The following is a 57,671-nucleotide window of genomic DNA, read 5'->3' as shown; positions in this document are numbered from 1 at the left end:
GACCGGCTGCACGATGCCGCGTTACGCCGGTCGGGCCGAGTCCGAACAGACGATGAGCGATTGCGAACGTTCGTATTATGCGGCGTCGGATGCGCATGAGATCGCGCGTTCCGACGGTGGTCAGCCGTTGCTGTTGCGTTATGTTGCGGCTCGTAGCGCACGTTCGCAATGGATCGAAGTCGCCGCGGCGTGTGCGGATCGGCTTGACGAGGGCGTGATTCGGTCCGCGCAGGATGATCGGATCGCGCGTGACATCGCGCAGCGGTTCGGGTTCGCGGATGTTGCGTATATATACGGTATGGATGACGCGGATGACAGCGCTACGGATGATACGAATGAGACAGGGAACGACGGCACATCCGACGCCACGAAGAACGACGCAGCATCTGACGGCACCTCGGATGACGGCACATCCGACGATGCAGTGAACAATACTGCTGCAAACGTTACTGATGACTTGCGTGCGGCAACGTTGGCGGGAACCAACTCGCTGAGCATCTCCGCTAATACGCTGACGACGATGGCATTGGCCGAAGACCGCGCCGGATTCTCGACCGAAGTGCTTGCCGCGCGAGGCTCCGATGGCATCGAGATGCTTGCGCTGGCCGATGCGCACAAGGCGACCGGCGAGCGCCTGATATCGTTGGCACGAGCAGGTGCGAAGACTGCCGATTCCGCACAATCAGGCACATCGCAATCGGACTCGTCCACGCAATCGGGCACGGCATCGTCCGACAGTTCCACGCAGCCATCCGGCGACTCGACCATCACCGATCCGCGGCAAAAGGTCTACGATGTCAGCCAACTGATCGCCAACGCCACCACCATCACCGACCCGGCCACCGGCCTGACCGCACCCACGTACGCGGTCGTCGAAATCAACTGCGCCCGCGAAGAACTCGCCGCATTCGCGCAATCGTCCGGCACGCAGTCGTCGCAGTCAAACAGCTCACCCAGCACCGCGCAATCAGACTCCCAGCCGCAGTCGAACGACACCACCGCACAGTCGTCAACCCCGCAATCGCAATCCTCTGAGCAGTCGTCCGACACGCAGTCAGGCGACTCCGCCAACCATTCTGCGGCCGCGCAATCCGCCGCGCACACCGCATCCATGCGCACCATCGCCAAGCTGATCGCCGCCCGCGTAGCCCAGTCCCTCGCCGCCGGCTACCCCACCACCGACCACGCCCTCTTCTCCTAATCCGGCCGCGTGCCGTTGGGAGTGTTTCCCAAAGTCGATGCACATTTGCAGTGGAATATATTCGGAATCACCGTGTGAAACGCCTCGAATCTGTTACGCATATGGCTTGAAGAGTTTTCCGGGGATGTGCTGGCGCGGTTTGTTGTCACACATTGCGGTGAGGAATGGACTGGGGGTTAGCGTGGTGCGGTCTGTTGTCACACATGGCGATCGAAGCAAGTTCTGGCGCAGGTCTGACGCGGTTTGTTGTCACACATTGCGTAGATGAGTGATTTTTTAGATTGTGTGACAGCGGATTTGTCACACCCGGCGGTACGGAAGGACTTCAGACGGGGCGTGACAATCGGACGATCGCAAGAACCCAGCAATACCAACGATTCACGGACAGCGCACTGCACAGCGGCATCGGAGGCCCGTCACACTTGAGCAAAATCACTTGATTCAACTAAAGCGTGACACGATTCCCAGCCACACCCCGCCGTGTAATCGTGCAAACCGCAAAGCATGACAAACAATACGAATCAGAACGCAAACCGCCACAGGAAAACAGTTCGTCCTATACCATATTGAATATCAAATATATATCTTTAGCAATACTTTTGATATACTTTGAGAGGAGGTAGATTATGGTCACATCAACATATCGAGTGGACGCCGAACTCAAAAAGCAAGCCGCGGAACTGTACGAATCGATGGGCATGACTCTGAACACGGCAATCAACGTGTTCCTGCGACAATCAGTGCGGGAGCATCGCATGCCATTCCAACCCAGCGCTGAGCCGGTGTTGCCGGAAGCAGGACATGTCGCCGCCAACGGAATCACCTACAAAGGACTGGACGACCGCGGCTATCCCATTGTGGAAATCCCGGAAAACTTGGTCACCACACCAAAGCGAGACAGCGACGGCACCCCCGTACTACCACAATCATGGAAGGACTAGCCGGTGACCGATCAGCCGACGCTCAAACCCGTTCCAGAAATGTTGCGCACATTCGATGTCTATCGGATGCCGGTCAGATTCGAGGAAGATAAAACCAAGTCCCGCAACCATTACGTCACCTGCGTCGTAGTTGACGCGGACAACAAGGGCGGTATCGCGGTAAAACTGACCAGCAATCCGAAATGGCACGGAACGGGCGATATTCGGCTGATGGATTGGGAACAAGCAGGACTATCCCATGAAACCACCGCGCGATGCGCGCAACTGGTCAGATTCAAACGCGCCGACCTGCAAGGATACACCGGCACGCTCAGCCAGCAGGATGCCATACGATTGTTCACCGCCTTGAACTCTGTACCGGCAGACAAAACCGTCTGGCTATAGATAGACCACCGTACCGTCACTGTCGTCAAAGCTGGCTGCTTATCTGCGGTCGCGGCGCGGGACGAGCTGACCGGCGTGGTGGGCGGTACGGGGACTTGGGGCTATAGTGCAGGTCCGATTCGCAGGCCGGGATGTGGCGCGGCTTGTTGTCACACATGGCGGTGAGGAATGGACTGGAGGTTAGCGTGGCGCGGTCTGTTGTCACACATTGCGATCGAAGCAAGTTCTGGCGCAGGTCTGACGCGGTTTGTTGTCACACATAACACAGATGGATGATTTTTTAGATTGTGTGACGGCGGATCTGTCACACCTGGCGGTACGGAAGGACTTCAGACAGGGTGTGACAATCGGACGATCGCAAGAACCCAGCAATACCAACGATTCACGGACAGCGCACTGCACAGCGGCATCGGAGGCCCGTCACACTTGAGCAAAATCACCTGATTCAACTAAAGCGTGACACAATATCCAGCCACACCCTGACGTGTAATCGTGTACAAACGCAAAGCGTGACAAACGATATGAATCAGGCGGTCCTGTTTTCTCGCGCGACATGTCTCAAAAACAGCACTGCCACTCTGAAAGACCGCTACCGTCTACTGACCTGGCCGGTGGAGTGGCCGGCGCGGGGGCGGCGACGGCGTAGCCATCGCACGAGAAGGACGCCGATGATGAGCACCGCGACCGAGACTGAGACGATGCCGATCATGAGCGTGCGCACCGGGGTGTCGTAATCGGTCGTGTCCGGAGTCTTCGGGTTCGGGATGCGATGGCCGCGTACGAGGAGACGATGCGTGTTCACCCCGTACGGCGTGCAGGTGACAACGGTCGCATAGTCCTTGCCGTCCTCGATCGCGAGATTGTCAAGCTGGTTCGGCAGGACGACGCTGATCTTGTCGACCTGGTACGTGTACGTTTCGCCGAGCACGTGGAACGCGAACGTGTCGCCCTTGACGAGCGTGTCGAGGCCGGTCAGCAGCTTCGCGCTCGGCAGGCCGGTATGCCCGGAAACGACCGCGTGCGTAGTCGCGCCGCCCACCGGCAGACTGCTGCCTTCGAGATGGCCGATCGCGATCTGCAGGACGCCTTCGTCCGTACCGTGATAGACGGGGAAGCGCACTTTGAGCTTGGGGATCGTCACGTAGCCCATGATGCCGGTGCCCGACACGTCCAGCAGCGACTCGTACTCGGCCTTCTGCTGTTTGTCGAGTTGCCACTGGTCTGCGATCGTTGGCAGTTTCGCGTTGTATGCGCGCGCCGCTTCCAGCATCTGCTTACGTTGCGCTTTCGACAGATCCTCGGTCTGTTCGATATACGTCGCCACCGCGCGCGACTGATGCATCCGATTCCACCAGTCAGCCACCGTCGGATATGAGATCAGGCCCACGCCCGCGATAAACACGACGACGAAAAACGCGGAGATGATCGTCGAAATGACGTCGAGCACCGTGCGTTTACGTTTCGCGGCCATGTTTCGTTTCCTTTCTTGAGTGGGGTGGCTGAGTCGATGGATGACTGGAACAGAATTTGGATGGCTGGTTGATGACTAATGAGTAGATGGATGATGGAGAACTGATGATGATTGGGACGATGAAGGAGTTGCGCCGCGAGTGGCCGAAGGCTGAGCGCACACGGAATCGCGCTTCGCGCGATGCTGTGTTGTTGAGCGGCGCTGATGCGCCGCAATACCCCAACCCGCCCGGCCTACGCCGGGCACCCTCCCCTGAAAGGGGAGGGAGACGTTGGAGCATTTCCCTCCCCTTTCAGGGGAGGGTGGCGCAAAGCGCCGGGTGGGGTACCCGCGGCCGAAGGCCGCCAACAACACCGCATCGGCCACCGGCCGATTCAATTATCAAAGAGAAGAGGCGGACTCCTCCGGAGTGCTAAAAGTAACGAGCGCACTCCGGAGGAATCCTGACTTACTCAGGGCGATGGGGCGGGGAGTCGGGAGTCCCGCGGGAGGTGAGAGAGTAAAGCGGTATCTCCACGAATCACCGTGCCATCAAGTATTTGGTTATGACCTGTAGAAACAGGTGAAGCTCCCCCGGTTTGGGGGAGCTACGTATGACGCTGGCGGAGCCTCGGCTCCCTCGGCTAAGGGAGCTGTCAGCCGTAGGCTGACTGAGGGAGCGTCGCGGCCGAAGGCCGCCAATATAACTGAATCGGCCTTTGGCCGATGCCGTTACTCGGCTCCGCCAACATCAGGACGCTTAGCTGCGGGCCTTGCGGCGGCGCATGAGGAGGAGGCCGACGAAGGAGAAGCCGGCGGCCGCGGCGGCGGCTTTGGTCAGGTCGGAACCGGTTTGTGCCGGAGGCTGAGACGGCGGGGTCTCGGGCGGTGTGTACGTGTTCGTGATCAGCGTTTCCGCGTTCTCACGGTCGACCAGCACCGTGTACTTGGCCGGCACGGACTTCTCCACGACTTTCCACTCGTGATCGGAAGCCAAGCCACTCCACGAATACGACCACTTGTTCGCGGCAGTCAGTTTGACCTCCTCGTACACCTTGCCGTCGCGAAGCAACTGCACCGCGATCGACTCGGGGCGCACGGACGCGGAATCGTTCTTCCACACCTTGCGCACGGAACGCTCGACCGTGGTCGGCTTCTCGATCGGCGTGCACTCGGTCTTCGGCTGGAGCGTCACGTCATACGACGCATCCGCGGCAGTACCCGAAGGCACTGCGGTCAGCGTCGAAGACGCACCGCACGCCAGCGTATCCGTCTTGAAAGCGGCCACGTTCACCAAGTACAGGCCGCGGGCCATATCAGCGAACACGACCTTGCCGTTGGCATCCGTCTTCGCGGTCGCATCGGCGGACACCGCGTCACGCGCCGCGTAGCCGGACAGCGTCTCGGCCAGCTGGCGGAACGTCTCGGAGTCCGCGCCGAACACATCCCAGTCCACGGAGTAATCCGCGAACGACTTCGTCGGCTCGAACCCGTCGCCCTTCGCGTTCCACGAGGCAACGCGGTACAGGCTCACCGAAGCGCCAGCCAGTGCCTCGCCGTCATCCTTGTATTCGACGGTGATGCTACCGGATTCAGCCGCTTGCGCGCTGATCGCCGGAACCAGCGACAACACGCACACACTTACCGCGAGAGCCAGCGAACAGACCGCGGCAAGGGCAGCACTCGCCCAACGCGGCCTACACGCCGTTGCATCACGGCCATGCCCGTGACTTATATTTGCGTCAGTCATTGTTGTTCCTTAACCTTAAAACGATAGGAATTTTGTATCTATAACGCATAAATCACCAATGATGATTGACATTCCAACGATTTTCAAGACACTGACTAATCAATAGCTTCGCCGACTTTGGACCCGTCAAACTCAATGTCGCATGCACATTAGGATCGGCATCAAGGTAGTCGATAGCCGGAATAAGACAATATCGAACTGCAGCTGGATGTTTCCATAAATCAGCGGATGACAAGCTTCCTGCCAAACTCGTCAACAGAGCCAAATGGTCAATTCTTTGGTTCAAAGTACTGTACGCTTTTACTGCTCTCTTCGCTATTTCATCAGACAAAATGTGAATGTTAGTAGATTTCATTGCCGATGGCGAAAATAATGTTTGAACCTGTCGCGCATTCTTTTGACGCGGAAAACAGATTGCCGTATATGTACCAGTTGACAGTCTAGTTTCGATCTCATTTGACACTGCAGTAACAGAAGCACATGTCGCCCCTGGCTTCCAGAGATAGCTGGAAAGTGCGGCTAACCCTGAAGCCCAGAGATAGCTAGATTGCCTATCCTTCATCGAGATACTAACGCTGCTACTATTCCAGTCTTTAGGTAAAAGAGTAAATGCCGCATCCCTCCAATCCGGAATAGGCATGCCGTTGTTCTCAAAAAATTCCCAAGCCATTACCAATGCATCATGCATTGTTGTATCAACAATACGCTGTTCCGTCTGGCTCGCTTCAGTTTTTATCGTCGGAACCGATGTACCGACAATGTTTTTCCATTTCTTTCGGCTACGAGCTATTTTTTGACCGCCCGTTGGCTGTTGCAATAAATCAGTAAAACGCGCGCCGAACGCTCGATTAAGGTGCTTGTCAAATATTGCCCTCTCTTGGTTGTTGTGTTCTATTGCACGTTTCAGGAAATCCAAACGATGACCTGCACCTTTGCAACGGCAATTGCAGCTTTTGCCAACAGCTGTTTCACATTTAGGGTCATGCCTCTTAGCCATATCAATTCACCACTTCGGGTCATCGTCAAAAATAGGTTATTAAGTAGTAAGCCCCGTCTCCTTTCGTCAAACTATGACGAAAGCTACGAGGTCAACGCCTCTCACTACATCTCTTTGGCCATAGATATTAGAGAGAGGCGGTGAGCCTCACATGAAGTGAGGCTCACCAGAAGTCACAGGCTCTTACCCTCCCCGTTAGGGGAGCAAGAACTGTGAATTCAGCGGTTGGAGAGGCGACGACGGAACGCGAACCACACGCCAGCGGCAGCCACGAACGCAGCGCCGAGAGCGTACAGGATCACAGTGCCCATGCCACCAGTGGACGGGAGGTTGGAACCCTTGTAGTTCACGACGTTCAGAGACGCGGAACCGTTAGTCAGATCAATGGTGAAGGTCTTGCCAGTGCCGGAGATTTCGTTACCTGCGGAATCCTTCACCACGAGCGTGGTCAGGGTCGGATCGTCACTGGTGTCGGCATGTTCGGCAACGATCTCGAAGTCGAGACCGGCCCAGGTGTTGTAGCTCTCCGGGGTCGTGGTCTCCTTGAGCTGGTACTTGCCGGCGTCCAAGCCCTCGAACTCGAAAGACGTCTTACCCGTCTGCTCATAGCCGACGGCTTCGTACTTGCTCGTGGTCTTGTTGTACTTGTACAGGGTGAAGCCGGCACCGGACAGCGCATTACCGTCCTTGTCGACCTTGTTGGCAACGATCTTGAAGGTGAACACGGTGACCTTGTCTTCCGGGGTCTTGCCTTCGCCCTCACCGTTCGGGTTGTTCGAGAACGTCAGATCGACCTTGTTCGGGTTGCCGGCGGAGCCGATCTTCGCGTTCTCGTTCAGCTTGGCCGTGTACTCGACGACGATCTTCGTCGTGGAGTCGTTGATGGTCACAGTCTCGCCGGCAGTGGCGGCGGCCGCCTTCTTCAGATCGGCGAAGCTGACGGTCAGAACGGTACCACCCACGTACGGGTCATCCGTCTCGGTGCCGGCGTAGTTCACGGTCGAGGCGGTGTAGCTGGTGGAGGCGATCTCGACACGGCTGTCGCCGTTCACGGCGTACACCTTCAGGCTGTTGGCGTTGTAGGTCAGGCCCTTGGACAGGGTATCGGTGAACTTGTAGGTGTAGGTGCCGTACTTGCTGTAGTTGCCCGGGATAGAGCCGGTCAGCTGATACGGGACATCGTCGCCGAAATCGTAGTCGGCGGAATCGGTCCACTTATCATCGTTCGGATCGTCCGACTTCGTCTCGGAGTCGTTGACGTCCTTGACCTTCTTCTCGACGGTCGGCACGTCGGCCTTCGGAGCGACGGTCTCGTTCTTGACGACCTTGAGGATGAACTCGGTATACGCCTTATCCTGGGAAGCAAGAGTGTTGTCCTTGTCCTTGACCAGATAGTAGCCAGCGGAAAGACCGGAAATCGTATAGGTCTTGGCGGTCTCATCGAAGGTACTGCTGGTACCCGTCGCATTGGCGGACAGGTACTTGGCAACAACCTTGGCGAACGCGGACGCGTTGGACTCGGTCAGCTTCGCCGCCACCTCGGACGCGGTCGAGACGTTCGCGAGATCGGTGGAGAGCGTGGAGTCGGCCTTCAACGCCTCCAACAGGGTCTTCTCGTCGGCCTTCGTGGTCGTATCGACGCCGGCGCCCCAATCGATGTTCGACAGCGTGGCCGCGCCGTCCTTCTCGGACAGGTCGCCCTTGAACACCTGATACGCCTGATACGTATGACCGGCCTCGGCCGGCTTCTCGGTCGTGCCGACCGTGATCGTATACGTGTTGTCGGCCGCGACCGCGGTGAGCGGGGCGACTAGGCCGGTGACGAGCATCGCCACGGCGGCCACGAGGCCGAGAACGGCCTTGCCTAACTTCTTCATGATTACTCCTTTGAGTGATCTTCCTTGATTTGGTTTGGGTTAAGTTATGAAATCTTTTGGAGGGGTAGCTTCGTAGCGTTCCGCGGCTTTGACGCTCCCCCACCCGGCTTCGCCGGGAGCCTGCAATTAAGGACAGCCTTACGGCTGACTTTTTGCTGGCTCGCCTGTCGGCTCGCACATTGCCTACAAACAGCTCTGCTGTTTGCTTAACGGCAATGTCCTAGCCGAGGGGCCGAGGCGCTCCGCGCTTGTATGAAGGGCTATGGGTCGGAGCCTCCTTTCGGGGTGGAGTGGATCATCGGCGCTGCCTCCTGACCATCAGGGCCAGACCGGCCGTCGCCACGATGAGTGCGAACGTGCCCGCCCGCAGGAACATCGCCGTCCCCTCGCCACCGGTCGCCGGCAGCTCAGGTCCGTACAGTTGGTTGGTAAAGGTGGCCGTCGGGTTGCCGGAACCGGTGACAGCCGATCCCGGTCGATCGGACGTGCCGCCTTCCGTGGATGACGACCCAGCAGTCACGGACTCATTGACCGTCTCGCCAGCATCGTTCTTCACCCGAGTCATCACGTACGACACACTCAGTCCAGCCCACTTATCGCCGACCTTGGTCTGCGACACCGTCACGACCACCTTGTACTCGGCCTGCGAGTACTGGATAGTCGAGTCAGAATCAGACGGCGTCACCTCAGTGATCTTGTACGTAAACGTGTTCTGGTAGCCGTTGCTCGCGTCAGTGCCAAGGTTGTCAACCGTGAACTTCAGCGACTTGAACACTCCGCCAGCCGTCGTCGCGCTCGTATCAGTGCCGCGAGTCACACTGATCTTGCACGACTTGCCGTTCGCAATGTTCGCGTCGGAGTTGGTGCAGTTGGTCGGAGTCGGAATCGATGCGCTCGTCTCACCGTCGCCCTTGCTCAACTCGAACTCGAACGCAACCGGATTACCGTCCGAACCAGTCGGCCAGCTACCGCCCTTCACGACCTTCTCGACCGGAATTTCGGTTTCGGCCGGGGTCAGCGTGTTCTTGATCTTGTCACCGTCATCCGCACCAATTTTCACATCGGTGGAGTCCTTGTTGATCGTGAACTTATACTCAGTCGTGACTAGATCGTAGCCAGTCGGAGCCTTGGTCTCCTTCAGCGTGTAATCGCCGTACGGCAGCTTCTCCACACTGATCACACCATCTGCATCATTCGCATCCGACAGCTTAGTGCCGCCCTCACAGGTGAAGTCGGTATCAGTCGAATCAGCCTTCTGGTTATCAGCCACGCAGTACTTCGTACCACCGGACGTAATCGACCACTGCGAACCGGCGAGCGCCAAATCCGTACGTGACGAATCCACCTTCTGCCAAGTCACCTTGGTCGGCGTATCGGAGATCGTGCCCACGGTCCCATCGGCGATAGTCTTCAACTGACCATCATCACCAACACCGGTTCCGTTCTCCCAGTAGCCATTCCACGTCACCGACAGCACGCCCTGATCATCCCGGCTCACCGTGATCTTGTACACGTTCTTATTCACCGTGTACCCGTCGGGCGCATCGGCCTCGGTCAGCCAGTACGTGCCGGGGTCCAGGTCGATCACTTTGAACTCGCCGGCGTCGGAATCGACATCGTCCATCGTGCTGTCCGCAGTCTCGGCCGCAACCGCAGCCTCGGCCGACGATTCAGCCGACTCGACATCGTTCACGGCCACCACGCGACCAGCGGTCTCGCTATCGTTCGCAACGAACGCGCGGGCGAAACGCACGGTCGGCTCGGCGGCGGACTCGTTCAGCGCAGTCGGTCGCACGGCGGAGCAGGACGAGTTCGCCGGATAGCCGGCGGTCATATTGCCGCCGGACACGGTCACGGCCTCGGCGTTCGCGGGGAACGTGAAGTTACCGCCGCCATTCTTGCCGTACCAAGCTTTACCGTCCCCGTTACGCTTGAACCCGAACTCCACATTGCTCGCGGTCACTCGCGGAATACGAACAACCTTCCAATTGTCGTCGCATGCAGCGATGGCCATGTCTGTGGAATCCTGCCAGTTGCTGCCGGTGCCGTAATGCACCCGCATGGTATCCGCGCCCCACGCGCCCTCGCCACTCGACGGGAAGTAGATGTACGTGTACTGCGCCGGGGCTTCGTTGGTCACGTTGACGGTGATCGTGCGCGACTGGTTGCCGGCGGTCACAGTGATGGTTGCCTTGCCGGCAGCGACGGCGGTGATCAGACCGGACTCGTCGACCGTGGCGACGTTCGCATCGTCGGATGTATACGTTGGTGTAACGGCTGTATTATCCGCGGTCTTTGCGGTGACGGCGAGCTGCGCTGTGTTGCCCTTGATCAGGTCGATGCTGCTGCCGTTCGGCATGTCCGTGCCGTTGTACTTGACGCTGAACGTTTTGACATCGGGGATGTTCGCGGAGACGGTGACGGTCAGGTTCGAGCAGACCGACTTAACATCGCTGCCGTTGCCGTTCGCTTCGGACACCGTGCACACCTTCGCGTCAACCGTGCCGGCGCCGATCGCGTACGCGGTGGATGTGCCGTCGTCGTTCAAGTCGATGCGCAGGATGTTCTTGTAGTCCGGCGTATCGCTCTTCCAGTAGACCTTCTGCAGTGCCGTACTCGGCGTGACCTTGGTCGTCAGGTTGACGGTCTCGGTCATATTCATCGTCAACTCGGTGATCGGATTCGACAGATCCGCGCTATCACCAGCACCGCGGTAGATGTTGATGCCGTTTGCGGCGACGGTGTTGTCCTTGACCGTCCAAGACTGGTCTTGACTGGTCGTGCCGTCGGCCTTCTTGGTGAGCGTCCACGACGTGCCAGACAGCGGCTTGCTGTTTTCGTCGTTCTTCTTCCAAGTCAGGGATGCGCCCTTCTTGGTGTTGCCGATCTTGCCATTGGGCGCTACCTCCGTGCCGTTCACATCTTGTGTAACGGTGACAGTGGTGCCTTCCGCGCCGGACGTGACCATATAGATGGTGTCGCTCGGCTCGTAGTCCTGCGGGGCGCCGATTTCCTTGATGTAGTAGGTGGCGTTCGTGTTCAGGCCGCCGACCTTGATGATGCCGTCCGTGCCGTTGAGGTCGACGATCGGTTCGTTGTCGGTGACAAGCTTGAGCGGGTTCTGGCCCTTTTCGGCGTCTTCCTTGCTGGCGTAGATCGCCCAGCTGGAACCGGAGAGCAGGGTGTTCCCGTCCGCAGCGTCAACCTTCGACCACTCGAGCGCCGCGCACTGCGAAGTGTAGTTGCCCGACCACGGCAGGTTGTGGCGCTCCTGGTCCATATCGATCACGGAGGCGGAATACTGGCCACCAGCATTCACAAATTTATTCTGGTCATTACCCGGAGAATGAACCGCCTTCGGATTGTACATGGAGAAATCCTTGCCAACCCACACACGGCCATTCGTACTCACATGAGACTCAAGACTACCGTTCGGTACAAGGATGGAACCCATCATCGCAGCCGCTGGATCATCATCCGTCGTGAGATCAGCATCTCCCCAGATATCCCGACCATACGGCTTACCATCAATCTTGTTCTGAACCGTCATTTTTCCAGAAGCCTGACCGCCCAGAATCGTAACGCTCTCAGCCTGATAGAAGTTCCAGAGAATCTTCGACGCACGTTCGGCGTAAGTCTCATATGCCTTCTTCTGCTTGTCCGTAGCACCAGTCGTATGCGAGGGATCCCAGTAACCATTGGAAATATCCGTAGCTTCAGTCTCGCCGGGAGCCTGCCACAGAAAACGCCAACCATTATGGAAGCTGACAGTCGTACCAGTCACGTTAATAACTACGGACGTGTTATCGGGAATGTTCACGAACTTGAAGCTGACACCGGTCTGATTGCCGGTAGTCTGCAGATCGCTAGCATCAATCGTGAACACCTGCAACGCGGACTTGCCGTCGCCGGTGAACGTAATCAGCTTTTCATTGAGCGTATTGTCAAACTCGAACTTGTACGACGATTCCTTCTTCGTGTCCTTGATGTTGTCCCAATTGTACTTATACCGGGTGTAAGCCTTGGACGTATCGTTCGGGTCCTTGGAATCCAACGTGCCAGTATCATCTACCGTCATCTCGTTGGTGCCCTTGTAATTTTTCATCTGCTCGGACAGCGTCTGCAGGTAGGTGCCATAGCTGGAGAAATCTGAAGAATCGACATTATCACCGGCATCGTTCTTCAAACCAGTGATATTCTTCAGCCCGTCAGACTGATTCCACTTCACGTGATCCGTATTGCCGGAATACGGCGTCACGGCAGAAAACACAGGATCTTTGTCATGATTGTAAAGTCGATTCTCCACGCCGGCAATAGAAGCCGTGTAATTCGACTCATCGCCAGTACTATTGTTGATCTTGTAGTTATCGGTAAGACCAACAACAGAGCGCCCCTCATCCTTGGAGGGTGCAGGAGCTTCAGGATCCTGCCACGCATACGCATGACCACTCGGAATGGTGCTGCTGGAATTACCTCCAACAGTAAGCACCCGCGTACCCTGCGCCGGCACGAACTGTGAACCGAACGCAACCATACCCATGTTGAAGAAGCCCTTCTTCAGCTTCGAGTAGAGGTTGCCGTTAACTATGGTTGCGCCTTCAGCTTCAGCCGCATATGAACCATCAGGACCGCCACCGGTAGCACCATTATTATTCGACAGATTATTGCTACGCTTGCCGATGAACATATCGCCACCGACATAAGTGGCGACGCCGGTATCGGTGGCGTTGATGTTGCTGCTGGAATCGCCCATCGTACCGGTGGTAGGCGTGCACAGACCGGCAATGCCATCAGTGTTGCCCTTGGTGGCGTTCTCCGCGTAGGCGGCGTAGGGGGCGGTGAGGGTGCCGGTGATGGCGGTGCCGACGAGCATGGCGACGGCAAGCGTCATCGCGGCTATGCGATTACGATACCCCCCCCCGTGCAGGTTCCTCTTGAGTCCGTACATTCGTCTCTCCTTCGGGCTCATCGAATCATGCCGCCCTCGGCTTGTCTCATTCCACTACTGCGCACCAATATAATGCGAATGTTTGCAGTTTGCAAACCTTCGCAACGCCACACCACATCAGAGTGAACGCAAACATCCTAATCACACCAAGGATTTCCCGGTTTTTGACTACTCGGCGTGTTGTGTTTACGTTTGCAGCTTTTTCTTGCAAACGTCCGCATAGTGAGCCATCCGACGCAATCTCAATCAAATCCGCCCCACCCCTGCTCAAACGTTTGCAATCCAGTCAACCCGACATCATCATTCGACGCAGCCCAACAGTGCCCTACAGCACCCCCACGCCACCCCGAAATACCACCCAAACCACACCCCAACCACCACCCCATCATGCGCGCCAACATCGCCAACAACTAAATTAATCTAGTACACTAGACTAAATATCAGAATTATGTATTTAGTTTATTCAACTAAACTTTATATGAAGGTGGAATCAATGATCGAACGACTGATACAACGAAACAAATACCTCAATGAAGCGCTACGATTCCGCGATACCGATCTGGTCAAAGTCGTCACCGGCATACGCCGATGCGGAAAATCATCATTGCTCCGCATGGTCCGCCAACATATCGAGGCCGAAGACGTTGCCGGCCGAGGCTTCATCGACGTCAATCTCGAGATGCGCGGCTTAGGGATACGCACGGATGACGATTTATACCAGTATCTCGTGTCTCGCATGAGCGAAAACGGCCGGACATACGTGTTCCTTGACGAAGTGCAGCGCGTGACCGGATGGCACGACGTGGTGAACTCGATCCGCGTGGAATACGACTGCGACATCTACGTGACGGGGTCCAACGCCTACCTGCTATCCGGGCAGATCGCCACATACCTATCCGGCCGCTACGTGGAGATCCGCATGCTGCCACTGTCGTTCTCCGAATATGCGTCGTTTTGCGGATTATCCTTTTCCCAAGGCTCTTCGGCAGCGTTATTGCCGGACGGTTCCGTGGCGACCTTCGACGATCTGTTCCGCCGATATCTGATGTTCGGGGGAATGCCGGCAATCGCATCGCCGAACGTCGACCAGTCGATGCACGCACAGTATCTGGAAGGCGTATACAGCACGGTAGTCGTCCGAGACATTCTCAATCGAGACAGCGATGGACGATGGAAGGTGTCCGACGCCGATCTTCTACGACTGGTGTGCGAATATCTCGCCGACACCGTGGGACGACAATCTTCAGTCACCAAGATGGCTGGAGCGCTCACCGCATCGGGACGTAAAACGACCGCGACCGCAGTGACCACCTATATACGGTCTTTGGAGGATGCCTACGTTGTGTATTCGTGCAGCCGGTTTGACATTCACGGTCGCGCCATTCTGAAAACCATGCCCAAGTATTACCTGGTAGATACGGGATTGAGGCAATACCTGTCCGGGTATCGCGGCAGCGACATCGGATTCGTCTTCGAAAACGCCGTATATCTACAGCTGCTGTATCGCGGCTGGGCCGTACATGTCGGCAAGTTGTATCAAGGCGAAGTTGATTTCGTGGCGACGAAAGACGGACGGACGATGTACGTGCAGGTCACGGACGAAATGTTCTCCGAAACGACCAGAGCCAGAGAGCTTGCCCCATTACGCACCATTTCCGACAATTTCGAAAAAATGGTGGTGGTCCGGCAGGGGGACCCGGCAGCATCAGACGACGGCATACGCATCGTACGTGCCCGAGATCTCTTCCTGGACGAATCTGTGGTATGACGGCTTGCCAAGTATCGTCAAAAAACGGCGAATCGCACGGGGCTCACGCGCCCAACGGCTTTCCCGCACCCACTTACGTACCCCGTTAGAGATTTTTTAACCCGCGTAGTGCCGCGGTATTACGTACGACATCCATCATCGGCCGGCAAGCGCTCGTCAATCGTGCGTTATGCTGGGTTCAAGGTTGCGGGCGAGACACCCACGGAGGTGAACGCCGCGCCCTAATGACCGCTACACGAGCAGCCGCAGCAGCTGGTAGAGCTGCCAGACGTTGCACACGTTGAATGGTGTGCCGTCTACCGTGGCCGTCGCCTCGTGATCGCCTATGTGGACGATCACGGTACGCCCGTTCACGGTCAGTGTGCCGTGCATCGTGATATGATTCATTTCGCAACCTTTGGTTAGGAGCGAAAGCCGATAACCACGCAAAGGCTCGGTGTTGGTAGCGCCGGGCCTTTCTTTTACCAGCTTCCGCCGGTAACGGCCCGTCATATCAACGGGGACGCCGCATGTTACGGCATCGTTCACGACTGTATCAGAACGCTCGAATACGCGCACGACTGTCGAGCATGTCGCAGCCGTCGAACGGTTTCGGCATGAAAACATGAAAAAGGGTTTCGAGCGAACCGCTCGAAACCCTAGGGGCGGATAAGGCGAGATTCGAACTCGCGGAGGAGTTACCCTCACACGCTTTCGAGGCGTGCTCCTTAGACCGCTCGGACACTTATCCATTCGTCACGTAAAAACGCAACTTGTTTATTATACGGCGGGGCGGCGATTTTGCAAATCGCCCGCTTCACCGGCGTGGCGCATGTTTTGTGATGTTGGCTTTTTGCCGCGTTGCTGGCAGCCGTTGGGTGTGACGCTCCCCCAGTCAGCTTTGCTGACAGCCCCCTCAGCCGAGAGGGCCAAGGTGATCACCGCCTATAGCCGCTGCTCGTGCACGGAGGCGTTGACCCATTGGGTCTGCTTGACGTCGTAGCCGGAGAAGATGCCGATGTCGAGCATGCAGTCGCGGTAATCGCGGCCGTGCGCGATCGTGATGTAGTTGTCGTCCACCATGCGATTGTGCGTCGGATCAAGACCGATCCAGCGCCCGTCATGGTAGATCTCGACCCACGCGTGCGTCGCACCCTCGCCGCCGAGCAGACCGGCGATGTACCGCGCGGTCAGCCCGACGTGACGACACACCGACAGCATCACATGCGCGTAATCCTGGCACACGCCCTTGCGCTGGGCGAGCGCCTCCTCGGCCGTCGTGCGAATCGTCGTGGACGCGGGCGTGTAGACGAACGCGTGGAACACCTCGTCCATCACCTCGCGCGCCTGGTCGATCGGCGTCGCGTCGATCGGCAGCGCGGACAGCCGGATCTTGCACATCTCGATCATGTGCTCGATGCACGGCCCCGGAATCGTCAGCGCCGAGTTGAACCGGTACAGCGGCTTGTAGATCTCCGGCTTGATATGCGCGTTGTCGACGAACGCGATGCCCTTGACCGTGTAGTTGAACATGGTGTGCGGCTCGGGGATGAAGCCGGTCATGACCACCGAATCGAACGAGTCGATCGTCGTTTCGAGATCGACGTGCGGTTCGATGTCCACTTCCACGTCCACGACCTGCTGTCGCGGACCGGTCGCGGGCACGCAGCGCAACTGGAATCGATGATCGGTGACCGGCGAGCTGAACGACAGCTTCATCTCATAGTCGAACACCAGTTTCTTCATGAAAATACGACTCCTCTAGTGGATGCGACCCGTACCTGCTTGCACATCCACTGTACCGCACGGAGTACCGCTTGAACCACGGTATCTTGTCATTTCGAGCGAGCACAGCGAGTCGAGAAATCTTGCGTGGACATTGTAAGATTTCTCCGCTCGCTGCGCTCGGTCGAAATGACAAATTAGGGGAACCTCACCCGGTCGAAACGACAACGGGAGGAACACTACCGATCGGGTAATGAAACGTGCGTCGGCGTCAGCTCACGGGCGTTTGGCGTCCATGTTCATCGAGCTGAGCGAGTTCGCGTCCTTCACGTCGCCGGCGATCGCACGGCTGTTGAAGTCGTCGAGGAACACCTGCAGCCGCTTGGTCAACTCCGGGTAGCCGCGGTCCGGCAGCTGGCCGAGCAGCCAGCTGATGCCGGACACGAAGCAAGACGGCAGCGGCTTGCCGTCGAGCGCGCGCGAGTACGTCTCCAGCTTGGCGAGCGGCGCGTCGAGTTCGTCCTCGGGCAGACGGAAGCGCGTGTACAGATCGATGCGTTCGATGTACTTGCCGATAAAGATGAACGCCTTCAACGTCACGTCGACGGTCGAGTTCTCGACGCCGCCCCAGAACGCGAGCATGTCGTCGGCGATGTCGCGCTGGTTGTAGATGTCGCTCGCGTTGGCCGAATGTTCGGCCGCATCGGTGATGTTCGTGACGGCGAGTTCGACGTACTGCAGCAGTCGCGACGTGAGTTCCGGCCGCAGCACGACGGCGTTGCGGAACGCGGCGACGATCGCGCTGCGCACCGAATCGGGGTTCTTGCCGTCGTACAGGAACGAGTGGATAAAGCCGTCGAAGTCCGCGAAGTCCTCGGGCAGGTCGAGTGCACGGGCGAACGGGCGGAACGCGTCCACATCGGTGTCCATCACGCGGTCGTAGAACGGGAAGAACTGGACGAGCGTGGTGAACGCGCGTTCGGTGTAGCGGCCAAGCCAATACAGGTTGTCGGCCTTCGACGCGGTGACCAGTGACAACGTATGCTTGCGCGAGTGCGGGATCAGATTCACGGACGCGACCGACTCGTTGCGCTGCTGCGTGCGCTCGTGCGATTCGGTGCCGTGCTCCGGCGCGAGCACCCACGTGTCCTTGAAGCCGCCGCCCTGCGACGAGTTGACGATCATCTGGCCAGGCACCGACGAGTAGCGAGTCAGACCGGAATACCACACGTGCGTGTTCTGGCCGGTCACGACGAACGCGCGCAGGTCGGCCTTGCGCGGGCTTGCCTCGCCGGTTTCGGGGTCGATCACGTCGATGTCGCGGAACTGGATGACCTCCTGCGCGATGAACCGGCGCGGCTCGGCCTTGATGCGGTCGGCCAGCTCCTCGCGCGCGGCCGCGTCAAGGCTCGAGCCGAACACGACGCCGTATCCGCCGGCCTCGGCCACGTCCTTGATCACCAGCTCGCCGATCCGGTCGAGCACTTCCTTGCGATCCTTGTCAAACATCGGCATGTACGTCGGCGCATTGTGCAGGATCGGCTCCTCGCCCAGATAGTACTTGATCATCTGCGGCACGAAATAGTAGATCGCCTTGTCGTCGGCCGCGCCGTTGCCGGGCGCGTTGATGATCGCGACGTTGCCCGAACGGTACGCCGAAAGCAGTCCGGGCACGCCGATCACCGAATCGGGGTTGAACGCAAACGGGTCCAGATACTCGTCCGAAAGTCTGCGGTACACGGCGCCCACGCGGTGCCGGTTGCCGGCGTAATCGAGGAAGAACAGCTTGTTGTCGACGACCTCGAGATCCTCGGGGAACGCGAGTGCGGCACCGGTCTTCTCAGCCAGGTACGCATGCTCGAAGAACGCGGAATTGTAACGGCCGGGCGTGAGCACCACGGCGATGCCCTCGGTCGAGACGAAGTCCATCGCCTTGCGCAGCAGACGCGGGTAGTCGCGGTTGTCGCGCACATGCACCTCACGGAACAGCTTCGGGTTCGTGCGGCGTTCGATGTCGCGCGCGAACAGCGGGTAGCTGGCGCCGGACGGGATGCGAAGGTTGTCTTCGAGCACCCACCAGCGGCCGTCCTCGCCCTGCACGAGGTCCTCGCCGGCGATGTGCGCGAAGATGCCGCCGGGAGGGGTGACACCGTTGACCTGCGGGAAGTAGCCGGCCGACGTGTACACGTATTCCTCGGGGATGATGCCGTCGTGGATGATGCGCTTGTCTGAGTAGATGTCCTTGAGGTATGCGTTGAGCGCGTTGACGCGCTGCTTGAGGCCCGCCTCAAGCTGGTCGAATTCGTCGGATTCGATGATGCGCGGGATCGGGTCGTACGGGAAGAGCCGGTCGTGGTATTCGCCGTTCTTGTACACGCCGAACCGCACGCCATTGCGGCTCAGCTCTCGGTTGATCGCCTCGCGGCGGTTGACCAGTTCGCCTGCCAGATTGATCGCCGATGCAGCCATTTCGCTCCTCGCCTTCATCCGTCCATTCGTTGCCGCGGGTGGGTTCCGCGGGCGATGACCGGCCGTTGAGCCTGTTGCAAGCGCACGCTTGCGCCGCGGCCATCGCCATGAATACGCGTTACGCTAGTCGCGCGCGGTTACCGGACGGGGGCGAATGTGTTACGGGCGTGTTTTGAAGGAGTGCGGGGCTACGGCGGGAATTCATCTGGGTATCGCCCCGCTACGAGCGCTCCTAGTACTTTGTTGGACTTAATGTGATGGGTTTGACGCTCCCCCAGTCGGCTTCGCCGACAGCCCCTTCAGCCGAGGGGCCGAGAATAACAATGTGTCAATTTAGGTCCGACAAAGTACTAGCGGGGCGAATCGGTGAGTGTTTCAGCATTGCGCCTCGCTTAGGGTGCCTTGGGCGGGGCGAATCGAGGGACATGCCAGCGTTGTGCCCCGCAAACCATCCCCGTATCGGGGCAATTCCGTGAACGCTTCAGGAATTCGCCACGCTTACGGCTGTTTTGCGGGGCAGCTCCGGGAAGTACTCAGCATCATGCCCCGCGCGGGGCCTTGCAGCGGGGCATATCCCTGATGTCGTCTTGGAATCGCCCCACAAAAGGCACCCGCAACGCCCCCGCCCCATAATGAGACCCCTGAGGATAATTCCTTCATCAGCTCACAGCGTGCGCTTGGCGCGGATGGCTTCGGCACGGGAGGCGAGCTGGTCGTCGGGCGGGTACTGGATGTGTTCGAGCGTGAGGCCCTGCGGCGAGATCGGGCCGGTGGAGCCTTCACGCAGCGGCGTCGCCATTTTGCCGGCGAACCAGTCCAGCGAACGTTTGCCGATGCCGACCTGCACGCAGCCGTTGACCAGTGATCGCACCATGTTGTGTGCGAACGCGTCGGCCACGATCGTAAAGCACAGCAGTCCAGATTCGACGGCCGGCGTGCGGTAGCGCTCCCCCATCGTCGAGTCGTCGTCGATCAGCGGCCGGACCGGAATCCGCCGCCAGTACGCGGTCTTGACCTCGCGGATCGTCGTGCCGCCCGGGTTGGGCGTCGCGAACGAACCGAAATCATGCAGTCCGATCGTCATCGCGGCGGCCTCGTTCATCGCGTCGATGTCAAGATCGTCGTCAATGTGCAGCACGAAACCGCGGGTGCGCGGGTCGACTTCGGACGCGCGGTCGGCGATGCGGTAGACGTAGGTGCGTTCGAGCGCGGAGAAGCGGGCGTCGAATCCGTCCGGCGCGGGGGCGATCGATCGGATCGTGATGTCGGGCGGCAGGATGCGCTGCATGCGGCGGGTCAGCGCGACGGTCGGCGGCACGTCCATATGGCCGACCGCGCGGGCAAGGACGCTCGGGGAGAGATCGACATGGCAGACCTGATGGCTGGCGTGGACGCCGGTGTCGGTACGGCCGGCGACGACCAGGCGCAGCGGTTCGGCCTGTGATTCGGGCGATGTGGGATCGGTCGGCACGCGCAGGATCTTGTGCAGTGCGGCTTCGATCTCGCCCTGCACGGTGCGCAGGACAGGCTGCTTCGCCCACCCGTAGAAGCCGCCGCCGTCATATGCCAAGTCGATGCGTAATCTCATGGTTTCCGTCATGAGGCACCATCTTAGCGAAACGGCTGAGGGGAAACCGCGATTCATCATTGCGTTACATTCCATTCGCGGGTACAAGCCCGCAATGGCATGCGGTTTGACGATCGAGAGGCTGTTTTGATGATCCGTCGAGGTCGGTTTGACGATCGAGAGGCGATCCTCTCACAACAATTACCCATTCGATGATGTTCGGGGGTATATATTCGGCCGCCGCACACGGATTAACCCCAAATGCCCGTCTCTCGATCGGCAAACCGACCTTGGCGAGACGGAAATATAGCCTCTCGATCGGCAAACTGAGCGACCGGCATGGGAGTGGAAATGCAAAAAGGGGTCGGGAACCCGGTGGATTCCCGACCCCTTTGAGTCGTGGTCTAGCGAAACGCTATGCTCACTCGGCGTTCTCAGCCGGAGCTTCAGCGGTCTCGGCCGGAGCCTCAACCGGAGCCTCGGCAACCGGAGCAGCCTCTTCCGCAACCTTGGTCGCGGCTTCGGCTTCCTTCACGACGGCCTTCTTGGCGACCGGCTCGGTGACGAGCTCGATGATCGCGGCCGGAGCGGCGTCGCCCTTACGCGGGGCGATCTTCACGATGCGGGTGTAGCCGCCCTCGCGCTGCTCCATCTGCTCGGCGATCTCGGTGAAGAGCGTGTGCACGACGGACTTGTTGCGGATGACGCGCATCACGCGACGGCGGGAGTGCAGATCACCGCGCTTCGCGAAGGTGATGAGGCGCTCAGCCAGCGGACGGAGGCGCTTCGCCTTCGGCAGCGTGGTGACGATGCGGCCGTTCTGGAACAGGCTGGTGGCCATGTTCGCGAGCATCAGGCGCTCGTGGGCCGGGCTGGAGGCCAGACGCGGGCCCTTCTTGGGTGTAAGCATGAATTACTCCTTGAATGCCCCGCCGCGCTCAGGTGGGCAAGTGCCCGAACGTCCGGGCGCGGCGGAGTGATTGGTCAAAAGCGGAAACTCACTCGTCTTCCGGCGAGTAGAAGGTGCCGCCTTCGAGGTTGGTGGTGTCGAAGCCCAGCGGGGAGGCCTTGAGCGACAGACCCAGGGTCTGCAGCTTGTCCTTGACCTCGTCGATCGACTTCATACCGAAATTGCGGATGTCGAGCAGGTCCTGCTCGGTGTGGTTCACCAGCTCGCCGATGGTGTGGATGCCCTCGCGCTTGAGGCAGTTGTAGCTGCGCTGCGTGAGGTTGAGATCCTCGATCGGCACGGCCATCTCAGGATTGGTTTCCTCAGCCACCGGAGCCGGACCGACTTCGACGCCTTCGGCCTGGGTGTTGAGCTCGCGGCACAGGCCGAAGAGCTCCACCAGGGTCGAGCCGGCGGAAGCGACCGCGTCACGCGGGGAGATGGCGGGCTTGGTTTCCACGTCCAGGATGAGCTTGTCGAAGTCCGTGCGCTGTTCGACACGGGTGGCCTCGACCTTGTAGCTCACCTTGAGCACCGGGGAGTAGATCGAATCGACCGGGATGCGGCCGATTTCGGCGTTGTCCTGCTTGTTCATCTGCGCCGGCACATAGCCACGGCCGCGTTCGACGGTGAACTCGATCTCGAGTTCGCCATCCTCGGCCAGAGTCGCGATGTGCAGATCCGGATTGGCGATGGTGACGCCGGCCGGAGGGGTGATGTCACCCGCAGTGGCCTCGCCTTCGCCGCTCTTGCGCAGATACATGGGAACCGGCTCATCGTACTCGCTGGTGAGCACGATGCCCTTGATGTTGAGCAGGAGCTCGGTCACGTCCTCCACGACACCCGGCAGAGTGGTGAACTCGTGCAGGGCGCCGGAGATGCGGACCGAAGTCACAGCCGCGCCCGGAATCGAGCTCAGGAGGGTACGGCGCAGGGAGTTGCCCAGCGTATAGCCGAAACCAGGCTCAAGAGGCTCGATGGTGAAGCGGGAGCGCTGCGGGTTGATGACTTCCTCGGTCAGTGTCGGACGCTGTGCGATAAGCACTGTGTTATCCTTTCAGCTTCTGGTCGGTGGTGCACTCACCGGCCAGGCAAGCGGCTTTGGATGAATTGCTATGTCTAGTGCTCAGACGGCTCAGACGCGACGACGCTTCGGCGGACGAACGCCGTTGTGCGCCTGCGGGGTGACGTCGGTGATGGAACCGACTTCGAGGCCAGCGGACTGCAGGGAACGGATGGCGGTTTCACGACCGGAACCCGGGCCCTTGACGAACACGTCGACCTTCTTCAGACCGTGCTCCATCGCCTTGCGGGCGGCGGACTCGGCGGCCATGCCGGCAGCGTACGGCGTGGACTTGCGGGAACCCTTGAACCCGACGTCGCCACCGGACGCCCAGGACACGACGGCACCGGACGGATCAGTGATCGAGATGATCGTGTTGTTGAAAGTGGACTTGATGTGAGCCTGACCCACCGGGATCGACTTGCGGTCGCGGCGACGGACAGGCTTACGAGCGGCTTGCTTTGCAGCTGCCATTGATCCTCGTTTCCTAGTACGAACTTATTTGTCTGTCCAAACGATGGAACGTGACGTCCCGTGGCTTGGACGAGCCACCTTATTACTTGGTGGCCTTCTTCTTTCCGGCGACCGTGCGCTTCGGGCCCTTGCGGGTGCGGGCGTTGGTCTTGGTGCGCTGACCGCGCACGGGCAGACCCTTACGGTGACGCATGCCCTGATAGCAGTTGATCTGGATCTTACGACGGATGTCCGCATCGATTTCACGACGCAGATCGCCTTCGATCTTGTAGTTGCCCTCAAGATAGTCACGCAGCGTGATCAGCTGCTCATCCGTCAGATCCTTGACGCGGGTGTCCGGGTTGATACCGGTCGCGGCAAGCGTTTCCTTCGCACGAGTGCGACCCACACCGAAGATGTAGGTGAGGGCGATTTCAATGCGCTTCTCATTGGGGATGTCGACTCCGGCAAGACGTGCCATTGCGATTCCTTCTATGCTCCGCAGGTCGTGCACCGAGTCGTCCGGTTTCCCGGCCCGGGCCTGCGTACCCGGGGTTCAAGCAAGCCTCTCGGGAGAAACTCACCTGTGACTCAGCGCCTGATTAATTGATGCCGCTGGATCTGCTCTCAGCCCTGACGCTGCTTGTGGCGCGGGTTCGTGCAGATCACCATGACGCGGCCGTGACGACGGATCACGCGGCAGTTTTCGCAGATCCTCTTCACACTAGGGCTGACCTTCATGGTTTTCCTTTACTTGTACCTTTACTTGTAGCGGTACGTAATCCTTCCGCGGTTCAGATCGTACGGGCTCATTTCGAGCACCACGCGATCCTGCGGCAGGATACGAATGTAGTTCTTGCGCATCTTGCCGGAGATCGTGGCGAGCACGATGTGCTTGTTCTCAAGTTCGACGCGGAACATCGCGTTCGGCAGTGCTTCCACTACCTGACCTTCGACTTCAATCACACCGTCTTTTGCCATGAGCCTCGTTATCCGTTCCTCGGGACAATTACCGTTAGTGAGTCCGAAGACACACCAACGGAATAATATACACGAACACGGGGATTACGACACGCCGTCGCTCGCTTGGCAAGCGACGGCGCGAGGAGGCAAACGGTCCAGTGGACCGTTTGCCGACGGAGCCATCCGTTTCCCACACCCCGCCACATCAACCCGGATACAAAAAATGGGCAGCTACAGAGCTACCCATTGACATTAAGCGTTCATCCGTCTGACGCTCCCCCAGTCAGCTTCGCTGACAGCCCCCTCAGCCGAGGGGGCCAAGGTAAAAAGGAGACTCAGGCCTCAAGCGCCTTGACGATGTTGGCCTGGATCACGTCGATCTCGCCCACGCCGTCGATGGCGACGAGCTGGCCGCGCTGCTGGTAGATGTCGAGCAGCGGGGCGGTCTCCTTCGCATAGGTGGCCAGGCGCTTGGCGATGGCCTCCGGGGTGTCGTCGGAACGGCCCTGCTCCTTGGCGCGCTTGGCGATGCGCTCCATGAGCACGTCGTGGTCGGCGTCGAGGGCGACGACCTTGTCGAGCGGGGTGCCCAGCTCTTCAAGCATGGCGTCAAGCGCCTCGACCTGGGAGGCGTTGCGCGGGTAGCCGTCGAGAATCCAGCCGTTCTTGGCGTCGTCCATGGCCAGACGGTCCTTGACGATCTTGTTGGTCAGCTCGTCCGGGACCAGCTCGCCCTTGTCGGTGTACTTGAGGGCCTCGAGACCCAGCTCGGTCTTGTTCTTGATGTTGTAGCGGAAGATGTCGCCGGTGGAGATGGCCGGGATGCCGAAGTGCTCGGCGAGCAGCGCGGCCTGAGTGCCCTTGCCCACGCCCTGCGGGCCCATGATGAGAAGACGCATTGTTGTTCCTTTGTGTGTTGGGTGTTTGGAGAAACGGATGGCTCCGTCACTGGACAGTCCAGGGGACTGTCCGATTCCTCGCGCGGCCTAAGATCAGGTCAGGCCGCAGATGGCTCCGTCGTCAGACAGCCCACCGGACTGTCTGACTCCTCGCGCTGACGCCTGCCAAGCGGGCGTCAGCCTTCGACGTGGTCCACGTTCTCGAGCAGGAAGCCAGTGTACTGGAACTGCTCGGTCTGGGCCTTGGCCTGACGCAGCGTGTCAAGGCCGACGCCCGCGATGATCAGGATGGTCGTGCCGCCGAACGGCAGCTGCGTGTTGAGCTGCAGGCCCATGATGAGCACGGTCGGGATGAGCGCCACGAACAGCAGGTAGATGGCGCCGACGGTGTTCAGGCGGTTCATCACGTAGCTCAGGTAGCGGCTGGTGGCGCTGCCGGCGCGGATGCCCGGGATGAAGCCGCCGTACTGCTTCATGTTGTCGGCGGTCTCGTCCGGGTTGAACGTGATCTCGGTGTAGAAGAAGCAGAAGAACACGATCATGAGCGCGTACAGGCCGATGTACCACACGGACGTGGTGTTGGCGAGGTTGTTGTTGATCCACTTGACCCAGTTCTGGTCGGTGGAGCCGAACTGCGCGATCAGGGTCGGGATGGCGAGGATCGAGGACGCGAAGATCGGCGGGATGACGCCGGACATGTTGATCTTCAGCGGCAGGTAGGTGGACGATCCGCCGTACATCTTGCGGCCGATCATGCGGCGCGTGTACTGGACCGGGATACGGCGCTGGCACAGTTCGACGAAGTCGACGAAGATCAGGATGACGAGCAACACGCCGGCGACGATCGCGAACTTCGGCCAGTTGCCGTCGGTGCCGTTGGTGCCCCAGCCGATCTCCCACAGCTGCGGCAGGAAGCCGGAGCAGATGGACATGAAGATGAGGATGGACATGCCCTGGCCGATGCCCTTGTCGGTGATGAGCTCGGCCATCCACATGATCAGGCCGGTGCCGCCGGTCATGATGAGGACCATGACGACGAGGTTCCACACGGAGCCGTCCGGGATGACCTGCGAGCAGGCGTAGTTGAACAGCGCGCCGGAACGGGCGGTGACGAGGATGGTGGTGGACTGCAGCACCGCAAGTCCGATGGTCAGGTAACGCGTGTACTGCGTCAGCTTCGCCTCGCCGGACTGGCCCTCCTTGTGCAGGGCCTCGAAGCGCGGGATGACGACGCGCAGCAGCTGCACGACGATGGACGCGGTGATGTACGGCATGACGCCCAGCGCGAAGATCGACAGCTGGAGCATGGCGCCGCCGGAGAACAGGTTGACCAGGCCAATGAAGTTCTCGGACGCGGTCTTCATCGTGCCCACGCACTCCTGCACGACCTTGTAGTCAACACCCGGCGTCGGAATGAACGATCCGATGCGGTAGATGATGATCATGCCGAAAACGAACAGTATCTTATTTCGTAGCTCTTTGGTACGGAAGGCCTGGATTAACGTCCTCACCTGGGTTCCTTTCCATATGTGCGCCCCATGCGCACCCGTCCGGACAGACTCTAACCGACGAGTCTAGCGTACAGTGTCTACCTCTGCCCCCATGCAGCAGCCGTTCTGTCCATAATTTACGTGCGATCATACGCAATGACCCCCGCCCGCGAATCGCGGACGAGGGTCATTAGTCGTATCGCAATGCGGTCATCGCAGCGAAGAGTAGGAACTACTCCTCGGAGACGGAACCGCCGGCGGCCTCGATCTTAGCCTTGGCCGATGCGGAAGCCTTCACGCCCTTGATGTTGAGCGCAACGGTGACCTCACCGTCGCCCAGCACCTTGACGGGCTGGTTGGCGCGCACGGCACCCTTGGCGACCAGATCGGCGACGGTCACGTCGCCACCGGCCGGGAAGAGCTTGGCGAGAGCAGCCACGTTCACGACCTGGAACTCCTGCTTGAAGGGGTTCTTGAAGCCACGGAGCTTCGGCAGGCGCATGTAGAGCGGCAGCTGGCCACCTTCGAAGCCCGGACGAACCTGGTAACGCTTCTTGGTGCCCTTTTCGCCACGGCCCGAGGTCTTACCCTTGGAGCCTTCACCGCGGCCAACGCGGATGCGATCCTTCTTGGCGCCCGGAGCCGGACGCAGATCGTGCATCTGCAGGATAGTGGTTTCTTCTTCTGCCATAATCAGTCGACCTCCTCAACGGTGACCAGGTGGCGCACCGTCAGGATCATGCCGCGAGTGTTCTTGTTGTCCTCGAGGACAACGCTCTGGCCGATCTTGCGCAGACCGAGGGTCTGAGCGGTGGCGCGCTGCTTGGGCGTACGGTTCACCAGACCGTGGTGCAGGGTGATCTTCAGGTTAGCCATCTATCACTCACCATCCTTCTGCTGAGCCTGAGCGGCGGCCGCAGCCTCTTCGCGAGCCTTGCGGGCCTCGTCGATGCCAGCGGCGCGAGCACGCAGCAGGGCGTCCGGGGCGACCTCGTTGAGGGCCAGACCACGGCGAGCCGCGATCTCTTCCGGATCTTCGAGCTGCTTGAGGGCGGCCACGGTGGCGCGAACCATGTTCACAGCGGTGGCGGAGCCCATCGACTTGGTCAGGATATCGGTGATGCCGGCGCACTCCATGACGGCGCGGACCGGACCACCGGCGATAACGCCGGTACCCGGGGCAGCCGGGCGCAGCAGCACAGTGCCGGCGGCGTCGTGGCCGATCACCGGGTGGGTGACGGTGCCGCGGACGCGCGGGACGGTGAACATGTGCTTCTTGGCGTCGAGCTGGCCCTTGGCGATAGCGGCCGGGACCTCGCGGGACTTGCCGTAGCCAACGCCGACGGTGCCGTTGCCGTCACCGACGACCACGAGCGCGGCGAAGCTGAACGTACGGCCGCCCTTGTGGGTCTTGGACACACGGTTGATGGTCACCACGCGGTCGAGCAGCTCATCGCCCTGCTTCTCTTCGCGACGGTTGCGACGCTCGCCACGACGGCCTTCGCCGCGCTGGCCACGACGGGACTTGCGGTCCTCGTTCGCGTTGTTGGTCTCAGCCGCCTCAGTGTTCTGAGTTTCTTCAGCCACTTGGGTTTCCTTCTGAGTTTCGTCGCTCACAGTGCCAGACCTCCCTCGCGGGCGCCTTCAGCGACAGCTGCAACGCGACCGGTGTACTTGTTGCCGCCACGGTCGAAGACGACGGCCTCGATGCCAGCGGCCTTGGCCTTCTCAGCCAGCAGCTCGCCGACCTTCTTGGCGGCCTCGACCTTGGTGCCCTCGAAACCGGCGAAATCGGCGGTCAGCGTGGACGCGGAGGCGAGAGTGATGCCCTTGGTGTCGTCGACGATCTGGGCGACCATGTGACGGTTGGAGCGGGAGACAACGAGACGCGGCATTTCCGGGGTGCCGAAGATGCGCTTGCGGATGCGGGCGTGACGACGCTTGAGCGCGACCTTCTTGCCCTTACCGAGAATCTGAACGCTCATATCACTTACCAGCCTTTCCAGCCTTGCGCAGGATGTGCTCGTCAGCGTACTTGATGCCCTTGCCCTTGTAGGGTTCCGGAGCACGAAGCTTGCGGATGTTGGCCGCAGCCTGGCCGACAGCCTGCTTGTCGGTGCCCTTGACGATCACCGTGTTGGCGTTCGGGACCTCGAACTCGATGCCTTCGGCCGGATCAACGGTGATGGTGTGGGAGTAACCGAGAGCGAACTCGATGCTCTTGCCCTTGAGGGTGGCGCGGTAACCGGTGCCAACGATCTGCAGGGTCTTGGCGTAGCCTTCGTGCACGCCCTTGACCATGCTGGCGACGATGGCGCGGGCCAGACCGTGCTTGGCACGGGTCGGACGCAGGTCATCGGCCGGGGTGAGGACGATCTCGTTGCCCTCGACCACAGCGGTGATGCCTTCAGGAATGACGTAGGAGTCGGAACCCTTCGCGCCCTTGGCCGAGAAGTTCTGACCGTCGATAGTGACTTCCACGCCGGCCGGGATGGCGACGGGGAGCTTACCAATATGCGATGCCATGATCTAGCTCTCCTTTCTCACCACACGAAAGCGACGATTTCGCCGCCGATGCCCCGGTCGAGGCATTCCTTCTGGGTCATCAATCCCGAGCTGGTCGAGATGATGGCGATACCGAGACCACCGAGCGGCATCGGCAGCGCGTCGGACTTCGCGTAGCGACGCAGGCCCGGCTTGGAGATGCGCTTGATGCCCTGGATGGAGCGCTCGCCGTTCGGACCGTACTTGAGGGTGACCTCAAGAGTCTGGCCGACCTTGGCTTCCTTGGCGGTGAAGTCCTTGATGTAGCCTTCACGCTTCAGGATCTCGGCGATGTTCGCCTTGAACTTGGAGTACGGCATGTCCACGGTCTCGTGCTTTGCCGCGCTCGCATTACGCAGACGCGTAAGCATGTCTGCGATAGGATCTGTCATTGTCATTTGGGCTGTTGCCCTTTCTCGCTATGGTTTCCGCCGCCCTCACGCCCGGCCATGATGGCACGGGCGATCGGGCCGCGGACCTTCAGCGTCGATGTTTACCAACTGGACTTCGTAACGCCGGGCAGCTCGCCGCGGTGAGCCTTCTCACGAAGGCAGATGCGGCACAGGCCGAACTTGCGGTAGACGGAGTGGGGACGACCACAAACCTGGCAGCGCGTGTAGGCGCGCACCTTGAACTTCGGCTTGGCGGCCGCCTTGTTCTTCAGAGCGGTTTTTGCCATATCAGTTCTCCTTGAAGGGGAAGCCGAGGTGCTTGAGGAGCACGGAAGCTTCCTTGTCGTCCTTGGTGGAGGTCACCACGGTGATGTCCATACCACGCTGGTGATCGATCGAATCCGGATCGATCTCGTGGAACATGGACTGCTCGGTGAGACCAAAGTTGTAGTTGCCCTGGCCGTCGAACTGCTTGCCGTTGATGCCGCGGAAATCGCGGATACGCGGCAGAGCCAGGGTCAGCAGACGATCCAGGAACTCCCACATGCGGTCGCCACGCAGGGTGACGTACGCACCGATGGCCTGGCCCTCACGCAGGTGGAACTGCGCGACGGACTTCTTGGCCTTGGTGATCTTCGGCTTCTGGCCGGTGATCAGGGTGAGGTCCTTGACCGCGCCTTCGATGAGCTTGGAGTCGCGGGCAGCGGCACCGACGCCCATGGAGACGACGACCTTCTGGATGCGGGCCACCTGCATCGGGTTGGAGTAGTTGAACTCCTTCTCGAGCTCGGGGATGATGACCTCGTTGTACTTCTGCTTCAGGCGCGGGGTCGCCGGCGCCTCAACGGTCGTATCGGTCATGCCAGCTCCTTTCCGGACTTCTTGGCCACGCGCACGCGCACGGTCTTCACCTTGCCGTCACGGGCCTCTTCCTTCACCACAACGCCCACGCGGGTCGGCTGCTTGGTCTCCGGGTCGATCAGCATCACGTTGGAGCGATGGATCGGAGCCTCGACGGAGACGATGCCGGACTGCTGGCCCTGCTGCGTGGCGCGGACGTGCTTCTTGACGATCTGCACGCCCTCGACGATCAGGCGATCGTCGGCCAGCACACGGGTGACCTTGCCTTCCTTGCCCTTGTCCTTACCGCGAATGACCTTGACCAGGTCGCCGCTCTTGATCTTGGCTACCATGTCAGATCACCTCCGGAGCGAGGGACACGATACGCATGAAGCGCTTGTCGCGCAGCTCACGAGCGATCGGTCCGAAGATACGAGTGCCCTTCGGTTCACGGCCGGAGCCGAGAATGACGGCGGCGTTCTCGTCGAACTTGATGTAGGAGCCGTCCACACGACGGTGCTCCTTGACGGTGCGGACGACGACGGCCTTGACCACGTCGCCCTTCTTGACCGAGCCGCCAGGGATCGCGTCCTTGACGGAGGCGACGATCACGTCGCCCAGATCGGCATAGCGTCGCTTCGATCCGCCGAGCACGCGGATGCAGAGGAGTTCCTTCGCACCCGTGTTGTCGGCGACATGAAGCCGCGTTTCCTGCTGAATCATTGATTCTCCTTAGCCGAGCTGGTTCTCCCCGAGCACCCCGCCCACCTGTACGAGCATGGGCGGGGTGACTCGCGGAGCCTTGCCGAACTTGTTACTTAGCGCGCTCGATGATGGATTCGAGACGCCAACGCTTGGTCTTGCTCAGGGGCCGAGTCTCCATAATACTCACGAGGTCGCCAACGTGCGCGTCGTTGTGTTCATCATGGGCCTTGACCTTCTTGGTGGAACGAACGACCTTGCCGTACAGCGGGTGGGTCGAACGCTGCTCGAGCTCGACGGTGATCGTCTTGTCCATCGCTTCGGACACGACGTAACCGCGACGAACCTTGCGGAAGTTACGCTCTTCAGCCATTAGTTCTCCTCAGCTTTCGTATCGGATGCCTCGGGCGCCTGGCTGATGCCGAGCTCACGCTCGCGCAGGACGGTGTACATCCTGGCGATGTCGTGCTTGACCGCCTTGAGGCGGGCAGTGTTGTCGAGCTGACCGGTCGCGTGCTGGAAGCGCAGGTTGAACAGCTCTTCCTTCGACTTCTTGAGGAAACCTTCGATCTCCTCGTTGGTCTTCTCGTTCAGATTCTTGATTGCATATTCAGCGGTACCGACTGCCATCAGATATCACCACCTTCACGAGCGATAATGCGGCACTTCATCGGGAGCTTGTCGATGGCGCGGCGCAGGGCCTCGCGAGCGACGTCCTCGGAAACGCCACCGATCTCGAACATCACGCGGCCCGGACGCACGTTGGCGATCCAGAACTCCGGGGTGCCCTTACCGGAACCCATTCGGGTGCCCAGCGGCTTCTTGGTCAGCGGGCGATCCGGGAAGATCGTGATCCACACACGGCCGCCACGCTTGATGTAACGGGTCATGGCGATACGGGCGGCCTCGATCTGACGGTTGGTCACGTAGGCCGGCGCGAGCGCCTGAATACCGAAATCGCCGAACGCGATCTCGTTGCCGCCCTTGGACATGCCAGAGCGGACCGGACGATGCTGCTTGCGGTACTTAGTCCTCTTCGGGATAAGCATCAGTTCACTCCTTCGTTTCCGTTGCGGCAGGAGCCTCAGCGGCGGCGGTCTCGGCCTTCGGGGCCTCGGCCTGCTGCTGGGCGGCAGCGTTGCGGTTGCCACGGCGCGGGCGACGATCGCCACCACGGCGGCCCGGGCGGCTGTTCTGCTGCGCCTGCTGCTGCTCTTCGAACTCACGCTCGGTCATGTCGCCCTTGTAGATCCACACCTTGACGCCAATGCGGCCGTAGGTGGTCTTGGCCTCGAAGAAGCCGTAGTCGATCAGGGCGCGCAGGGTCTGCAGCGGAACGCGACCCTCGCGGTAGAACTCCGAACGGCTCATTTCCGCACCGCCGAGACGGCCGGAGAGCTTGATACGGATGCCCTTGGCGCCGGCGCGCATCGCGTCCTGCTGAGCCTTGCGCATCGCGCGACGGAAGGTCACGCGGTTGGTCAGCTGTTCGGCGATGCCCTGAGCGACGAGCTGGGCGTCCAGAGCGGCGTTCTTGACCTCGAAGATGTTGAGCTGGACCTGCTTGCCGGTGAGCTTCTCGAGCTTGGCGCGAACCTTCTCGGCTTCGGCGCCACGGCGGCCGATCACGATGCCCGGACGAGCGGTGTGGATATCCACACGCACGCGGTCGCGGGTGCGCTCGATGACGATGCGGGACACGCCCGCACGCTCGAGGTCCTTGTTCATTTCCTTGCGGATCTTGTCATCCTCGAGGACGAAGTCGCTGTAGCGCTCGCCAGGCTTGTTGGAATCGGAGAACCACTTGGAACGATGGTTTTCAGTGATGCCCAGACGATAGCCAAAGGGATTGATCTTCTGACCCATCTTTAGCGGGCTCCTTCCTTGGTAGCGACAACGACCGTGATGTGGGAGGTGCGCTTGTTGATACGAGCGGCACGGCCCTGGGCGCGGGCGCGGAAACGCTTGAGCGTCACGCCTTCGTCCACATAGGTCTCCTTGATGACCAGATCGTTCTCGCGGAACGGCTCACCGGCCTTGTCGGCCTTGACGCGAGCGTTGGCGATAGCGCTCTCGAGGACCTTGCGAACCGGCAGGGACGCGTCCTGAGGAGCGAACTTGAGGATGGTGACGGCTTCGGTCGCCTGCTTGCCGCGGATGAGGTCGACCATGCGGCGAGCCTTGCGCGGCGTCACGCGGACGTGACGAGCGATTGCTTTAGCTTCCATGTTCTATTCCTTATCCTTTAGCGGCGGGCCTTCTTGTCGTCCTTCACATGACCCTTGAAGGTCTTGGTCGGGGCGAACTCACCGAGCTTGTGACCGACCATGGCCTCGGTGACGAACACCGGGACATGCTTGCGGCCATCGTGAACAGCGAACGTGTGTCCGATGAAATCAGGGGTGATCATCGAACGGCGGGACCACGTCTTGATGACGTTGTGGGTGCCCTTCTCGTTCTGCTCGTCGACTTTCTTCTGCAGGTGGGCGTCGACGAAGGGGCCCTTCTTGATGCTACGAGTCATCTACTCGACACTCCCTTACTTGCGGTTCTTACCATTCGGACGACGACGAACAATCATCTTGTTCGAAGCCTTCTTCGGACGGCGAGTACGAACTTCACCCTTGCCCCACGGAGACACCGGCGGCTTACCACCGCGGGTACGACCACCGTGCGGGTGATCGACCGGGTTCATGGACTCACCACGGGTCCACGGACGCTTGCCGATCCAGCGGGCGCGGCCGGCCTTACCGAGCTGGATGTTGGCGTGATCGGAGTTGCCGACCTCACCAACGGTCGCGCGGCAGCGGGCGTCGACGTTGCGGATTTCGCCGGACGGCATACGCAGCTGAGCGTAAGCGCCATCCTTGGCGACGAGCTGAACGGCGGCACCGGCGGAACGCGCGATCTTCGCGCCGCCCAGCGGCTTGAGCTCGATGGCGTGGACCACGGTACCGGTCGGGATGTTCTTCAGCGGCAGGTTGTTGCCCGGCTTGATGTCGGCGTTCTCGCCGGTCTCAATGCGGTCGCCCTGCTTGACGCCTTCCGGAGCGATGATGTAGCGCTTCTCACCATCGGCGTAGTGCAGCAGCGCGATACGGGCGGAGCGGTTCGGATCGTACTCGATGTGAGCGACGGTAGCCGGCACGCCGTCCTTGTCCCAGCGACGGAAGTCGATGAGACGGTAGGCGCGCTTGTGGCCGCCACCGCGGTGACGGGAGGTCATACGACCGTAGGAGTTACGACCGCCGGTCTTGGTCAGCTTGCGAACCAGCGACTTCTCAGGCGTGGAGCGCGTCAGATCGGAGAAATCCGAGACAGACGCGTTACGGCGGCCAGCAGTCGTCGGCTTATAAACGCGGATAGCCATAATGTAGTTCTTCCTTTAACTTTTCTCGGCTAGCCTTCAGTTGCCGAAGATGTCGATCGTCTGGCCCTCGGCGACGGTCACGATCGCACGCTTCTGGGAAACGCGCTGGCCGAAGCCAAAACGGGTGCGCTTACGCTTGCCGTCACGGTTGAGGGTGTTGACGTTCGTCACCTTCACCTTGAAGATCTCTTCGATAGCCTGCTTGATCTGCACCTTGTTCGCGTCCGGGGCCACCACGAAGGTGTACTGGCCACGATCGGAGAGCGCGTAGCTCTTCTCGGAGACGACAGGCTTGAGGATGACGTCGTGTGCGGGCTTGTGGATTGCGACCATTTAAGATCAGTCCTCCTTCGCGGCCGGCTCGGTCTTACCCGCGAGGAAAGCGTCGAGGCCTTCCTGGGTGAAGACGACATACTGAGCCGTGACCACATCGTACGTGTTGAGCTGATCGGCGAAGATCGGGTGGACGGTCGGGATGTTGCGCACCGACAGCCACTCGTTGATGTTCTCGCGGGACAGCACCACGGTGGTGAACTTGTTCTCGGTGATCGGGGACAGCGCGGCGACGGCGGCCTTGGTGGACGGGGTATCGGTGATACCGAAGTTCACCACGGCAACGCGGCCGGCGTTCGCACGATCGGACAGGACGTAGCGCAGGGCCGCGGCCTTCATCTTCTTGGGGGTGCGCTGCGAGTAGTCGCGCGGCTGCGGACCGAACACGGTGCCGCCGTGGTACCACTGCGGGGCGCGGATGGAGCCCTGGCGAGCACGACCGGTGCCCTTCTGCTTCCACGGCTTCTTGCCGCCGCCGGAGACCATGCCACGAGTCTTGGTGGCGTGGGTGCCGGCGCGGGCAGCAGCGAGCTGAGCCACAACGACCTGGTGGATCAGCGGGACGCGGGAGGCGACCTCTTCGGCGGTGTGGCCGAAGATCTCAGCCGGAACCTCGACGGTGCCGGTGGTAGCGCCCTGGGCGTCAGACACGTTCAGAGTAACGTTTGCCATGATTGATCAGACTCCCCTTACTTCACTGCCGTGCGGACGAGAACGATGCCGCCCTTCGGGCCCGGGATCGCGCCCTTGATGGCGAGAATGCTGTTCTCGGCATCCGCGGACATGACGGTCAAGCCCTGAGCGGTCGCGGTCACGTGACCCATGCGGCCGGCCATACGCTTGCCCTTGAGAATACGGCTCGGGGTAGCGCATGCGCCGACAGAGCCGGGGCGACGCTCGTTCTTGTGAGAGCCGTGAGAACGACGGTAGGATTTGAAGCCCCAGCGCTTGATGGTGCCGGCGAAGCCCTTGCCCTTGGTGGTGCCGGTGACGTCGACTTCAGAGCCTTCCGGGAAGAACTCGATGGAGAGCTCCTGGCCCGGCTCGTACTCGGCGGCGTCCTCGGTGCGCACCTCGACGAGGTGACGGCGCGGGGTCACGCCAGCCTTGGCGAAGTGGCCGGCGAGCGGCTTGGTCACCTTGGTGGGGTCGATCTGGCCGTAGCCGATCTGAACGGCCTTGTAACCGTCGGTCTCTTCGGACTTGACGGCGGTCACCACGTTGGTGGACACATCAACGAGGGTGACGGGGACGAAGAAACCGTTCTCGTCCCAGACCTGAGTCATGCCGAGCTTCTTGCCCAGCAGAGCCTTGTGGCTACCTCTCTGCGAAGTCATAGTGGTTCCCTCCTCCCTTACAGCTTGATCTCGATGTTGACATCTGCGGGCAGATCAATGTGCATCAGGGAGTCCACGGCCTTCGGGGTCGGGTCCACGATGTCGATGAGGCGCTTGTGAGTGCGCATCTCGAAGTGCTCGCGAGAATCCTTGTACTTGTGAGGAGAACGAATAACAACAAAGACGTTCTTCTCGGTCGGGAGCGGAACCGGGCCAACCACAGTTGCGCCCGCGTTCGTCACCGTTTCGACGATCTTCTTCGCCGATTGGTCGATGACCTCGTGGTCATAGGACTTAAGCCTGATGCGGATTTTCTGTCCCGCCATTGCCGTCCGCCCTTTCTAGCGATTCGTGTACTGTTTACCAGCCTGCTTCGAGGGCACCGGCGGACCTGGCCGCAGCAAGACACACCTCGTACGAGGTGATGCTTGTGGCCAAACCACATCAGTGCGCGGCATCCGGGCTTCCACTCGCGTGGGTTTCCGTTCCGCGCTCGCTTTTTTGATTCCAATTTGCGAGCCCAAATCAGGCAACTTGTTTATTAAAGCACTAGGTATGGCCTTAATGAACTCGGGCGTGTCGCGACCGCGACACGCCCTTCGTGCTGTCATATCTCCTCGGGCTTCCTTATCGGTCGCCCTCGGCGTCGCCTACGGACAGTCCACCGGACTGTCCGCTCACGGCGCCGTGGACGTGTCGCCCGGATGCTGTCATATTTCCTCGGGCTTCCCTATCGGTCGCCCTCGGCGTCGCCTACGAAGAGTCCACTGGACTCTTCGCTTCACGGCTCCGCGGGCGAGTCGCCGCACTCCTCTCCCCGAGGCTAACTCATATCCCATATTCATCACGACCAATCACGAACCAACGTCATCTGAACAGGCGAACTCACTGGTTTTCGTCTGTGTGGCTCCGCGGGACATACCACCGCATGCATCTTCTTATGGCTGACTTATATCCCTTATTTTCGCGGTCAATCACAAGTTCAACGAACAATCATGAGATAACGTCATCCGTCTGCTACGCAACATCGCACACTCGCTGCCGCCGCCTCCGGCGTCATCTACCGGAAAACCCACCGGGGTTCCACCTTAACGGCTCCGCAGTCGTGTCGCGCTTTGCGCGGCACACCTCTCGTACTGCCATATTTCCTCGGGCTTCCTTATCGGTCGTCTTCGGTACCCGCCTACGGACAGTTCCGAACTCTTCACTCCAAGGCTCTGCGGGAGATCTGCTGCGCACCGCCTACTCTGACTGTTGTCCTATATCGTCCGGTCAATAGCGAGGTATCGTCAATTGACGGATTTCTCTTGTACGGTTCTACGAACAGGTCATTCGGATACTGATATATCTTTAGCTCCATCAATCATCATTGACATCGCGCATCAGGGTGTCCAGGTTATCGTCAGTATGCGTGATGATGACTCTTTGATATGTCCGTGATCATGCACTTACTGGCGGAGAGTGGGTGATTGCGGACGTAAGAATCTGTAAGTGGGTGTTTACCTACCACGAAAACCGGGTTTTAGGCTTCCTCATGGTAGGTGAACACCCACTTACAGATTCGTGGTATGTATTCACCCACTTATGCAGACAATTCATGGTATGCAAACGCCCACTTATGGATTCAGCGTCCGCAATCACCCACTTGCAGAATCTCTTTATGGTAGGCAAACACCCACTACCCAACATTCCGTCCGTAAACACCCACTTACAACTCATCCATAATGGTAGGCAATCACCCACTTACCATTCTCTTCGTCCGCAACCTCCCACTTATCGCGCCGCCTGCACCAGCAAGCAGCCATACACCTTCATCATTCGCACCATCAGATATTCATTGCGACCGGCACATAACGCAAACCACCTATCCCCCAGCCATCGGTCGTCTATGTCCAGATGCAGCAACCGTCCACTCCACATTCATGTACGACTTGTCCATCACAGTCACCATCAGTCATAGCTCCACGAATCGCAGCATGCACGTATGCACCGTCTGTAATATCGATCGGCCATACACTTGCAGCCACCATCTCGGCACACGCTCAGCCACGACTCGCCACTTCCGCAAACCACTCGTTCCACAGGCCGTCTGCAGAACCAGCCGATCGTCCCACAGTCATCGTCTTCGTCCGCAAACACCCACTTGCCGATGCAGCATCGCGGCAGACAAGACCTTGGCATCACGGCACGAAGCCCGACCAATCCGACTTTCCTATTCGCGATCGACGTCGGACTCGTCATGGCTACGCAGGACCGGCACCGACCGCTAATCGCAAACCTGACCATCCATCGATTGCGGTCACGCCGACGTCTCTCCTTATATATAGAAGATCTAACCGGCAGACGCAGCATGGCCGCAACGCGCATTCCGCTGCGTCACCGAACATGAGAAACCACGCATGGTCCGCCTGAGCCGGCCAGACGGCAGCGCAACGTCACCGCACGAGTAGTCTTCCGCTGAATCGGGACATGAGGCACCGACCACCGGATCATCTCACCGTACGCGCGGAACGCCGGCCTTTTCCATTTTGGCGATCAGGTCGCGCCGTTTGAACGCGTCGGCGAACGAAAACCGGAACATCTCGTCGGCCACCAGTCGAATCCGTTCCTCGCGCTCCTTCTCCGCGATCACCGTGTCTTGCAGGCTCCCATTCACGTACATTGACGGGTCGCGGTACTTCACCCGCCCGTCCAGCTCGCCGACGATGAACCGCCCGTCACGGGTGCGCCATGCGAAATCGACCCGGTCGCGATGGGCCAGATCATACGGATTGACGATCTCCTCCTGCACGCGCGGCGGTACGAACCCTTCCTCGACCATAACCGCATACGAATACGCTTCGCCGCCGTTCTCGGTACCGCCCGGCGCATGGTCGACCGCCAGCAGCGAGCGAGAGCGGAACCGCCCGGGCAATGTCAGACAGTGCTCGCGCATCTCGTCGCGTTGCATGACGTTGTTGCGCAGCGCCGCCTCCGCCACGCATAGCCCGTCCGCGAAATCGAGCCGCCGCGTACAGTCGTAGATGGTGCGTGACAGCGGCGTGACGCGTACGCCGTCGACCAGTTCGGACCGTTCCCAGTCCGATTCCGAAACGAAATGACGGCGGATGCGGCCGCTGTCGTGTCCGTGACGCTGCCGGCTCGTGGCGATGTGGAACAGGTCGAGATGACGGATTGAATCGTTGATGCCGTACATGGCCGCCGCGCTCATGTCACAGAACAGCCAGTTTGGATGGCGGAGCGTCAGCGTGCGGGCGATGCGGCGGTATTGTTCGACCGGGTCCAGGTTGTTCCACGTATCGGGTTGCGCGTAACAGGCATCGAACACGCGGACCAGCTCGCCGGCTTGGGCACGGCGGCGTATGGCACGTTGTTCGGCGTCGGTGCGGCCCCAGATGCACAGGCGGTGCCGTTCGGCCTCGATATATCGGGCGTGCAATGCGGTATTCGTTCTCATGTGCGCACTGTAGCGGATTTCGGCGCGGAAGCAAGACGATTCCGGGGTATGTGGTCGAAAGGTCGGAGTTATCCACATTCGGCGTGTCTGTCCACATTTTTTGTGGACGGCTGAGCGACTATCCACAATCGCCGGCACGCTCGGACATACCCTCATGATCGGTGACGCAACCACCGGACGCTTCGGAGCATGGTCATCATGTTCCACGTGAAACTATGTAGTACAGATAGCATTGTCTCTCGCATATTCGTCACCTCTGCCGATCAATCGTCGTATCGCAACTGGCGAGTCGACGAGCGCCTTCATACCATATGAATCATGACTACGCCGACCATGCCGTCGTCTCCAGCCGGCGACCATCCTTTCGATAATCCACAACACGCACAGCATCCGTCTCCACAAACACGCCGCGCAACGACCGCAAATCAGCAGCAACAGCGGCAATCCACCGTCAACCATCACACCGACGCCGCCGGCAGCGGTCATTCCATTACATCGGTCGATCGTTCCACCGCACCCACCGACCGTACCGCCACGCCCGCCGATCGCACCGTCGCAACCGTCGATCGTCCTGCCATGCCCGACAATCCCGCCACATCCACTGCCCGCAACGCCGCATCTATCGATCACGACACCACATCCGTCGGTCGCGCCGCCGAGTCCGAGCCAGCTCACCGCACCGCATCACCGCACACCGCCACATCACCGCTCATCCCCTCGCCGCTGCGCAGCCCCTCGTCACCGCCCACCGCACAACCGCACCGCACCACCGCACCGCGCGACTGGATACCCGATCAGCCCGGCGCATGGGCGATGGCGATACTGCCCGCGCTCGCCGGCATGATCGTCGGCGGCGCAAACGCGACCACCGCTTGGCTGCTCGCCGCATGGGTCCTGTGCTACTGCGTCCAATTCACCGCCGCGCGATGGCTCAAATCACGGTTCGCACGCCGCTACCTGCCGCCGACCGTTGTATATACGGCATTACTTGCCGCGGTCGGATTGCCGTTCGTGATCGTCCACCCGACGATCCTGTGGTGGGCGCCGTTGTATCTCGTGCTGGCCGGCCTGTCGTTCGCCGCCGCATGGCTGCGCCGCGAACGCACGCTCTGGGGTAACGCGGCCGCGATCCTCGCATCCTGCGCGATGGCAATGGTCGTCGGCTCGTTCGGCACCCATGCGGCCGGCGCGCAGATTCCGTCGCTCGCCAATGGCGGACTGCCGGCGGCCATCGTGTTCCTGCTCACCCAATTCGGTTCGGTGCTGTTCGTGAAGACGATGATTCGCGAACGCGGCAACGCCGAATATCTGTGGGCGTCGTGGATTTGGCACGGCGTTGTGCTGGTGGTTGCATGCGGATTGTGGGGACTATTGGGATTCGGCCGATTGTTCGCTATGCTGGCGCTGGCCGGCGTGTGGCTGATGATCCGCGCGATCGCGATGCCGTTGATCGCACGACGACGCACAATCAAGCCGATCGTTGTTGGCCTGGTCGAAATGGTGTCGAGTCTGCTGGTATTTGCGGCCGTGGTGATGACGTTCTGAATGATCGGACGACGCAGGCCGCACGCTATGCGGCGCCTGTGATCCGCGTCACGGTTGCGGCGAACGGTGAGATGGCCGTTGAATCGTGCCGCACGGTTTTCTATCGTGAGTCCCGTGACACAATTGCGCGGTTCCCAGATCAAACCCATCACGGCGCATCATGCCAACCAGCTGTATCAGCACGGCACGCTCGCGTTGCTCGTGCCCGGCCTGTTGGAAGGCACGACGACCATCGGCGAACTGCTCACGCATGGCGACACCGGCATCGGTACGGGCGAGGGACTCGACGGCGAGCTGATCATCCTCGACGGCGTGGCGTACAAGGTCGGCAGCACCGGCGTGGCCGAGCGCGTGCCGGACGATTTCACGATGCCGTTCGCGAACGTGCATCACGCCGCGTTCCAGTATCAATGCGAGCGGTCGGACATCGGCCTTGAGGAGCTGAACCGGCGGATCGTGGAGGCGAACGGCCGGGCGAACACGTTCTTTTCGGTGATCGTGCGCGGCACGTTCAGTTTCATGAAGACCCGCGCGGTGATCAAACAGCAGGTCCCGTACCCGACACTGGTGGAGGTGGCCGACCGGCAGGCGACATTCCTGCGGCACGACGTGAAAGGCACGATGCTCGGGTACTTTTCGCCGGTGATGTTCCACGGTGCGGCGGTGGCCGGATTCCACGAGCATTTTCTGTCTGACGACCGTACGTTCGGCGGGCATGTGCTGGATGCGGTGCTCGATCACGGCAAGATCTACAGTCAGGTGTTCGATACGCTGGTGCAGCATCTGCCGGTGGACGATCCGGGATACCGCGAGCATGATTTCAGCAATGATCCGATCGCCGAGGCGATCACCAGCGCGGAAGGCGACACGAAGTAACGGCTCACGGGATGGAATTGGCCCGATCATATCCGTCGCGTGAATCAGGAAGGCCTCGCATGATCGGCGCTCAAGCCACGAATACACAAGAGGGAGCCCGCCCGAGATGGGCGAACTCCCTCAGTGCCTGATCAGACGTTCAGTCTCAAACGCGCTCGGAGGCTTCCTCCGTGGCGGCCACGCCTTCGCGCTCGACGCGGATGCGGTGGCCTTCGGCCTGCGGCACGCCGTAATACGCGGCGATGGCGATGTCCTTCATGTCCTCGATCTGCGGGATGCGCGGGTTCGCGGGGGCGCACTGGTCCTCGTAGGCGCGCATGCCGATCTGGTCGAGCACGCTCCAGAAGTAGTCCTCGTCCACACCGCAATCCTGGAAGCTCTTGTTCATGCCGAGCTTGTTGTCGCGGTAGTCCTCGACAGCCTTCGCCAGGTTCTCGACGGCTTCGGCCGGGGTCTTGCCCGGGTCAATGCCGAGGTTGATGGCGATGTCGCGGTAGCGCTCGTCGGCGATGTACTTGTTGTACTTCGGCCACGAGGTCGGCTCCTCCGGCACTTGGCCGTTGTAGCGGATCACGTACGGCAGCAGGATGGAGTTGGTGCGGCCGTGGGCGACGTGGCACAGCGCGCCGATGGTGTGCGCCATGCCATGGCACATGCCGAGGAACGCGGAGCCGAACGCCATGCCGGCCATGGTGGCGGCGTTATGCATCTTCTCCTGCGCCTTGGTCTTCTCCAGGCCCGGCTCGCCGTTGACGGACTCGGCCAGGTTGTCCCAGATGAGCTTGGCCGCGTGCAGCGCCATGCCGTCGGTGAAGTCGTTCGCATAGACGGAGACGTAGGCTTCGAACGAGTGGGTCAGGGCGTCGAAGCCGGCGTCGGACGCGAGCTTGCGCGGCTGGGTGCGGGCAAGCACCGGGTCGACGATCGCGACGGACGGGGTGAGCGCGTAGTCGGTGATCGGGTACTTGTAGCCGGTCTTGTGGTCGGTGATCACGGCGAACGGCGTGACTTCGGAGCCGGTGCCGGACGAGGTCGGGATGCACACGAGCTTGGCCTTCTTGCCCAGCGGCGGGATCTTGAACGCGCGCTTGCGGATGTCGAAGAACTTCTCGCGCACGTCGGAGAAGGAGATTTCCGGGTGCTCGTACAGCAGCCACATGATTTTGGCCGCATCCATCGGGGAACCGCCGCCGACCGCGATGATCGTGTCCGGCTCGAACTCCTCGCGCATCATCTCGGCGCCACGCTCGACGGTCTCGACGGACGGCTCCGGCTCGACGTAGTCGATGATGCGGAAGGTGACGCGGTTGGAACGGGCGCGCAGCTGGTCGATGACCTTGTCGACGATGCCAAGCTGCTCCATAACCTTGTCGCACACGATGACGGCCTTCTCGATGCCGTACATGTCGCGCAGGTACTTGATGGCGTTCGGCTCGAAGTAGGTCTTGGCCGGGATCTTGAACCACTGCATGTTGTTGTTCCTCCGAGCGATGCGCTTGATGTTGAGCAGGTTGACGGCCTGCACGTTGCCGGACACCGAGTTGCCGCCGTAGGAGCCGCAACCGAGGGTGAGCGACGGGGCGATGGCGTTGTAGATGTCGCCGACGCCGCCGAGCGAGCTCGGGGAGTTCCAGATGATGCGGCAGGCGTGCATCCGCAGGCCGTATTCGCGCACGAGCGCCTCGTTGTTGGTGTGGATGGCGGCGGTGTGGCCGGCGCCGAGCTTGAGCATGGCCTCGCACATCTCGAACGCCTGCTCCTTGGAGTCGGCCTTGAGCACGGCGTGGACCGGCGCGAGCTTCTCGTGGGTGAGCGGCTCGTTGTCGGAGACTTCGGAACATTCGGCGGCGATGATGGTCGCGTCGGCCGGGATCTCGAAGCCGGCGGCCTTGGCGATGTACTGCGGGGACTTGCCCGGCACCACGGAGTTGAGCTTCGGGGTGCCACCGGAGAACGCGGTGCAGCCGAACATGTACTGCTCAAGCTTGGCCTTCTCCTCGTCGTTGACGAAGTACGCCTTGCGGCGCTTGAGCTCCTTGACCAGCGGATCGTAGATGTCCTTGTGGGCGATGATGGCCTGCTCGGTGGCGCAGATCATGCCGTAGTCAAAGTGCTTGGACAGGATCAGGTCATTCGCGGCGCGCACGATGTCCACGTCGGAATCGACGTAGGCCGGGGCGTTGCCGGCGCCGACGCCGAGGGCCGGCTTGCCGGAGGAGTACGCGGCCTTGACCATGCCCGGACCGCCGGTGGCGAGGATGGTGGCAATGCCGTCGTGCTTCATGAGCGCGCCGGTGGCTTCGATGGACGGGTGCTCAATCCACTGGATGCAGTCGGCCGGAGCGCCGGCCTCGATGGCCGCGTCACGCACGATGCGGGCGGCTTCGGCGGAGCACTTCTGGGCGAACGGGTGGAAGCCGAAGATGATCGGGCAGCGGGTCTTGAGCGCGATGAGCGACTTGAAGATGGTGGTGGAGGTCGGGTTGGTGACCGGGGTGACGCCGGCGACCACGCCGACCGGCTCGGCGATCTCGTCGATGCCCATGACGTCGTCCTCGCGAATCACGCCGACGGTACGCTGACCCGCCAGGTAGTTGGTGACGTGCTCGCACGCGAAGATGTTCTTGGTGGCCTTGTCTTCCACGAGGCCACGGCCGGTCTCGTCGACGGCCATCTTCGCAAGCACAAGGTGCTTGTTCAGCGCGGCGATGGACGCCTTGGCGACGATGCGGTCGACCTGCTTTTGGTCGAGCTTCTCGAACTCGGCGAGGGCCTTGAGACCCTTCTTGACGAGCGCGTCGACCTCGGCCTCGGCGGCCGCCTTCTTCTCTTCAGGGGTCGGCTTGGTGGGGGCCTCGGCCTGCTGTGCTTCTGCCATGAATCCTCCTTGACTTGCTCGGAGCAACTTATTCCCGCCACGTCAATAACCGGGCTGCCGGTCGTGCGGCGCCCTCTTACGGGTCGCCGCTGTGTGGCCTACGTCACAATGTACCGAACGGACGTTCGCATCGCACCCGCACAAAACCAGCGGCGTTTCATGTGCTATTTTGTCTTGTTTTTGTTCGTTATAAGGTCTATTTATGACAAGTTGGCAACAAAATCGGCGTTTTCGCCGCTTTTTGTTCACTTTTCCCATCGATATCACAAGCTACTGCACATGCTCGCAAAGTGACTTTGCAAAACTATCTTTCTATAAGTCATCCTACCAAGCTAAGTTATACAAAACAGTTTTCATGAAGTATGCTTGTTATCCACAAACACACCATCCGGGATATCCACAAACACGCTACCGAAGCACCATATACGAGGCCCCACAATGACAACGATGCCATCGACGACGATCAAAACACACAGCCAGGCCGCCATCATCCGCCACCTCTATACGCACCGTCAAGCCACCAAACTCGAGCTGATGCAGTCGCTGAACCTCAGCAGCCCCACGGTCACGCAAAACCTGCGCGACCTGATCTCAAACGGCATCATCTCTCCCGGCGAACTACAGCAATCCACCGGCGGTCGAAAGGCACGAGCCTTCGTCTTCAACCCGAACCACCGTCTTGCTATCGGCATCGCCCCGACCCCGACCGCCGTAACGTTGCGGGCGATCAATCTGTACGGCGAAACGGTCACCGACCTCAGCCGCACACTCCCCTATCGCAACGACGCCGCTTACTGGCAGCGGGTCGGCATCATCGTCAACGAGTTCGCCGCAAACGTTGCCAAGCCCGGCAATCGAACCATCCCCGGATCGACAGACAACGATCGCACGATACTCGGCATCGGACTATGTCTGCGCACCCCAGCAGCCACTTCACTCGCCCAGACCGCGCACTATCCGTACGCCACGATCCACTACGCGGACGCATCCGCCACGGCCGAAGCCTGGTTCGACCCGACGCTCGACGACGCGATCTGCATATATCTCGACCGTCACCCCAGCGGCTCGCTGATCATCGACGGACGGCTGCACCAGCCCACCGCCAGCCGTGCAACCGCGGAGGGCGATGCCGGCACTTCTATCACGCACCGCAACGGCGTGATCGAGCACATGACGCTCGTGCCGGGAGGCCGTGAATGCGCATGCGGCAGACGCGGCTGCATGAGCGTGTACTGTTCGCCGCAAACGTTGCCAGAGGACTACGAAAGCATCCCCGGCTTCTTCAGCGTGCTCGAGCAGGGCGAGACGCATCACCGCGAACGCATGAACGAGTGGCTGGACTATGTGGCACAAGCCATCGCGAATGCCCGCACCATCGTCGCGGGCGACGTGATCGTCGGCGGAGAGGCGGCGCAGTATCTCGATGACAACGATATCGCCGAATTGACGCGGCGCGTGGTCGCGAGGTCCGGCGGGCAAGGCACGATCCACATGATGGGCGAGACAGAGACAACGTTGCCACCGTCGAAAGCAAACCGGACTCCGCCATCGATGACAACGATCCCATCATCATCAACGGCAGCAGTCACCCATCCAGACACCATGCCGGACGTCGCATCGTTTACGCTGCGCGTCAGCCGCGCCGACGACCGACTGCATCTGACCGGCGCGGCACTCGGCTTCGTGAACCGGTACCTGCGTCAACTGACCGATAGCTGAACGTACGATCATCCACAAACACGCCCAGCCCAGTACCATTCCGGCCTCGCAAACCGCGCCAAACCGCCGTTAAACCAACACGGCTACAATGGGTGTATGAAACACGCGATCCCCCAGCGGTATGCGATACCCCACCGCTATGCAACGAGGCCGGGCCTGTACTTCACCGAGGACGGTGGGGCGGACGCCGTGGTGCGCTCCGAAACCGCCGACCAGATCTGGCTGTGCGTCTACGAACCGGTCGACCAGCCGACCAAATTCTTCAACGGGGCGATCCGCATCTTCGACGATTCCGCGACCCCGTTCATCAACGAGATCCACGAACACGCCGTCTGCACGCGCATCATCGAGTCGATGTACGTGCGCGAGACGCTGTTCCGCATGGAGGGGCCGAATTACGGCCTGTGGTACGTGCACCTGCCCAAGGCGTGGGACGGCATGCGCTACGCGTATCGCGCGGACGGCGCCTGGGACCCGAAGCACGGCCTTAGATTCAACCCGTACAAGCTGCTGCTCGACCCGTACGGCAAGGGCATCGACGGGAAGATGGAACTCGATCCGGCCGCGTTCTCGTACCAGTGCGAGATCGGCGAGGACCACAAGGTGCGCGGCTCGGCGTTCGGCGAGATGAGCACGGTGGACGCGCTCGGCAAGATGCCGGTGTCGGTCGCGATCGACGACCGCGACGTGACCAAGCACGATGGCGATCCGGTGCACCCGCACGTGCCGTGGAGCAAAACCGTGCTCTACGAGCTGCACGTCAAGGGATTCACGAAGAACGCGCCGTGGCTGCCGCCCGAACTGCGCGGCACGTACGCCGGACTCGCGCATCCGATAACGTTGGCATATCTGCAGGGACTGGGCGTCACATCGATCGAACTGCTGCCGATCCAGGCCAAGCAGGACGAGCTGTTCCTGCAGGAGCGCGGCCGGCACAACTACTGGGGGTATTCGACGCTCGGCTACTTCGCCCCCGAACCGTCGTACGCCACCGCCGAGGCTCGCGCAAAGGGCGCATCAGCCGTGCGCGACGAAGTCATCAACATGGTGAACGCGTTGCACGAGGCCGGTTTCGAGGTCATCATGGACGTGGTCTACAACCATACCTGCGAGGGCGGCATCGAAGGCCCGACGGTGTGCTGGCGCGGCTTCGACCCGATCTCGTACTATCGCCGGCAGCGCAACAACGTCGGCCGGCTCGAGGACACGACCGGCTGCGGCAACACGTTCGACTTCACGAACACGCACGTGGTAACGTTCGCAATCGACTCGCTGCGGTACTGGGCGAAACGCATCGGCATCGACGGTTTCCGCTTCGACTTGGCCGCCTCGCTCGCCCGTCTCGACGGCGACTTCACCAAACATCACCCGTTCCTGTACGCGCTGCGCTCCGACCTGCTGCTCGGCAACCTCAAACTCATCATGGAACCGTGGGATCTCGGTCCGCAAGGCTGGCGCACCGGCGGCTTCGGCATGCCGTTCAGCGAGTGGAACGACCGGTTCCGCGACACGGTACGCAAGTTCTGGCTGACCGACACGCAGCCGAACGCGGGCGGCAGCATCGGCATGCAGGAGATGGCCACGCGACTATGCGGATCGGCTGACCTGTTCGCCACCGACCCGGGGCGCGGCTGCGTCTCGTCGATCAACTACGTGGCCTGCCACGACGGATTCACGCTCACCGACCTGACGCGCTACGTGAGCAAGCACAACGAGGCCAACGGCGAGAACAACATGGACGGCTCGAACACGAACCATTCCGTGAACTTCGGCGTGGAAGGGCCAACCGGCGAGCCGGCGATCGAACGCAACCGAGAACGGGCCGCCATGAACATGCTCGGCACGCTCATGCTCTCGCTCGGCACGCCGATGATGCTCGCCGGCGACGAGTTCCGCAACACGCAAAACGGCAACAACAACGCGTACGCGCAGGACAACGACATCACCTGGCTCGACTGGGATTGGCTCTACCAGACCAAGAAAACGCCGGAAATGCGCCGTTTGGAGACGGTGTCGCGGCTCATCGCGATCCGCAAGTCGCTCGATCTGTACCATCATGAGGAGTTCTTCACCAGGCTCACGCAGCTTGGCCTGTTCAGGCCGTCAAGCCGCGTGCAGTGGTATCTGTCGGACGGCACGACGCCGATGGAGCGCGATTGGTTCGACACCAGCGTGCGATCGTTCGCGATGCGGCTGCTGTCGGCCAACGAGGCGGACATCCTGATCGTGATCAACGGCGTGGACCGGGACATGCAGTTCCGGCTGCCGTCCGATTGCGAGTGGCGGTGCGAGTGGAGTTCCAGCGTGGTGTGCGGTGTGCGGCCGGCGCAGGGGCTGTTCACGGAGCGGCTCAATCCGCGCGATTACAGCGATGTGAACTGGACGGTGACCGTGGACGAGCACGATCCGATTCACGAGCTGGTCGAGGTGGTGCAGGCCGAGCTGCGGCGACAGGAGAAGCTGGACGTGCCGCGCGAGGTGGTGCTGGGCAAGGTCGGAGATATGACCACTGCGGGCGCGACTGCCGGAGCGGTCGCCGGTGTGACGGCTGCGGCCGGACTGGCGAACGGGACAGTTGATGGTTCGGGCCACGGGAGCGATGCCGAGGCCGATGCTGCCACCAGAGCTGCCGCAGGTACCGACGATGAGACGGTTCGCGACACGGCCGACCCCACGATTCCGGATGCCGGCGCAGACGTATCTGCGACAGCCGATCCCTCGAATCATACGGACGATGACACCACGACATCGCCGACGCAATCCAACGATGCCGGGCCGTCATCAAGCACGCCGGCCGACGACATCGACCTGTGGACCATCCCCGCACTCAGCATCAGCGTCATGCGCAAAATCCAGTGATCCCCCAGCCGATGCCGACGCATCCCGTCACATACGAGAAGACCCTCGCACCGAACGGTACGAGGGTCTTCGAATAAGCGGCAAAAACCGCGAAGGCTTAACGCTTCGAGAACTGCGGAGCGCGGCGAGCCTTGTGCAGACCGGCCTTCTTGCGCTCGACGACGCGAGCATCGCGGGTCAGCATGCCAGCCTTCTTCAGGGTGGCGCGGTTGGCGTCGCGATCGATGGCGTTCAGCGCACGAGCCACGCCGAGACGGATGGCGCCGGCCTGACCGGTGGTGCCACCGCCGTCAACGAGGACGACGACGTCGAACTTGCCTTCGAGCTTGAGCAGGACGATCGGGGAGTTGACCTCGCGCTGCTGCAGCTTGGACGGGAAGTACTCCTCCAGGGTGCGGCCGTTGATGGTCCACTTGCCGGTGCCCGGGATCAGACGCACGCGGGCGACAGCTTCCTTGCGACGGCCGGTGCCGTAGCCCGGAGCGATCGCGGAGGTGCCGGTGCCAGCGCCAGCGTTGGTCTCGGTGGTGTACGAGGTGAGCTCCTCTTCGGTTGCCTGAACCGCGGAGTCGTTGGTGTTTTCAGCCATGATTCTTATCTCCCTTCGGTTCACTTAGCCTGCTGCGAGACCTGAGCGATCTCGAAAACCTGCGGCTTCTGCGGGGTGTGCGGGTGCTCGGCGCCACGGAAGATGTGGAGACGGTCCAGCTGCACCTTGGACAGACGGTTCTTCGGCAGCATGCCCTTGACGGCAGCCAGGATGATGCGCTCCGGCTTGTTGGCGAGGAGCTGAGCGTAGGTGTCGCGACGCAGGCCGCCCGGGCGACCGGAGTGCGAGTAGAGTTCCTTGCCCAGCTTGTTGCCGGTCAGAGCGATCTTGTCGGCGTTGATGATGATGACGTGGTTACCGGAATCGGCGTGCGGCGCGTAGGTCGGCTTGTTCTTGCCGCGCAGCAGCGTGGCGGTCTGAGTGGCCAGACGGCCGAGAACAACGTCGGTGGCGTCGATGATGTACCAGTCGTGAGTCAGATCAGCTGGCTTCGGAGTGAAAGTTTTCACTGGTGTACCTTTTCTTGACTATTGTGTTCCGGGTTTCGGCTGCTCGATCGTGCGCTTGGTTGGGGCGCGCGAGGCGAGAGGCTTCGACCTCATTATCCGTGGGCTCCCTGAAAGTCCTCGATGGCGAGTGGGAAAGCGCTTTGAAGGACCCCTTAGGGAAACACAACAATCTACTAGTATATCGCCAGCCTTGACATTACGCCGGGCGTGTTGCGAGCTGGTTCCCGGGATGTTCTTCCAAGAATCCCGGGAACCAGCTGATGTTCGGTTTTTATGGCAAAACCCAGTGATATCAACGAACGGCCTTTGTTCGTTTGATAGAAAATGTGCGGTCTGCGGTTCACGGGATTATCGACGGCAATCCCGGGAACCGCACAACGCGCGATCAGCCGCGCATGATGGCGGTGAGCTGCTGGAGCTTGGCGTTGTCGAACAGCTGCTCGAGCGGAACGACGTTGCCGTCGCCATCGGCCAGCGGGATGCGCCAGTTCGGGTACTCGTTGTTGGTGCCCGGCTGGTTCTGCGCGCGCTTCTCGCCCACGGCGTCGGTGATCGACGCGGCGAGCAGCTTGCACGGCGAATCCTGCAGCGCACGGTACATGGCCTCGATGATCTGCCATTCGTTGGCCTGCTCATCGGCCAACAGTGACTGATCCAGATAGCCGTTCTTGACCAGCATGTCCATCATCGCCTTGTGCTCAGCCTGCGCGGACTGCTCGAACTCCTCCTTCGGGCCGGTCAACAGTCCCAGCTGTTCGCGCAGCTTGACATGCTCGTACTCGAGGTATCCGGCGACCGGCGGCAGATCGTGCGTGTTGACCGAGGCGAGCGCGAACGGACGCCACTTGACCGGCGGACGGAACGTGCCGTCGAACTGCTCGAACCATTCGACCGCGCAGCCGAGGATACCGTGCGCGGACAGCGCGCTGGCCACGTAGCTCGGCACCACGCCGAGATCCTCGCCCACGACCACACCGCCGGCACGCTTCGCCTCCAGCGCGAGAATACCGAGCATGATGTCGTAGTCGTAGTGCACATACGTGCCGTCGATCGCGGACTTGCCGTCCGGAATCCACCACAGGCGGAACAGGCCGAGGATATGGTCGATGCGCACCGCGCCGGCCTGACGGAACATGCCGTGCACCATGTCGCGGTACGTGCGGTAGCCGGTGTTCTCCAAGTCGATCGGGCTCAGCGGCGGCTGGCTCCAATCCTGACCCTGCTGGTTGAACATGTCCGGCGGAGCGCCCACGGTCGCGCCCTTGGCGAAGCGCTCCGGATTCCACCACACGTCGGAGCCGAGCGGGTGCACGCCCACGGCCATGTCGGACATGACGCCGATGCGCATGCCGGCCTTGCGGGCGGCCTCCTGCGCGGCCTCAAGCTGGTTGGTGGCGATCCATTCGAGCCAGCGGTAGAAGTCGAGCGTGTCCGGGTACTGCTCGCGCAACGCCTTGATCTCGGGCGAATCCTTGGTGAACTTGCGCTCCCAGTTGTCGGCGTCGCCGCTCGGAGCACCCCACTTGTCATAGCACAGGCACCACGTGGCGTAGGACTCGAGTTCCGCGCCCTGCTCCTGCTTGTAGGCGTCGAACGAGGCCTGACGCTCGGCGTTGCGGCCGGCCTTGAAGATCAGCCACAGCGCGCCCATCTTGGCACGCCACATCGCGTCGCGGTCGATGAGCTGGGAGTCGCCGTTGAGCGGCTCGACCTGCGCGTGCAGCTCGCGCACCTGCGCGGCGACGGTTTCACTCAGGCGGCCGTATTCCTCGATCGACTCGGGGCGGATGTACGTGAAATTGACGAAACGGCGCGACACCGGCAGGTACGGCGACGGCGTGAGCGGAGAGACCGGTTCGGCTGCGTGCAGCGGGTTGATGAGAATGAAGTCGGCGCCGGTCTTGGCCTTGGCGTCGACCAGCATGCGCTTCAAATCCTCGTAGTCGCCCACGCCCCACGATTCGGACGAGCGGATCGAGTAGAGCTGCGCCATCCATCCCCACAGGTGGCCATGTTCCATCTCGTCGAGCATCTCGACCTTTTCGGGCGCGCTGATCAGCGTCGCGTCCTGCGTGCGGTCGCCGACGGTGATGTGCAGCGTGTGGTAGCCCAGCGGCAGGTCTGCCGGCATCACGACCGCGGCGGTCGCGATGAACTTGCCGTTGATGACGTACGCCTGCGACCCGTCGCCGGGACCGACCTCCAGCTTGCCGTACTCCTCGCCGTTCTCAAGCGTGAGCGAGGCCTTCGGCACGGCGAGGATCGGCGTGTTGATCAGCGCGGTGTCCTCTCGGCCGGCGACGTGCAGCACGGTGGGGCTGATGAGCCGGCCGTGGCGCTGGTCCAGGATGCGGCGGGTGGATGCGGCGATCGCTTCGTCGTTTGCGGCATCGATGCCCAAGGCGGCGAGCACGGCGACCAGGACATCGTCTTCGATTTCGTGGTAGTCATCAGACATGCCGACGTAGCTGGTGGCGACGCCGACGAGCTTCGCAAGGCGAATCAGGGGGCGGGCAAGGCGCTCGGCACTTTCTGTTCTCTCAGTCATAGTCCTTAGTCTATGCCCCGCAGTGGTACGGCACGCTAGCCAAAACGCCGATATCGTCCCGTTTTACGCAATGTTAAGGCAAACACCACGCGAAAATCGGAACATTTCACATAACCAGGATTCCACGATACGGACACAGCGAGCCGAGAACGGACCACGCGGAAACGCGTCTCATCGTAAATCGTCGGGAGGAAACGAGCGAGCCGCTGCTGTGCTTCGTCATTTTGAGCCAGGCAAGGACGAGCCGTAAAATCTCTCGGGATGCGGGACCGATAGATTGCTCCGCTCACTTCGCTCAGTCGAAACGACACACGCCCGTCAAGACAGCTCAGCTTCTTCCCGCCGCGGCCTTCGCCACGTCAGGATTCGGATCGGCAGCCAGTCGGGCCAACGTTTCCGCCGACGTGTTCGGATTCAACGCGACCGCGCGGCGCACCATCGCCGTGAGTACCACCGGACCGTCGGGATTGTCCTCCGTGCCGAAGCGGCTCAGGAAATCAAGCGTGTCGGCATCCAGCGCAGGGTCCTGCGCACCCTCCAGACGCATCTTCCACGACGTGCGCTTGTTGCGCAGCGCCATGTCGCGCACTTCGGGCACCGGGTCCTTGGCGAGACGGCCCACCAGCCAGTTCTTGTCGTCGTGATTGGCGGCCACCGCCTTGCGCACCTCGTCGTTGTCGTCGGTGGACAGCTTGACCAGCACGTTCGGGAACGGCATGGTCTGCGCCAAAAAAATGCGATCCTCGACCGGCGTGTTGCAGTTGCCAGCCACAGCCTCCAGCAATGCCGTGGCACGCGAATACGCCGCCTGCTCGGACGGGTCCGGCAGCTGACGACGGGCGAATTCGGACAGTTCGGCCGCGTCGGTCGAATGGCGTAGATGCTCGTAGGTGACGGTCAGCGGCTCGAAATCGTCGGATTCGTTCTCATCGGTCATGCCGACCAGCATAACCGTCGGCGGCGAACATGGCCGCCGCAGCGCGGCAGTCGCCTTGCATTCGTCGGCACGGGACAGTCACCGCATAATCGTCTCGCCGCTGCGGCAAAGATCTCGGATGGCGACCGTCATAAACACGATCTCAATAAACGCAATCGTCACAGTTCGACCGGCCGGTTGACCGTATCAATCAGCTCCGGCACGACGGACGCATTGAACGTCTCCCGCACGCGGTTTTCGAAATCCGCGCACCGATCCTGCGGCAACGCGGCGCGCAACGTCACGCGATCCGTATACTGCTCGTCGTCCGCCAAACCGTCGCAGTCGGCGAGCAGACGCTGGAACTGCGCGAGCTGCGGATACTCGAGCCGCACCGCATACCGCCGGCACGGCACGATCCGCGCCATCCGCGCCGCCTTGACCGCGATCGACGCGCCGGTCGAATACGCGCGGATCAGACCGCCCGAGCCGAGCAGAATACCGCCGAAATACCGGGTCACCGCCACCACACAGTCGGTCAGGTCGTTTTGCCGCAACACGTCGAGGATCGGTTTGCCAGCGGTGCCGGACGGTTCGCCGTCGTCGCTCATACGCTCGGTCATGCGACCGTCCGATCCGCCGCACACCGCCGCATAAGCGACATGCCGCGACTTGGGATGCTGCTCGCGGATCGTTTCCACGAACGCGAGTGCCTCGTCGAGTGAGTCGATGTGGCACGCGTCGCCGATGAACTCGGATTTTTTCTCGACGAACGAGTCGTGCGCAGGCTCGCCGGCGGCGTTCAGAATGGTTTGCACTCGTACTCCTTGTCCCATCGTCATGCGACGAACCCGATTCAACCGGCTCTACGACGATCCAATTCACGGTATCTTGCAGTTGTAGGGTAACCCACCCGGTATCTCGCAATGTATCAGTTACCAAAGAATGACAACAATGGCGTCATTCCAATGATTTTTCAAACCGCCATATGCCACGGTAGGGAGGTTGTCCGACGGTCGAGGACCTACAACTGCAAGATACCATTGCTTTCGCATATGGTTCGTTCCTGACCACTGCCGACCACCGTTTCTCAGACCGCTATTTGCGGCCTGCCATTCCACCGGTCCAGCCTACTTGCCGGACGACTGTTTCGCGGCCTGTTCTGCGGTGATGTTCCACTCGCGTACGACGTTGCGGTCGGCGCCCATCGAGTAGATGACGTTCGAGATGCGCTCGCGAACGGCCGCGTCTTGCGTTTCGTTCCAGCAGGTGCCATCGGGATGGTCGGATGCGAGCGAGCACCACTGGTATTTGCCGCGCGTTTCGTTCGCGCTGGGAGTCCAGTCGATGCGGGTGACGCGCCACGTGCCGGATTGGCCGCGCTTGCCAGCGAACTGGATGCGCGCGGTGACGCCCTGGTTGTTGACGATAGTGTCGGGCGTGTCGGCGGATTCGGTGACGGTGTTGCCGAGGCCGTAGACGATCCATGTGCCGTTGTAGTTCTCGATCGGCTGCGCGCAGTGGCATCCGGCGCCGTAGATCACGTCGAACGCGCCGGTGTCGGCGAGTTCATGCGCTTCGGACTGCTGCCACGAATCGGCGTAGTCGAGGTATTCCTGCACGGAGTGCATGGCGATGGCGACCACGTCCGCGCCCTGCTCGCGGGCGGCCTTGGCCTTGGCGACGGCCTTGTCTATGTCGGCCTGATGGTTGGGGTCGCCCGATTCGCGCAGTCGGTCGACCTGCCAGTCGTGGTCGGCGGTCATGCCGTTGAGCGAGACGGTGCCGGTGACGAGGCCGAGCTTGCCGCCGCCGGTGGGTGAGTCGATGACGAGCGGTTTGACGGAGTCGGCTTCGGTTTTGTATGAGCCGGTTTGGGCGATGCCGTCGGCCTCAAGCGTGTCCCACAGGCGGGCGATGCCGTCCGTGCCTTGATCCCACGAATGGTTGGTGGCATGGGTGCAGGCGCGGTAGCCGACCTTGGCGGCCGCGTCGGCGACTTCGGGCGGGATGTTGAAGACCGGGTAGCCGGTGTACGGGCCGCCGCGTTGGGCGATCGGGGTTTCGAATTCGCAGATCGCGATGTCGGAGGCGTCGATGTACTTGCGCAGCGGCTCGAACAGGCCGGTGAAGTCGAAGGCGGTGCCGTCGGTGGCGGTGGGGTTGACGGCGTACTGGTTCCACAGTCCGGGGTGGAACAGCAGATCGCCGTTGACGAGGATGGAGATGCAGTCGGTGTCGGGGCAGTCGGGCGAGTTGCCGTGGTGCTCTGCGGCGGGCTGCGGGGCTGCCTTGGGTTTGGTGAGGGTGGATGAGTTGGGTGAGGCGGTGCCGTTTGCGGTAGCGGTGTTGTTTGCGGATGGTTGCGCAGGTGTATTAGCGGTCGGCCGCGCGATCGCCCAGCCGACAAGGGAACAGATCACGACAAGCGCGACCGCGACGAGCGCGAACCGCAGTCTGTGGCCGGCTCGTCTGGACATGGTTTCGTTGACGTTGTCGACATGTTGGCCGTATTCGCTGGCGTGTCTCATGGCGGCCGTCCTCTCTGACTCTTCTTCTCAATCTTCTTGTCTGCCATCTTCGACGTGATCTTCGACATAGTTAGCGTTAACATACCATTTTGGCGAAAAATCAAGGGATTTCGACCGCGTGTCTCCGCTTTGACCGCTACAATGAATTCTTGGAGACGGACGGACAAGGGCGTACCTCCGGCTCCGTTTACTTCCTCTGAAATTACGCCCCTGCGTATTCCCGATCGATACGCTCTATCGATGCTCAGACGAGTACCCAGGCAATCCCCACAAATGATATGATCTTTGTCGTAACCTTTGGTTAGAGGCGCAAGCCGGTAATCACAAAGCCTCGATGTTCCAGCGTCGAGGCTTTTCTTAGTGATGAAGAACCGGACTATTTACCGGACATCTTACCCATACCCACGCGCCATCACGCAACCGACTGGCGAACGTTGGAAACGGCGTTATATCAACGTTTTGGCATGAAAAAAGGGTTTTCGGGAAGTCCTGAAAACCCTTGGTGGCGGAGTCAGAGGGATTCGAACCCTCGAGCCGCGAAAAGCGACTAACACCTTAGCAGGGTGCCCCTATCGGCCACTCAGGCATGACTCCGTGTTGTGCCACTAAGCAGCGCAACAGCATGTAACTGTATCATCAACCGCCGGACAAAACACCGAAGCCGTCAGAAATCGCCGAAGCCAATCACAGACTAGGCCGCATCATCCGATACCCCAAGCACTCAAGCCGCAAGTGATTCGCGCCTCACGCATCATCCTGTTGCGTGATGTTTCAGCTACCACGATAACGTCCGAATTCTTGCGCACTTTGGTTTGGGCTTGAGATAGAGGCATGGCCCGTGTCCTGTGTACGATTTTCTGTCGCCAAACAAGATAAACCGCGATTGGAAAGC

The 57,671-nt window shown here is 60.8% G+C and carries 55 protein-coding genes and 2 tRNA genes (1 of these 57 running past the window's edge); 8 read left to right on the top strand and 49 right to left on the bottom strand.

From position 1 onward, the window contains the following. The 3 genes from AC1A0G_RS06360 to AC1A0G_RS06350 form a co-directional block, all read left to right on the top strand. Positions 1 to 1,201, top strand: partial view of a hypothetical protein gene (locus AC1A0G_RS06360; protein WP_476528364.1) — the 3' portion only. It extends 128 nt beyond the left edge of the window; 1,201 of the gene's 1,329 nt are visible here — the last part of the coding sequence; its start codon lies off the left edge, out of view; its stop codon occupies positions 1,199 to 1,201. 626 nt (positions 1,202 to 1,827) lie between these two features. Next, a complete protein-coding gene (locus AC1A0G_RS06355; protein WP_476528363.1) occupies positions 1,828 to 2,142 on the top strand; it encodes a type II toxin-antitoxin system RelB/DinJ family antitoxin in 315 nt (104 codons plus the stop codon). A gap of 3 nt (positions 2,143 to 2,145) precedes the next feature. Further along, positions 2,146 to 2,526, top strand: coding sequence for a hypothetical protein (locus AC1A0G_RS06350; protein WP_476528362.1), 381 nt, complete (start codon positions 2,146 to 2,148; stop codon positions 2,524 to 2,526). Between the two features lie 589 nt (positions 2,527 to 3,115). Here AC1A0G_RS06350 and AC1A0G_RS06345 read toward each other — a convergent pair. From AC1A0G_RS06345 to AC1A0G_RS06325, 5 genes are all read right to left on the bottom strand, one after another. Next, positions 3,116 to 3,997: a class C sortase gene (locus AC1A0G_RS06345; RefSeq protein ID WP_476528361.1), complete on the bottom strand. Its 882-nt coding sequence runs from the start codon at positions 3,995 to 3,997 to the stop codon at positions 3,116 to 3,118. 739 nt (positions 3,998 to 4,736) lie between these two features. Beyond that, on the bottom strand, positions 4,737 to 5,609 hold the full coding sequence (locus AC1A0G_RS06340; RefSeq protein ID WP_476528360.1) for a Cna B-type domain-containing protein: 873 nt from the start codon (positions 5,607 to 5,609) through the stop codon (positions 4,737 to 4,739). A 169-nt stretch (positions 5,610 to 5,778) separates the two neighbouring features. After that, positions 5,779 to 6,723: a hypothetical protein gene (locus AC1A0G_RS06335; protein ID WP_476528359.1), complete on the bottom strand. Its 945-nt coding sequence runs from the start codon at positions 6,721 to 6,723 to the stop codon at positions 5,779 to 5,781. A 218-nt stretch (positions 6,724 to 6,941) separates the two neighbouring features. Further along, complete coding sequence (locus AC1A0G_RS06330) at positions 6,942 to 8,600, bottom strand: SpaH/EbpB family LPXTG-anchored major pilin (protein WP_476528358.1); 1,659 nt, start codon at positions 8,598 to 8,600, stop codon at positions 6,942 to 6,944. Between the two features lie 295 nt (positions 8,601 to 8,895). Further along, positions 8,896 to 13,548, bottom strand: a complete 4,653-nt coding sequence (locus tag AC1A0G_RS06325) for a SpaA isopeptide-forming pilin-related protein (RefSeq protein WP_476528357.1) — start codon at positions 13,546 to 13,548, stop codon at positions 8,896 to 8,898. 493 nt (positions 13,549 to 14,041) lie between these two features. Between AC1A0G_RS06325 and AC1A0G_RS06320 the strand changes: the two genes are divergently transcribed. Continuing rightward, on the top strand, positions 14,042 to 15,316 hold the full coding sequence (locus tag AC1A0G_RS06320; protein ID WP_476528356.1) for an ATP-binding protein: 1,275 nt from the start codon (positions 14,042 to 14,044) through the stop codon (positions 15,314 to 15,316). A 231-nt stretch (positions 15,317 to 15,547) separates the two neighbouring features. On the opposite strand, the gene AC1A0G_RS06315 is transcribed toward AC1A0G_RS06320, so the two are convergent. The 35 genes from AC1A0G_RS06315 to AC1A0G_RS06145 form a co-directional block, all read right to left on the bottom strand. Next, on the bottom strand, positions 15,548 to 15,703 hold the full coding sequence (locus tag AC1A0G_RS06315; RefSeq protein ID WP_162835002.1) for a hypothetical protein: 156 nt from the start codon (positions 15,701 to 15,703) through the stop codon (positions 15,548 to 15,550). A gap of 258 nt (positions 15,704 to 15,961) precedes the next feature. Beyond that, positions 15,962 to 16,046 (bottom strand) — tRNA-Ser (locus AC1A0G_RS06310). Between the two features lie 194 nt (positions 16,047 to 16,240). Next, positions 16,241 to 17,041: a transglutaminase family protein gene (locus AC1A0G_RS06305; protein WP_476528355.1), complete on the bottom strand. Its 801-nt coding sequence runs from the start codon at positions 17,039 to 17,041 to the stop codon at positions 16,241 to 16,243. 255 nt (positions 17,042 to 17,296) lie between these two features. After that, a complete protein-coding gene (locus AC1A0G_RS06300) occupies positions 17,297 to 19,489 on the bottom strand; it encodes a circularly permuted type 2 ATP-grasp protein (protein WP_476528354.1) in 2,193 nt (730 codons plus the stop codon). Between the two features lie 664 nt (positions 19,490 to 20,153). Beyond that, a complete protein-coding gene (gene truA, locus AC1A0G_RS06295) occupies positions 20,154 to 21,089 on the bottom strand; it encodes a tRNA pseudouridine(38-40) synthase TruA (RefSeq protein ID WP_476528353.1) in 936 nt (311 codons plus the stop codon). A 388-nt stretch (positions 21,090 to 21,477) separates the two neighbouring features. Continuing rightward, positions 21,478 to 21,966 (bottom strand): 50S ribosomal protein L17, encoded by a 489-nt coding sequence (rplQ, locus tag AC1A0G_RS06290; RefSeq protein ID WP_476528352.1) that lies wholly within the window; start codon positions 21,964 to 21,966, stop codon positions 21,478 to 21,480. Between the two features lie 88 nt (positions 21,967 to 22,054). Continuing rightward, entirely contained in the window at positions 22,055 to 23,050 is a 996-nt protein-coding gene (locus AC1A0G_RS06285) for a DNA-directed RNA polymerase subunit alpha (RefSeq protein WP_476528351.1), read from the bottom strand. Between the two features lie 90 nt (positions 23,051 to 23,140). Next, entirely contained in the window at positions 23,141 to 23,542 is a 402-nt protein-coding gene (gene rpsK / locus AC1A0G_RS06280; protein ID WP_033493949.1) for a 30S ribosomal protein S11, read from the bottom strand. 82 nt (positions 23,543 to 23,624) lie between these two features. Then, positions 23,625 to 24,002, bottom strand: a complete 378-nt coding sequence (gene rpsM / locus AC1A0G_RS06275) for a 30S ribosomal protein S13 (RefSeq protein ID WP_152357696.1) — start codon at positions 24,000 to 24,002, stop codon at positions 23,625 to 23,627. A gap of 146 nt (positions 24,003 to 24,148) precedes the next feature. Continuing rightward, positions 24,149 to 24,262 (bottom strand): 50S ribosomal protein L36, encoded by a 114-nt coding sequence (gene rpmJ, locus AC1A0G_RS06270; protein WP_003814578.1) that lies wholly within the window; start codon positions 24,260 to 24,262, stop codon positions 24,149 to 24,151. Between the two features lie 21 nt (positions 24,263 to 24,283). Beyond that, positions 24,284 to 24,502: a translation initiation factor IF-1 gene (gene infA, locus AC1A0G_RS06265; RefSeq protein ID WP_003808114.1), complete on the bottom strand. Its 219-nt coding sequence runs from the start codon at positions 24,500 to 24,502 to the stop codon at positions 24,284 to 24,286. A gap of 317 nt (positions 24,503 to 24,819) precedes the next feature. After that, positions 24,820 to 25,383 (bottom strand): adenylate kinase, encoded by a 564-nt coding sequence (locus AC1A0G_RS06260; RefSeq protein WP_476528350.1) that lies wholly within the window; start codon positions 25,381 to 25,383, stop codon positions 24,820 to 24,822. A gap of 176 nt (positions 25,384 to 25,559) precedes the next feature. After that, positions 25,560 to 26,894 carry a preprotein translocase subunit SecY gene (gene secY, locus AC1A0G_RS06255; protein WP_476528349.1) on the bottom strand — a complete coding sequence of 445 codons (1,335 nt, stop codon included), beginning with the start codon at positions 26,892 to 26,894 and terminating at the stop codon, positions 25,560 to 25,562. 211 nt (positions 26,895 to 27,105) lie between these two features. Further along, positions 27,106 to 27,564, bottom strand: coding sequence for a 50S ribosomal protein L15 (gene rplO, locus AC1A0G_RS06250; RefSeq protein ID WP_476528348.1), 459 nt, complete (start codon positions 27,562 to 27,564; stop codon positions 27,106 to 27,108). Between the two features lie 2 nt (positions 27,565 to 27,566). Beyond that, positions 27,567 to 27,749, bottom strand: a complete 183-nt coding sequence (gene rpmD, locus AC1A0G_RS06245) for a 50S ribosomal protein L30 (protein WP_163232104.1) — start codon at positions 27,747 to 27,749, stop codon at positions 27,567 to 27,569. 3 nt (positions 27,750 to 27,752) lie between these two features. After that, positions 27,753 to 28,490 (bottom strand): 30S ribosomal protein S5, encoded by a 738-nt coding sequence (gene rpsE, locus AC1A0G_RS06240; RefSeq protein ID WP_214372511.1) that lies wholly within the window; start codon positions 28,488 to 28,490, stop codon positions 27,753 to 27,755. Then, positions 28,487 to 28,858 (bottom strand): 50S ribosomal protein L18, encoded by a 372-nt coding sequence (gene rplR, locus AC1A0G_RS06235; RefSeq protein WP_214372513.1) that lies wholly within the window; start codon positions 28,856 to 28,858, stop codon positions 28,487 to 28,489. The genes rpsE and rplR overlap by 4 nt, the downstream gene beginning before the upstream one ends. Before the next feature lies 1 nt (position 28,859). Then, a complete protein-coding gene (rplF, locus tag AC1A0G_RS06230; protein WP_152357689.1) occupies positions 28,860 to 29,399 on the bottom strand; it encodes a 50S ribosomal protein L6 in 540 nt (179 codons plus the stop codon). A gap of 17 nt (positions 29,400 to 29,416) precedes the next feature. After that, complete coding sequence (gene rpsH / locus AC1A0G_RS06225) at positions 29,417 to 29,815, bottom strand: 30S ribosomal protein S8 (protein WP_214372515.1); 399 nt, start codon at positions 29,813 to 29,815, stop codon at positions 29,417 to 29,419. 95 nt (positions 29,816 to 29,910) lie between these two features. Beyond that, positions 29,911 to 30,096: a type Z 30S ribosomal protein S14 gene (locus AC1A0G_RS06220; RefSeq protein ID WP_003808046.1), complete on the bottom strand. Its 186-nt coding sequence runs from the start codon at positions 30,094 to 30,096 to the stop codon at positions 29,911 to 29,913. Position 30,097: 1 nt separating this feature from the next. Beyond that, positions 30,098 to 30,670: a 50S ribosomal protein L5 gene (gene rplE / locus AC1A0G_RS06215; RefSeq protein ID WP_163232115.1), complete on the bottom strand. Its 573-nt coding sequence runs from the start codon at positions 30,668 to 30,670 to the stop codon at positions 30,098 to 30,100. Beyond that, positions 30,667 to 31,002, bottom strand: coding sequence for a 50S ribosomal protein L24 (gene rplX, locus AC1A0G_RS06210; RefSeq protein WP_094730276.1), 336 nt, complete (start codon positions 31,000 to 31,002; stop codon positions 30,667 to 30,669). Before rplX ends, rplE begins: the two co-directional genes overlap by 4 nt. 1 nt (position 31,003) lies before the next feature. Beyond that, the gene (gene rplN / locus AC1A0G_RS06205) at positions 31,004 to 31,372 is read right to left on the bottom strand and encodes a 50S ribosomal protein L14 (RefSeq protein ID WP_152357685.1); all 369 of its coding nucleotides are present in this window, start codon (positions 31,370 to 31,372) and stop codon (positions 31,004 to 31,006) included. Between the two features lie 91 nt (positions 31,373 to 31,463). After that, positions 31,464 to 31,724 carry a 30S ribosomal protein S17 gene (rpsQ, locus tag AC1A0G_RS06200; protein WP_033493921.1) on the bottom strand — a complete coding sequence of 87 codons (261 nt, stop codon included), beginning with the start codon at positions 31,722 to 31,724 and terminating at the stop codon, positions 31,464 to 31,466. Beyond that, entirely contained in the window at positions 31,724 to 31,981 is a 258-nt protein-coding gene (gene rpmC / locus AC1A0G_RS06195; RefSeq protein WP_094730273.1) for a 50S ribosomal protein L29, read from the bottom strand. The genes rpsQ and rpmC overlap by 1 nt, the downstream gene beginning before the upstream one ends. Further along, positions 31,981 to 32,400 (bottom strand): 50S ribosomal protein L16, encoded by a 420-nt coding sequence (gene rplP / locus AC1A0G_RS06190; protein WP_094730272.1) that lies wholly within the window; start codon positions 32,398 to 32,400, stop codon positions 31,981 to 31,983. Before rplP ends, rpmC begins: the two co-directional genes overlap by 1 nt. Before the next feature lie 4 nt (positions 32,401 to 32,404). Then, complete coding sequence (gene rpsC / locus AC1A0G_RS06185) at positions 32,405 to 33,217, bottom strand: 30S ribosomal protein S3 (RefSeq protein ID WP_214372517.1); 813 nt, start codon at positions 33,215 to 33,217, stop codon at positions 32,405 to 32,407. Positions 33,218 to 33,219: 2 nt separating this feature from the next. After that, positions 33,220 to 33,579, bottom strand: a complete 360-nt coding sequence (gene rplV / locus AC1A0G_RS06180; protein ID WP_033493913.1) for a 50S ribosomal protein L22 — start codon at positions 33,577 to 33,579, stop codon at positions 33,220 to 33,222. Between the two features lie 17 nt (positions 33,580 to 33,596). Beyond that, on the bottom strand, positions 33,597 to 33,875 hold the full coding sequence (gene rpsS, locus AC1A0G_RS06175; protein WP_015450968.1) for a 30S ribosomal protein S19: 279 nt from the start codon (positions 33,873 to 33,875) through the stop codon (positions 33,597 to 33,599). A 15-nt stretch (positions 33,876 to 33,890) separates the two neighbouring features. Next, positions 33,891 to 34,721 carry a 50S ribosomal protein L2 gene (rplB, locus tag AC1A0G_RS06170; RefSeq protein WP_219069666.1) on the bottom strand — a complete coding sequence of 277 codons (831 nt, stop codon included), beginning with the start codon at positions 34,719 to 34,721 and terminating at the stop codon, positions 33,891 to 33,893. A gap of 36 nt (positions 34,722 to 34,757) precedes the next feature. Continuing rightward, entirely contained in the window at positions 34,758 to 35,054 is a 297-nt protein-coding gene (rplW, locus tag AC1A0G_RS06165) for a 50S ribosomal protein L23 (RefSeq protein WP_219069664.1), read from the bottom strand. Positions 35,055 to 35,060: 6 nt separating this feature from the next. Continuing rightward, the gene (rplD, locus tag AC1A0G_RS06160) at positions 35,061 to 35,726 is read right to left on the bottom strand and encodes a 50S ribosomal protein L4 (protein WP_163232126.1); all 666 of its coding nucleotides are present in this window, start codon (positions 35,724 to 35,726) and stop codon (positions 35,061 to 35,063) included. A gap of 17 nt (positions 35,727 to 35,743) precedes the next feature. Then, a complete protein-coding gene (gene rplC, locus AC1A0G_RS06155) occupies positions 35,744 to 36,391 on the bottom strand; it encodes a 50S ribosomal protein L3 (protein WP_163232128.1) in 648 nt (215 codons plus the stop codon). A 17-nt stretch (positions 36,392 to 36,408) separates the two neighbouring features. Beyond that, positions 36,409 to 36,717 (bottom strand): 30S ribosomal protein S10, encoded by a 309-nt coding sequence (rpsJ, locus tag AC1A0G_RS06150; RefSeq protein WP_003808013.1) that lies wholly within the window; start codon positions 36,715 to 36,717, stop codon positions 36,409 to 36,411. Between the two features lie 2,168 nt (positions 36,718 to 38,885). After that, positions 38,886 to 39,848: a hypothetical protein gene (locus tag AC1A0G_RS06145; protein ID WP_476528347.1), complete on the bottom strand. Its 963-nt coding sequence runs from the start codon at positions 39,846 to 39,848 to the stop codon at positions 38,886 to 38,888. A 318-nt stretch (positions 39,849 to 40,166) separates the two neighbouring features. Between AC1A0G_RS06145 and AC1A0G_RS06140 the strand changes: the two genes are divergently transcribed. Further along, positions 40,167 to 41,393, top strand: a complete 1,227-nt coding sequence (locus AC1A0G_RS06140; protein ID WP_476528346.1) for a YwiC-like family protein — start codon at positions 40,167 to 40,169, stop codon at positions 41,391 to 41,393. A gap of 114 nt (positions 41,394 to 41,507) precedes the next feature. Further along, positions 41,508 to 42,269, top strand: coding sequence for an acetolactate decarboxylase (gene budA, locus AC1A0G_RS06135; RefSeq protein WP_476528345.1), 762 nt, complete (start codon positions 41,508 to 41,510; stop codon positions 42,267 to 42,269). A 145-nt stretch (positions 42,270 to 42,414) separates the two neighbouring features. Here the strand turns inward: budA and adhE are convergent, their stop codons facing one another. After that, positions 42,415 to 45,147 (bottom strand): bifunctional acetaldehyde-CoA/alcohol dehydrogenase, encoded by a 2,733-nt coding sequence (gene adhE, locus AC1A0G_RS06130; RefSeq protein ID WP_476528344.1) that lies wholly within the window; start codon positions 45,145 to 45,147, stop codon positions 42,415 to 42,417. A gap of 438 nt (positions 45,148 to 45,585) precedes the next feature. Here adhE and AC1A0G_RS06125 point away from each other — a divergent pair, with 438 nt between their 5' ends. Next, on the top strand, positions 45,586 to 46,866 hold the full coding sequence (locus tag AC1A0G_RS06125) for an ROK family transcriptional regulator (RefSeq protein ID WP_476528343.1): 1,281 nt from the start codon (positions 45,586 to 45,588) through the stop codon (positions 46,864 to 46,866). Positions 46,867 to 46,962: 96 nt separating this feature from the next. Continuing rightward, positions 46,963 to 49,725: a glycogen debranching protein GlgX gene (glgX, locus tag AC1A0G_RS06120; protein ID WP_476528342.1), complete on the top strand. Its 2,763-nt coding sequence runs from the start codon at positions 46,963 to 46,965 to the stop codon at positions 49,723 to 49,725. Between the two features lie 97 nt (positions 49,726 to 49,822). Here glgX and rpsI read toward each other — a convergent pair whose 3' ends face one another. The 8 genes from rpsI to AC1A0G_RS06080 all read right to left on the bottom strand — a co-directional run. Then, entirely contained in the window at positions 49,823 to 50,314 is a 492-nt protein-coding gene (gene rpsI, locus AC1A0G_RS06115; RefSeq protein WP_152357670.1) for a 30S ribosomal protein S9, read from the bottom strand. Between the two features lie 20 nt (positions 50,315 to 50,334). After that, the gene (rplM, locus tag AC1A0G_RS06110; RefSeq protein WP_476528341.1) at positions 50,335 to 50,784 is read right to left on the bottom strand and encodes a 50S ribosomal protein L13; all 450 of its coding nucleotides are present in this window, start codon (positions 50,782 to 50,784) and stop codon (positions 50,335 to 50,337) included. Positions 50,785 to 51,169: 385 nt separating this feature from the next. Then, entirely contained in the window at positions 51,170 to 53,332 is a 2,163-nt protein-coding gene (malQ, locus tag AC1A0G_RS06105; RefSeq protein WP_476528340.1) for a 4-alpha-glucanotransferase, read from the bottom strand. 328 nt (positions 53,333 to 53,660) lie between these two features. Further along, entirely contained in the window at positions 53,661 to 54,281 is a 621-nt protein-coding gene (locus AC1A0G_RS06100) for an AbrB family transcriptional regulator (protein WP_476528339.1), read from the bottom strand. A 146-nt stretch (positions 54,282 to 54,427) separates the two neighbouring features. Beyond that, positions 54,428 to 55,066, bottom strand: a complete 639-nt coding sequence (locus tag AC1A0G_RS06095; protein ID WP_476528338.1) for an IMPACT family protein — start codon at positions 55,064 to 55,066, stop codon at positions 54,428 to 54,430. A gap of 312 nt (positions 55,067 to 55,378) precedes the next feature. Further along, positions 55,379 to 56,779 (bottom strand): CapA family protein, encoded by a 1,401-nt coding sequence (locus tag AC1A0G_RS06090; RefSeq protein ID WP_476528337.1) that lies wholly within the window; start codon positions 56,777 to 56,779, stop codon positions 55,379 to 55,381. 503 nt (positions 56,780 to 57,282) lie between these two features. Beyond that, positions 57,283 to 57,373: transfer RNA gene (locus AC1A0G_RS06085), tRNA-Ser, on the bottom strand. Positions 57,374 to 57,480: 107 nt separating this feature from the next. Continuing rightward, the coding region (locus tag AC1A0G_RS06080) for a hypothetical protein (RefSeq protein WP_476528336.1) at positions 57,481 to 57,671 on the bottom strand (191 nt) is incomplete at its 5' end.

The sequence above is a fragment of the Bifidobacterium sp. LH_230 genome, from assembly GCF_056357555.1.
This window is presented reverse-complemented; position numbering and strand designations above follow the sequence as displayed.

What these genes read in the sequence shown, in the direction of transcription:
- rpmC (WP_094730273.1), bottom strand. Translation starts at nt 31,981, where the DNA reads ATGGCAGTCGGTACCGCTGAATATGCAATCAAGAATCTGAACGAGAAG.
- rplW (WP_219069664.1), bottom strand. Translation starts at nt 35,054, where the DNA reads ATGGTCGCAATCCACAAGCCCGCACACGACGTCATCCTCAAGCCTGTC.
- rplB (WP_219069666.1), bottom strand. Translation starts at nt 34,721, where the DNA reads ATGGCTATCCGCGTTTATAAGCCGACGACTGCTGGCCGCCGTAACGCG.
- rpsS (WP_015450968.1), bottom strand. Translation starts at nt 33,875, where the DNA reads ATGACTCGTAGCATCAAGAAGGGCCCCTTCGTCGACGCCCACCTGCAG.
- malQ (WP_476528340.1), bottom strand. Translation starts at nt 53,332, where the DNA reads ATGACTGAGAGAACAGAAAGTGCCGAGCGCCTTGCCCGCCCCCTGATT.
- rpmJ (WP_003814578.1), bottom strand. Translation starts at nt 24,262, where the DNA reads ATGAAGGTCAGCCCTAGTGTGAAGAGGATCTGCGAAAACTGCCGCGTG.
- rplO (WP_476528348.1), bottom strand. Translation starts at nt 27,564, where the DNA reads ATGGCAGAAGAAGAAACCACTATCCTGCAGATGCACGATCTGCGTCCG.
- AC1A0G_RS06305 (WP_476528355.1), bottom strand. Translation starts at nt 17,041, where the DNA reads ATGAAGAAACTGGTGTTCGACTATGAGATGAAGCTGTCGTTCAGCTCG.
- AC1A0G_RS06145 (WP_476528347.1), bottom strand. Translation starts at nt 39,848, where the DNA reads ATGAGAACGAATACCGCATTGCACGCCCGATATATCGAGGCCGAACGG.
- truA (WP_476528353.1), bottom strand. Translation starts at nt 21,089, where the DNA reads ATGACGGAAACCATGAGATTACGCATCGACTTGGCATATGACGGCGGC.
- rpmD (WP_163232104.1), bottom strand. Translation starts at nt 27,749, where the DNA reads ATGGCTAACCTGAAGATCACCCTGCACCACGGTCTGGTGAACCGTACG.
- rplP (WP_094730272.1), bottom strand. Translation starts at nt 32,400, where the DNA reads ATGCTTATCCCGAAGAGGACTAAGTACCGCAAGCAGCATCGTCCGGTC.
- rplD (WP_163232126.1), bottom strand. Translation starts at nt 35,726, where the DNA reads ATGGCAAACGTTACTCTGAACGTGTCTGACGCCCAGGGCGCTACCACC.
- AC1A0G_RS06345 (WP_476528361.1), bottom strand. Translation starts at nt 3,997, where the DNA reads ATGGCCGCGAAACGTAAACGCACGGTGCTCGACGTCATTTCGACGATC.
- rpsI (WP_152357670.1), bottom strand. Translation starts at nt 50,314, where the DNA reads ATGGCTGAAAACACCAACGACTCCGCGGTTCAGGCAACCGAAGAGGAG.
- AC1A0G_RS06320 (WP_476528356.1), top strand. Translation starts at nt 14,042, where the DNA reads ATGATCGAACGACTGATACAACGAAACAAATACCTCAATGAAGCGCTA.
- rpsJ (WP_003808013.1), bottom strand. Translation starts at nt 36,717, where the DNA reads ATGGCGGGACAGAAAATCCGCATCAGGCTTAAGTCCTATGACCACGAG.
- AC1A0G_RS06315 (WP_162835002.1), bottom strand. Translation starts at nt 15,703, where the DNA reads ATGAATCATATCACGATGCACGGCACACTGACCGTGAACGGGCGTACC.
- AC1A0G_RS06325 (WP_476528357.1), bottom strand. Translation starts at nt 13,548, where the DNA reads ATGTACGGACTCAAGAGGAACCTGCACGGGGGGGGGTATCGTAATCGC.
- rpsM (WP_152357696.1), bottom strand. Translation starts at nt 24,002, where the DNA reads ATGGCACGTCTTGCCGGAGTCGACATCCCCAATGAGAAGCGCATTGAA.
- AC1A0G_RS06140 (WP_476528346.1), top strand. Translation starts at nt 40,167, where the DNA reads ATGACTACGCCGACCATGCCGTCGTCTCCAGCCGGCGACCATCCTTTC.
- AC1A0G_RS06100 (WP_476528339.1), bottom strand. Translation starts at nt 54,281, where the DNA reads ATGCTGGTCGGCATGACCGATGAGAACGAATCCGACGATTTCGAGCCG.
- rpsK (WP_033493949.1), bottom strand. Translation starts at nt 23,542, where the DNA reads ATGGCAGCTGCAAAGCAAGCCGCTCGTAAGCCTGTCCGTCGCCGCGAC.
- rpsQ (WP_033493921.1), bottom strand. Translation starts at nt 31,724, where the DNA reads ATGGCTGAAGAGCGTAACTTCCGCAAGGTTCGTCGCGGTTACGTCGTG.
- AC1A0G_RS06335 (WP_476528359.1), bottom strand. Translation starts at nt 6,723, where the DNA reads ATGGCTAAGAGGCATGACCCTAAATGTGAAACAGCTGTTGGCAAAAGC.
- adhE (WP_476528344.1), bottom strand. Translation starts at nt 45,147, where the DNA reads ATGGCAGAAGCACAGCAGGCCGAGGCCCCCACCAAGCCGACCCCTGAA.
- AC1A0G_RS06090 (WP_476528337.1), bottom strand. Translation starts at nt 56,779, where the DNA reads ATGAGACACGCCAGCGAATACGGCCAACATGTCGACAACGTCAACGAA.
- rplQ (WP_476528352.1), bottom strand. Translation starts at nt 21,966, where the DNA reads ATGCTTACACCCAAGAAGGGCCCGCGTCTGGCCTCCAGCCCGGCCCAC.
- rplE (WP_163232115.1), bottom strand. Translation starts at nt 30,670, where the DNA reads ATGACCGATACGACCGTTGAGGCGCCGGCGACCCCGCGCCTGAAGCAG.
- AC1A0G_RS06220 (WP_003808046.1), bottom strand. Translation starts at nt 30,096, where the DNA reads ATGGCAAAAACCGCTCTGAAGAACAAGGCGGCCGCCAAGCCGAAGTTC.
- rplV (WP_033493913.1), bottom strand. Translation starts at nt 33,579, where the DNA reads ATGGAAGCTAAAGCAATCGCTCGTCACGTCCGCGTGACGCCGCGCAAG.
- AC1A0G_RS06330 (WP_476528358.1), bottom strand. Translation starts at nt 8,600, where the DNA reads ATGAAGAAGTTAGGCAAGGCCGTTCTCGGCCTCGTGGCCGCCGTGGCG.
- rplR (WP_214372513.1), bottom strand. Translation starts at nt 28,858, where the DNA reads ATGAGCGTTCAGATTCTCGGTAAGGGCAAGAAGGTCGCGCTCAAGCGT.
- AC1A0G_RS06355 (WP_476528363.1), top strand. Translation starts at nt 1,828, where the DNA reads ATGGTCACATCAACATATCGAGTGGACGCCGAACTCAAAAAGCAAGCC.
- rpsC (WP_214372517.1), bottom strand. Translation starts at nt 33,217, where the DNA reads ATGGGTCAGAAGATCAATCCCTTTGGCTATCGTCTGGGCATCACTGAA.
- rplF (WP_152357689.1), bottom strand. Translation starts at nt 29,399, where the DNA reads ATGGCATCGCATATTGGTAAGCTCCCCGTCGCCATCCCGGCCGGCGTG.
- AC1A0G_RS06125 (WP_476528343.1), top strand. Translation starts at nt 45,586, where the DNA reads ATGACAACGATGCCATCGACGACGATCAAAACACACAGCCAGGCCGCC.
- rplN (WP_152357685.1), bottom strand. Translation starts at nt 31,372, where the DNA reads ATGATTCAGCAGGAAACGCGGCTTCATGTCGCCGACAACACGGGTGCG.
- infA (WP_003808114.1), bottom strand. Translation starts at nt 24,502, where the DNA reads ATGGCAAAAGACGGTGTGATTGAAGTCGAAGGTCAGGTAGTGGAAGCA.
- rpsH (WP_214372515.1), bottom strand. Translation starts at nt 29,815, where the DNA reads ATGACAATGACAGATCCTATCGCAGACATGCTTACGCGTCTGCGTAAT.
- AC1A0G_RS06260 (WP_476528350.1), bottom strand. Translation starts at nt 25,383, where the DNA reads ATGCGTCTTCTCATCATGGGCCCGCAGGGCGTGGGCAAGGGCACTCAG.
- AC1A0G_RS06300 (WP_476528354.1), bottom strand. Translation starts at nt 19,489, where the DNA reads ATGGCTGCATCGGCGATCAATCTGGCAGGCGAACTGGTCAACCGCCGC.
- glgX (WP_476528342.1), top strand. Translation starts at nt 46,963, where the DNA reads ATGAAACACGCGATCCCCCAGCGGTATGCGATACCCCACCGCTATGCA.
- rplX (WP_094730276.1), bottom strand. Translation starts at nt 31,002, where the DNA reads ATGGTAGCCAAGATCAAGAGCGGCGACCTGGTCAAGGTCATTCGCGGT.
- rplC (WP_163232128.1), bottom strand. Translation starts at nt 36,391, where the DNA reads ATGACTTCGCAGAGAGGTAGCCACAAGGCTCTGCTGGGCAAGAAGCTC.